We start from the raw sequence: 57,671 nt of genomic DNA, 5'->3' as shown, positions 1-57,671 counted from the left end.
TCTGAACCTGGTTTTGCAGAGCAGCCTCTTTGTCCTGGCAGGTCTTACCACCTTTTTATGCGCCAAGCCTGATCTGCTCAATTCACCCATGATCCGGATACTGGGTATTCTGGTCATGGCAGGAATTTTGTTACGGCCGTTGTGGTTAAAGTTCAGGGCGCCCCATAAGATAACCCATGAACCAAACGCCTGAAACTGTGCATGAAGCATCAGTAGTAGACGTATTAGAGATAAAGGAAACTATTGTTTGAAACAAAATTCACCACAAATTGTCATCATTGGCGGCGGGGTCATCGGCACTTCCATTGCGTATCACCTTGCTAAGCAGGATGCCTGTGTGACCCTGATCGAAAAAAATGATCTGGCTTCCGGCAGTTCAGGTGCCTGTGACGGCCTGGTTTTCATGCAATCCAAAAAACCGGGTGTCCACCTTTCCCTTGCCATGGAAAGCCTCAATCGGTTCGAGTCTCTGCAACGGGAACTGCCCATTGACATTGAATTCAAAAAAACCGGTGGTATGGTGATCATCGAGACCGATGCCGAGTATCGTGCCATGGAAAAATTCACAAGAGAACAACAGGCCATCGGCCTGGATGTCCGGTTGCTGGATCAGTCCCAGGCCCTTGAAAAAGAACCCTTTTTATCACCCAGCATCATGGGGTCAACTTTTTCGCCCCTGGATGCCCAGGTCAATCCCATCAGCCTGACCCTCGGGCTTGCCCTGGCAGCAAAAAAAAATCATGCCAGGGTCATTACCCATGCTAAGGTGCTGGGCATTCACACAAAAAACAACCGTGTGACAGGGGTTGCCACAACCCAAGGAAATTTTGATGCCGATATGGTTGTGAATGCAGCCGGATCAATGGCAGGGCGGGTGTCTGACATGGTGGAAATGTCCATGCCGGTGCAACCCCGGCGGGGCCAGATCGTGGTAACCCATGCCGGAAAACCCGTGCTCACCCGATGCCTGATTTCCGCCAAATATATTGCCGCCAAATATGATCCTTCGTTGGCAGACAAGTCTGGTCAGGGCATCTCCATGGAACAGGCAGATAATGGGAACCTGCTGTTGGGTTCCACCCGGGAGTTTGTGGGGTTTAACAGGGAAAACACCCTGTCCGGCATAAAGAAAATCATCCGGCAGACCGCTGCCATCCTGCCGGTGCTGGAAAACTTCCAGGTGATCAGAAGTTTTGCAGGACTCAGGCCCTATACCCCGGATGGTTTGCCGATTCTGGGTCCGGTCAGGTCCCTGGACGGTTTTTTCATGGCTGCCGGCCACGAAGGGGATGGCATCGCCTTGTCACCCATCACAGGCGATCTTATGGCCCGCATGCTGTTAGGGCAGAAAATCCATATCCCTTTGGATGCATTTTCCCCGGACCGGTTTGGTAGCAATGGAGGCAAACACCATGATTAAATGTCCATCAACTATCCGTCAGGATTTGAGGATTGCGTCTGTTCAAAGGGGCCAAAGGATAACCCTCATGATCAATGGCAGTCCTGTTAAGGCCTATGAAGGCGAAACCGTCCATGCCGCGCTGACAGCTGCAGGCATCCGAAATTTCCGCGTCTCAAAAGCAGGCAGCCCCCGGGGTATTTTCTGCGGTATGGGCATCTGTTACGAGTGTCTGGTCACCATTAACAATATCCCGGACCAGCGGGCCTGTATGACCATGGTAAAAGATCGAATGGAAATTATCACCGGATCAGCACTCTGTCAAAAGCGGGAAGCAAATAATATGGGAGAAGACAGATGAAGGCCCAATACCATGTTATCATTGTAGGGTCAGGCGTTGCCGGACTTTCAGCAGCCGAGACCCTTGCCAATCAAGGCCTTGATATATTGATCATTGATGAGAATGTCCATACCGGAGGACAGCTGCTTAGGAAGACGCGGCCAACATCCGCTTGTTTTCCAAAATTCGATCCTGATCGCATGAAGTCAAAGGGGTTTAATCTGGTTCGAAAAATAAATAAAATCCAGAGCATCGACTGGCTTTTTCAGGCACAAGTTTTGGGTATTTTCAAAGACAGACGGCTTTGGGTCCATATTGAAAAAGGGGAAAAAGGATCGGCTGAATTTCTTGAGGTCCGGGCCGAGCACCTCATCCTTGCCACGGGGGCCCGGGAAAGATACCTGCCGTTTAAAGGCTGGACCCTGCCGGGTGTCATGTCCCTGGGATCTGCCCAGATCCTGATGAAAAGTCATGGTGTTCTGCCGGCTCGTCATACCCTGATTGCGGGGACAAGTCCCCTTATGATGGTCCTGGCATCAGAAATTCTTGGCAACCAGGGTAAGGTCACAGCGCTCCTGGATGAAAACCCAATGATTAAAAAATTGAGGTTTCTTCCCCTTATCAGCCATCACTGGCCCAAGCTGATGGAAGGTGCCATTTACACCGCCCGGATGGCCCTGAACCGTGTTCCCATGCGTCAAAGCGTCAGGATGATCGAAGCCAGGGGCAGGGATGGATTTGAATCCGCGATTGTTGCAAAAACCACTCCCGAAGGGAAGGTGATCCCGGGCACAGAAACCGATTATCTGGCCGGCGCCTTAACAATTGGGTATGGATTTGTCCCCAATATCGAGTTGCCGGTCCAGGCAGGATGTGATCTTGAGTACCAGAAAGATAGGGGTGGCTGGATGGTAAAGGTGGATGAAACACTTGAATCTTCTTGCCGGTCCGTGTATGCGGCCGGTGAAATTACGGGCATTGCCGGGGCTAAAAAATCCTTTATCCAGGGAAAACTAGCTGCCATGACCATCCTGAAAAGATTGGGTAAAACAACTCCTGGAAATCGGAAAATAAAATTTCAAAAAGACATTCACACCCTCGTTTCTCTTGACCGTCAGCAGAAAGCGTATGCGTCTTTTTTAAATCAACTGTGCCAGGTCCCGTCATCCGCCTATGCCGCCATCCCGGATGACACCATGATCTGTCGGTGTGAAGAGATCACCATGGGAACCATTAAAAAGAGCATTCAACAGGGATTTGCTACAGTGGGTAGTTTGAAAAAGGCGACCCGGTGCGGTATGGGTCGGTGCCAGGGACGGATCTGCGGACCTGTGATTTTTGATATTATTACGGCATTGACACAAAAAAGTCCGGGGCACGTGGGTTGTTCTTTGTCCCGGGTACCGGTGAAAACGGTGGATATCAAGGCCTTTTTAACGTCATAACTCAACTTTCGGGGTTGACCACTTTTACATGGGGTCAGGCTTTCTTTATGGCACTTTTTACCCATCTGGTTATGAAATAGTGATAAAAAGCACAATAAAAAAAGCCTGACCCCGTCGATTAAAGCTAAAGTCCGAAAGTTGAGGTCATAACACATATTGAAAGGGTGTATATATAATGGATTTGCTAAACAACCGACCCACCACCCCGTTTATGGGCATCATCATGCTCGACACCATCTTCCCCCGCATCAAGGGGGATATTGGCAACCCGGCCACATTTCGCTTTCCGGTGCGGTACAAGGTTGTCAACGGGGCATCTCCGGAACGGTTGGTCATCCAGGCAGACAAAACCCTGATCCAGCCATTTATCGAGGCCGGCCGGTCCCTGATCAGGGAGGGTGCTTACGCCCTTGCCACCTCCTGCGGATTTATGGCCCTGTTTCACAAAGAACTGACCCAGGCATTGAATGTTCCCGTTTTTTCATCCAGCCTGCTCCAGGTTCATCTGGCCCAATCCATTATCAAAAAAGATCAGAAGGTCGGCATCATCACGGCCCGAAAAACGTCACTGACGCAACAACACCTTGCCGCCGTCGGGATTGAGCACTACCCTTTGGCGATTATCGGCATGGAAACAGCAGAGGAATTTTCGTCTGTTTTTATCAAAGGCAAGCCGACACTAGACCGTGAAAAGTGCCAACAGGAGATGAGGACGACCGCCCTCAAGCTAATAACTTCACATCCTGATATCGGAGCGATTGTGTTAGAATGCACCAATATGCCGCCCTATGCCAAAATTATTCATGCTGCAACGGGGGGAGTACCGATATTTGATGTGATCACGATGATCAATACGGCACATTCAACATTAATATATACATAACGGTTAAGGGGTTGAAAATGGTGAAACCATAACTCATCGGGAACATTTGATGAGTGATCACACGAGAAAATACATGATAATCATATGAATAAAGGATGAATAAAATGACGTTAGTATTTATGGAAGGCAATGAAGCCGTTGCCAGGGGTGCCATAGCCGCAGGCTGCAATTTTTTTGCAGGCTACCCCATCACACCGGCCACCACCATATTCAACAACATGCTCAAGATGCTGCCCCCAAAGGACGGCATCTGCCTCCAGGGGGAGGATGAAATCGCCTCCATGGGGTATTGCCTGGGCGCATCCATGGCCGGCAAAAAAGCATTAACCGCCACATCCGGACCCGGAATCAGCCTTTACAGCGAGCAGGTGTCCTTTGCCATCGGAAGTGAAATTCCCCTGGTCATTGCAGATGTCCAGCGCCTGGGGCCGTCCACGGGATCTGCCACCCGGGGCGCGGACTCGGATATTCAATTTCTGCGATGGGGCAGCACCAGCGGCGTACCCGTGATTGTCCTGGCGCCCAAGGATGCCCAGGACTGCTATGAACTCACGGTCCATGCCTTCAATTATGCAGAGGAATTCAGGTGCCCGGTCTTTATTGCCTCCAACAAGGAAATCGGAATGACCAAGGAGAGCTTTGATATGGATGACCTTGACCTGCCCCCCCTGGTTGAAAGAAACCTTTACTCGGGCGACAATTATATTCCCTTTGAAGCCGCCCCGGACAAGGCCCCGGACTTTCTGCCCATTGGCGGTAAAACGTTGGTCAGGCAGACCTCCTCCACCCACGGCCCTGACGGATACATCACCATTGACCCGGACGTCATTGCCGCCAACCAACAGCGCCTGAGAACCAAACTCCATGCTGCAAGGGAACGGATCAGCCTCTACGAGGAGAAGATCATTCCCAATACCGATACTCTGGTGATCAGCTACGGTATCACGTCCAGGGCGGTTGAGGACGCGGCAAACATCCTGGGACAGGAAGGGAAACCGGTTTCCCATCTGTCATTAAAAACCCTGTGGCCGGTGTCTGAACAGGTGCTCATTGATAAGGCCAAAAATTTCAAGCGCATTGTGGTCATAGAAATGAACCTGGGCCAGTATGTGAACGAAATCCGCCGGGTCCTTGCCGGCAAACAGATTGATTTTTACGGCCAGATGAATGGCGTGTTGATTTCGCCGGCCAAGATAATGGAGGTTATTGACAATGCCTAGTTTCTTAAATAAAAACCGTCCCCCTGTTTTCTGTCCCGGGTGTACCCATGAACGTATCACCAGCGGCCTTGATAACGCCTTCATGGACATGGGGCTTGCTGCAGATAAAATTGCTATTGTCACTGACATCGGCTGTTCCGGTCTGTTTGACACCTTTTTCAATGTCCATGCCTTCCACGGTGTTCACGGCCGGGCCCTCACCTATGCCACAGGCCTGAAGATGGCCGACCCCTCCTTGAATGTCATTGTCACCATGGGAGATGGCGGGCTTGGCATTGGCGGGGCACACGTTCTGGCGGCCTGCCGCAAGAACCTGGATATCACCCTGGTGATTCTCAACAATTTTAATTTCGGCATGACCGGCGGGCAATTCTCTGCCACCACACCCAGCAATGCTGTTGTGGGATCGGAATTTTTAAACCAGGCAGAGATTCCTATTGATATCTGTTCCGTGGCTAAAAGTGCCGGCGCCACCTATGTATCCAAATGTTCCGGTCTTGACAAGGCCCTGGCCGGGGAACTGGTAAAGGCGATTCAACACAAAGGGTTTTCCGTTGTGGAAACCCTTGGCATGTGCACGGGACGCTATACCAAGCGAAACAAGCTCACCCCCGCGGTCATTGACCAGATGATCGAAAAACAAGGGGTATCCGGTGGTGTCATTGAAGAAAACCAGCGGCCGGAATACGGGGAGTTGTACCGGAAACTGGCCCGGGAAAAGACCCGTTTCCCGGAACCCCTGGTGGTAGAAAAACTGTTTGACCTGCCCCATCCCCAGCGCCAGGAGATCGTGATCCTGGGATCTGCCGGCATGCGCATCGTCACTGCAGGGGAAATGGTCTGCTCTGCCGGCATATCCGCCGGCATGAACGTCTCCATTAAAAATGATTATAATATCACCGTGCTCAGGGGACAGTCCGTATCCGAGATCCTTCTCTCTCCCGAGAAAATCGGCTACCCCGGGATTGAATCCCCCACAGTGGTTTTGGCCTTAAGTGATGAAGGCGTGGCCCGCAGAAAAAAAATATTTGGCACCCTTTCTCCCACAACCTTTGTGCTCAAGGAAAAAAGCGTGGCCATTCCCGAAACCCAGGCCTGGGTAGAGGAGATTGATTTCAAGGCGTTTAAGATCAAAAAACAGGACTGGGCCCTGGCCTCCCTGGGTGTTTTGGCCAAAAAAGAGATTGCCATTAACAAAGAAATGCTGACCTTTGCCCTCAATTCCCGGTTCAATGAAAAAGTTTTCACCCTTGCCATGGAAACCGTCAGCAAGGTCTTACAGTATTAAGGATGTCTTATCGCTTGATTTATAATGTCCTTTTGAAGATCGATAAAAAAGAATTGTCAAAAATAGGAGTTTTGCTATGTATGGATGGATGGGAAAAATACTTCGCGTTGATCTAACAACCGGAGCATGTATTGAGTGCGCCCTGGATCCCTCTGTGGCCAAAGATTATATCGGCGGTCGCGGATTGGGGATCCATTTATTAAACCAGGAGATGGATCCAAATGGGGATGCTTTTTCTCCGGAAAATCCGATGATAATGGCCACCGGTCCCCTCACCGGAACTGGAGCGCCCACTGGGGCCCGTTATATGGTCATGACCAAATCACCGTTGACCGGTGCGGTTACCTGCTCTAATTCCGGGGGAATGTTCCCCACTGAGTTCAAACGAACGGGCTTTGATGCCATTATGTTTAAGGGCGCATCCAAAAGCCCTGTCTATTTGTGGATTGATCAGGGAAAGGCTGAGCTTCGTCCCGCAGACCATTTGTGGGGCAAAGACACCCATCAGACAACTGATTTGCTTTTAACTGAGACCCACTCAAAAGCAAAAGTGGCCTGCATCGGCCCTGCAGGAGAAAAACAGGTATTGTTTGCCTCCATCATGAATGACAAACACCGGGCAGCCGGAAGGTCCGGTGTGGGGGCAGTGATGGGCAGCAAGAACCTGAAGGCGGTTGTTGTCAGAGGCAAAGGCCGGATTCCCCTGGCGGACAGTGACCGGTTCAAGGCGTTCAACAAAAAAATCCTGGATACTTTCAAGGACGACACCAGGGACACTCCCCTGGGCCTGACGGTTAACGGGACTGCCGGTGTGGTCACAGCCACCCAGAACTTTGGCGTATTGCCGACTAAAAACTGGCAGCAGGGAACCTTTGACGGCTGGGAAAAAATTGATGGCGGGCAGTTAACCAAACGGTTTTTGAAGAAAAACTCGGCCTGTTACGGGTGCCCCATCGGCTGCGGCCGCCTGACCAAAGTAGACGATCCCCGCTTTGCCGGAGAGGGCGAAGGACCGGAGTACGAAACCGTTTATGCCATGGGATCCAACTGCATGATCGATGATCTGGCCGCCATTACCAAGGCCAACTACATCTGCAATGAACTGGGAATGGACACCATCACCATGGGCGCCACCATTGCCTGTGCCATGGAATTGGTGGAGCGCGGCTATCTGCCGGAAGACCAGGTGGGCCGTTCGCTCAACTGGGGCGATGCCGAGGCTTTGGTGGAGTTGACAAGAATGACCGGCAACCGGGAAGGGTTTGGTGATCAACTGGCCGAAGGCAGCTATCGGCTCGCCGACCGATACGGTCATCCGGAACTGGCACCGGTTTCCAAAAAACAGGAATTCCCCGGATATGAACCCCGCGGATCCCAGGCCATGGGACTGGCCTATGCCACCTCGCCCATTGGCGGCTCCCACATGCGCGGCGATCCAGCCTATTTTGAGCTGTTCAGCGTGCCCAAGCCCATGGACCCCCACCAGTGGGAAGGAAAGGCAAAGGTCACCAAGGCGTTCCAGGATCTGTCCGCCATCATTGATTCAGCAGGACTGTGCATTTTCTTTGCCGTCCGGAATCTGGCAGCCAAAGACCTTGGGGTGGCGCCAACGGGCATATTAGAGTACCTGAATGCCGCCACCGGAGCCGACTACACGCTGGAAGAACTGATGCAGGCCGGTGAACGGATTATCAATGCCGAACGTCTTTTTCTGACAAAAGCGGGCTTCACACGAAAGGACGACAGCCTGCCCGATCGATTAACACAAACACCTGCACCAACAGGCCCTGCCAAAGGCTGTGTATGCCATCTGGACAATATGCTTGATGACTATTATCAGGTCCGGGGATGGACCCAGAATGGGGTTCCCAGGAACGCTCTGCTTGATCAACTTGGGCTGCTGTAACTATAAAATCCACCATGCATATCAATATAAAATTATATGGGGCTATGAAAAAGTATGCTCCTGGCGATACGACTCAATTCGAGTTGATTATTGAGTCAGGAGCGTCTCTTAAAGATATCCTCAGGTTATTCTCCATACCAGAAAAAGGGTATGTATTTTTAGTCAATGGGCGGCGCATTGACAAAACATCTTGTTTTAATGAGGGAGATACACTGGTATTGTTCCCAGAGATATCCGGAGGGTAAAAAAAGAATGCCGGGTTTAATAGTATTGATTATTTTTAATGATTATTTAGGAGAAACACATGACCACACCTATTGATTCAATTATTATTAAACGGGAAATAGAAAAAATGGGGTTAACGTCCGTTGGCCTTGCCTCCATCCGGGAGCTCAACCGTTTGGTGAACAATATTGAAGCGGCGGCCAATGAAACATACATCCGTATGGAGATGGGGGTGCCGGGGCTGGATCCCCCCCGGATAGCCATTGATGCTGAAATTGATGCATTGAAAAAAGGAGTGGGTTCCAAGTATCCACCCTTTGACGGCATCCCGGAATTAAAGTTTGAGATCTCCAGGTTTGTTAAAAATTTTATTGATGTGGCCATTGGCCCTGAATCCTGTTTCCCCACGGTCGGCTCCATGCAGGGATGCTATATGGCCATGATGTGCACCACCCGCCGTTTAAACGGCAAAAACAAGATCCTCTTTCTGGATCCGGGTTTTCCCGTCAACAAACGCCAAGCCAGTGTCATCGGTGTGCCCTATGATCACTTTGACGTGTATGACTATAGGGGAGACAAGCTCCGTGCAAAGCTTGAATCCTATCTTGAAAAAGGCGATATTGCCTCTGTGATGTATTCCAATCCCAACAATCCGGCCTGGTTCTGCTTTACCGATCAGGAACTTCAGACCATCGGTGAGTTGGCCACAGAATATGACTGCATTGTTATGGAAGATCTCGCGTACTTTGGCATGGATTTCAGGAAAGATTATTCCGTACCGGGGCAGGAACCCTATATCCCTTCTGTTGCCAAATATACCGATAATTACATCCTTCTGATCTCAAGTTCAAAGTCCTTCTCCCTTGCAGGCCAGAGAATCGGCATGACAGCCATACCTGAGCGATTGTTCAACTCGGAAGGAAACAACCTTGAACCCTATTTTGGCAGCAACAAATTTGGTTATGCCTATATCTTCGGTGCCATGTATGCCTTGAGTTCCGGTGTTTCCCATTCCAATCAATGGGGACTGGCCGGTCTTTTAAAAGCCGTCAATGATGGCGGCTATAATTTTGTGGACAGTGTAAAAGTGTATGGAGACCGGGCAAAGGTCATGAAAAAACTGTTTACGGATAATGGCTTTCAGATCGTCTATGACATGGATGAGGATGAAAAAATTGCAGATGGGTTCTATTTCACTATTTCATATCCCGGGTTCAGTGGTGTTGAACTGGTAGAGGAACTTCTCTATTATGGCATCAGCGCCATTTCCCTCACCACCACAGGAAGTGATAAGCACGAAGGCCTGCGGGCCTGTGTATCCCAGACAGGACCAGACAGGTTTGACGATCTTGAAAACCGGCTGAAGACCTTTAAAGAAGACCATCCCAAAGACAGTGAGTTTAAAATCATCCATATGTAAATAACACCAAAGGAAACCAGACGCATAAAATAGGAGATCAACTATGAGCAAACACATGCAGCTGACGGTTATCGTACGCCCTTATTATGAGAAAGACCTGGAAGGGACTTACCCTAAACTGGTGCGATATTTAAGCCATCAGGATTCAAGCTTTGCCGACCAGAACCCCTCGCTCTACGAATTGGTGGGACAATTGGATCTGTTACTGTATCGTTTTGATGGAACGCCCATCAGAGAAGTGCTTCTCCTGCACAAAAAGGCCCTTCAAGACACCTACAAACAGATTCAAGACCATATCGCCAACCGGCATCTCGACCAGGCCGACAAACTTCTGTACAGAATTGAAGATATCTTTGATGAAATAGAGTCGGAACTCGCTTAGCAAAGTCATTTTCAACACCTGAATTTTTTTAATGTCAACCATAAAAATAAAATTTTATGGTTGACATTAAAAAAAAAATTATTGTATACAATAGACAATAGACAATAATTGCATTCCCTGACCCAAGAGAACTTAATAAAAGGGTAAGAAAGATATGAAGGTTGAGTCATTGACGGATATGGCCAAACGGCAATTGGAAAAATGGATATTTACGGATTATTTAAAGCCCGGCCAGCAGATAAAGGAAGATGAGGTGGCCACCCGCCTGGGAATCAGCCGTCCTCCGGTTCGAGAAGCCTTTAAAGCCCTTGAGAGTGAAGGTCTTGCCATAAGAAAGCCGAGGAAGGGCGTTTTTGTGGTAAAAATGGACAAAGCAGATGTCATTGAAGTGTATATGCTCAAAGCCAACCTGTATGCCATGGCCACCGAACTCGCCCTGGAAAACATTACAGAAAATCAGCTGGAAGAACTGGATGGTCTGGTTGAAAAAATGGAAGCGTGCATACATGAAGATATACCGGATATTCTTAACTACCAGAAATTCCATCGCAAATTCCATATCCGCATCATGGATATTGCCGGAAACCGGCGCCTTAAGATCGTGGCTTCCAATCTGCACAAACAAATTCAACGATTCAGTTACCAGACATTACACTATCAGGCCCACCTGACAAAATCTGTGAAATACCACAAAGAAATTGTTGAGCGAATGGATGAAAAGGACAAAGAAAATGCCTGCAACATCATGAAAGAACATGTGCTTGATGCCATGAATTTTTTAATCAGTCTGTCGTCACTGTTTGATCAGGGCGTTACAAGAAAGTAGCCCCATTGAAATAGTGACAGTTTTTTACAAACAATGAAGATAGTGACACATAATAAAAAGGATTTTTCAAATGACGGTTTTAAACGAAGTACAACAACACTACGGCAACTTAAAGTTGTACATTAATGGTGAATGGGTTGAGTCCAAATCAACTCAGATTTATGAGAGTGTGAACCCTGCCACGGGAGAGGTTATTGCAACCTTTCCGTCGGCAACAGATGATGAAGTAAATCTGGCCATAGAGTCTGCCCATGCTGCCATGAAAACATGGGGCGCTGTTCCGGTCAGGGATAAGGTAAAGTATCTGTTTGATTTGAGACAGAAATTTGTGGAAAAGGCGGACTGGCTTGCCAGAGTTCTTGTCCAGGATCATGGCCGCACCATTGGTGAAGCAAGGGGAACCGTTAGCCGATGCATAGAAAATATTGAATCTGCCTGTTCAGCCCTTCTCCTGTTGACCAAGGGAGAATATGTCAATGATCTTGCCCGGGGACTGGACCAGACCCTTTTCTGGGAACCCCGGGGGGCATTTCTCATCATCACTCCCAATAATATCCCCATGCATGCATGGTCGTCCTATGTTCCTTATGCCATTGCCAGCGGGTGCCCTGTAATTGTAAGCCCCAGTAAGGATGATCCCATTGCTGCCCAGGCAATATTTGAAGTCACCCAGGAAGTGGCCGGCTTTCCTCCCGGTCTGGTAAACCTTGTATATGGCGGCCGCAATATCAACGATAAAATTTTAAGTCACCCCCATGTAAAGGGTGTGGGATTCATTGGGTCAACCGGGGTGGGACGGCAATTGTTTGCCCGGGCCGGAGAACTTGGCAAAGAGGCATCCATCAACGGGAATGGTAAAAACCATGTGGTGCTGATGGACGATGTGGACATGAAGGCTGCCGTAAACGGACTTTTGCGAGGGTGTTTCGGTATGGCCGGACAACGATGTCTGGGTGTGGACAACCTGCTGGTGATGGATGGAATTTATGACGAACTCAAACAAGCCCTGGTTACAGCAGCAGCAGCCATGAAAATGGGATATGGCCTTGACGATAGCACTGAGCTCGGCCCTCTGGTGTCTCAAACCGGCCGGCAAAAAGTCCTTGATTTCATCGACAAAGGAATTCAGGAGGGGGCTAAACTCATTCTGGACGGCAGGAATGTGCAGGTTAAAGGCTGTGAAGGCGGTTTTTTTGTCGGTCCCACCATATTTGAGAATGTTGACCCGGATATGTTCATTGCCCGGCAGGAATCATTTGGTCCGATTGCCAACCTCATCAGGGTCAGTGATCTGGATGAAGCCCTGGACCTGATCAACAACAAAGACGACTACGGCCATTCCGCCTGTCTGTTTACCCAGAGTGGCAAGATGGCCCGTAAATTCACAAAAGAGGCGGATGTGGGAAATGTGGGTATCAATGTCCCTGTTCCCCAACCCTATGCCTTCTTTCCCCTGGGATCCAAAAATGAATCTGCCCAGGGAACAGCGAAAACCAGAATTGATTCCATGCGGCTTTTCCTGGATCAAAAAACAGTAACGGCACGATGGGTATAGAGATACGGGTATCTTAAATCAAGGATTGTTGTGTGTGTTCATTCATTATTTAATGGAAAAAAAGGAGAAAAAAGTATGAAAGCCAGAAGTTTAACCAGATTATTTTGTTCGATCATTGTGGGCCTGTTTACATTGACAACCGTTATCGTTTTGTCAGAGGCGCCGGCTTGCGCGGAATTTCCCCAAAAAACCATAACGTTGATCGTTCCCTGGTCGCCGGGTGGTTCCGGAGATATGACCTGCCGTATCCTGGCGGCACAAATGGAAAAAGATCTGGGTGAGTCCGTTGTTGTAAAAAATATGCCCGGTGCCGGATCCATGGTGGGTGCGACAGCGCTTGCCGATGCCAAGCCGGACGGATATACACTTGGGTTTCTCGGTATCAGTGCTGCCATCGCGCAGTATACTTCCGTATCCCCTGTGATGATGAACACCTACAAAGCCGTATCCGGTGTTATCAACCCATCCCTGTTTTTATTGACCAGCACCAAAACGCCATGGAAAACCCTGCAGGAATTTGTTGCATTTGCCAAGGCAAATCCCGGCAAGATAAAAAATGGAAATGCCGGGGCCGGCGTTATTGACCACCTGTATTCCTCTGAATTCGCCAAGGTGGCCAAAGTTCAATTTACCCAGGTCCCTTATAAGGGATGGGGACCGTCACTTGCGGCCCTGGCAGGCGGTCATATTGATTCCATGTTCGTGGCTGTCGGACCGGCCAAATCCATGATCGCTGCCGGCAAAATCCGCCCTGTGGCCATTGCCGCAGAGAAAAGACATCCTTCCTATCCTGACATTCCCACCATGAAGGAAGGCGGTGTGGATATCACCATGCCCTTCTGGGAATCCATTGTGGTGCCGGCTGAAACCCCTGACACCGTCGTGGCTATCCTTGACAGGGCCATTGGAAAGGCCTTTGCTGACCCTGCCACAAAAAAGAAAATCAAGGATTCCGGCCTGGACGTCTCCTATCTGGACACAGCCGGAATTGCATCTCTGAGAAGGTCATCCGATGCCACCGTGAAAAACATTGTTGAATCATTAGGCTTGAAGCAGAATTAAGGATACCATTTCAGCCGGTCTTTTTCTTTAAGCAAGAAGACCGGCCAACTCAAAGGTGATGAAAAAAATGTCTGAACTTAGACGAGATTCATGGACAACCGCTATCTTTTGTCTCCTATTAGGCGGACTCATTGTATTTGATACCCTTCACTACCCCGAAGTCCAGGGGCAGGGATTTGGACAAGGGCCCGGATTTTATCCCCAATTACTGGCCGGGATATTGATCTTCCTCGGTGCATTAATTCTCGCTAAAGAATGGATACCCAGAGGGACTGACTTATTGGACCAGGGCCTGGCAAAACCCAGTGTAAGATACCTGCCCGTGGTTCTTTTGAATATCCTGTCGATTGTATTGATCTTCCTGATGAAGTACCTCGGATTTTTTGTGAGCGGTTTTCTTTTAACTATCCTGACCGTTTTTTTGATCAGGCGACCGGCAAATATGAAGCTCATGGGGCAGGATCTGATGTTCAGTATAGGTATGATTGTTTTGATCTACCTGGTGTTTGAACTCTTTGTCGGTATTGAGCTGCCAAACTCAATTTTTTTGAATTAAGGTATCTTCATTATGGAAATTTTCAGTCTTCTAACAGCCGGTCTACCCACATTTGGAAACCCTTATTCGGTCTTTCTCGTTGTGGCAGGGTCGGTCCTGGGTATTATCTTCGGGGCCATTCCGGGCCTCACCGCTACAATGGGGATGGCCATTTTCCTGCCCATGACCTTTAGCATGAGCGATATAAACGGCATGTTGTTTCTGGTAGGCATTTATGTGGGGGCCTGCTATGCCGGGTCACTGTCTTCCATCCTGGTCAACATTCCCGGAACACCCTCTTCCATTGCCACGGGGTTTGACGGGTATCCCATGACCCAGAAAGGTGAGGCCGGCCGGGCCATTGGATATTCAACTGTCGCATCTGCATTGGGTGGCATATTCGGGGTGTTTGTTCTCATGTTTGCAGCACCGATCCTGGCCGGGCTGGCATTGGAATTCAGTGCCCAGGAATATACAGGGGTAGCCCTTCTCGGGATCAGCATTGTCAGTTACATCTCTTTCGGCTCCACCATAAAAGGCCTTATCGGTGCCATTATCGGCCTCCTCCTGGCCACCGTCGGTCAGGATGTGATCAGCGCCTATCCCAGGTTTGTTTTCGGATCAAAAGATTTGCAGGCGGGCCTGCAGATGATTCCAGTGATGGTGGGGTTTTTTGGCGTAACCGAAGTGTTGGTCAAACTCGAACAAGTGGTGGCAATAAAAATAGAGGTTCCCAAGATACGAAATGTTATGCCCAGGCTGTCTAAGCTTGTTCGGATGTCACCGATGATGGCGCTCTCCTCCCTCATCGGGACCTTCGTGGGGGCCGTACCTGCAGCTGGCGGGGCCATCGCCTCCATGGTGGCCTATGGGATTCAAAAACGTTTTTCAAAACGATCCAAAGAGTACGGTACCGGTATTTCCGAGGGGGTTGTTGCGGCGGAAGCGTCTAACAACGCTGCAGTGGGCGGTGCTCTGGTGCCAATGCTGTCCCTGGGTATTCCCGGTGATCCCCAGACGGCGATTCTGATCGGGGCATTAATGATCAACGGTCTGGCACCCGGTCCCATGTTGTTTGCAACCCGTCCTGATCTCATCTCCACCATCTACCTGGGGAACATTCTGGCGATAATCGTCTTTACCATTGTGGGGCTGCTGGGCGCCAGGTACTTCGCTCTGCTCATCAAGATGCCAAAACACTATATCCTGCCCGCCATCATGCTTTTCTGCATTGTCGGGTCCTTTGCGATTCGAAATACCGTCTTTGACATCTGGGTGCTTCTGGCCTGCGGTGCCCTGGGCTATCTGCTTCAAAAAGTCGGTATCATGCCGGCACCGATTATATTGGGCTTTGTTTTAGGTCCCATACTGGAGGACAATTTCCGGCGGTCCCTGATCATGTCCAATGGGGATTGGATGACATTTTTGCTCCGGCCCGTCAGCCTTGCCCTGCTGCTGATCAATCTTTTCATTCTTGTCGGACCGTTTTTGTTTAAATTTTTTAAACAAAAGGCCCGGGGTTCATTGTGATGGCACGTTACTTTCTTCAGGCAATTAAGGTAGAAATTTTTAATGACATATGACCAAAAATTGAGTTAAACAAGATCAGCTGTGTCTGTGTCTTGAACATGGCAATAGTAAGGTGTAATAATGGTAAGGTGTAAAGTAGTTAACGTTTAACAAAAGTAAGGAGTTGAAAAATGTCCAATGCAGTTAAAACAATCAAATTTGCTTTTATTGTTATGGCGGTAGTGCTTTTTTACAGCCTGTTTTTTGCCCCCCAATCCTTTGCGGAAGGGGAAAAAATTAATATTCGCTTCAGTACCTGGCATCCCCCTGCAGGAGCCGATGTGAAAAAGCTATGGATCCCCATGCTGGAAGAGATGAAGAAAAGAAGCAACGGTCGCATTACCTACAATATGTATGCGGGTGGCGCCCTTGGTAAGGGCCCGGAGCATTATGATATTGTAAAAACCGGTCTTTCGGATATGGGCTATGCCACATTGAGCTGGACCCCCGGCAGATTCCCCCTTACCGATGTCCTGTCTTCCCCCATTGCCTGTCCTGCCAAATGGAAAGGGGCAGAGGCGGGAATGGCCATGCACGATCAGTTATTAAACACCGAGTTCACAGATATTAAAGTCCTCCATATCAACAATTGTGTCATGGCCCATTTGTGGACCACAAAAAAGGTTAAAACCATTGAAGACTTGAAGGGGATGAAAATCAGAAGCCCGGGTGGACTTCAGACAAAGGCCATCGAAGCCCTGGGTGCAACCCCCGTATTCATGCCCCTGGGCGATGTCTACCTTTCCATGGAAACCGGTGTTATTGAGGGTGTTGTCACCTGCCCTGCACTGGTTAAAGCATTTAAACTTTACGAAGTGGCAAAATTTGGTGTTCCCACCTCCTTTGGGTGTGTTTCCGAAGGTCTTTTTGTGAATCAACGATTCTGGAAAAAGGTGCCCGATGACCTCAAACCCATTATTGAAGACGTCGGCAGAAATGCATATAAAATTGCCGGTATGTTCGATGAACACTGGTATGAACAAACCATGACCGGGTTTAAAGACACCATAGACATTGAAAATCTGTCTGCTGAAGAGCAGGCGCGCTGGGATAAACGGTTCAATGAGATGCTGGTCAAATGGGCAGAGGACCTTGAAGCAAAAGGCCTGATGGCCAAAAAAGCCCTGTCCCTGTTCAAACAGGAACTGGATAAAGTGGGGGTCAGCTTTAATGCCTGCCCTGTTAATTAATACCCCAACTTTCGGACTTTAACCTTAATCGACGGGGTCAGGCTTTTTTATGGTACTTTTTATCACTATTTCATAACCATACGGGTAAAAAAAGCCATAAGGAACGCCTGACCCCATGTAAAAATGGACCCAAGGATACGTTTATTATGAGCAGTTCCCAGAATTTTTTCTTCAAATGCAAAAAAGGAACCGAACGTCTCGTGAACCTTTCTCTGGCCGTTGGTATGGGCTGGGTCATGGTCATGATGCTTCTCACCACCTTTGATGTGGCAGGACGATATTTTTTATCCAAACCCATACCCGGGGCCATTGAAATGAGTGAATTCACGTTGGCCATTTTTGGAATGCTCGGCATGGCCTATACCCATAAAGCCGGGGCCAATATCAAAGTAACAATGTTAACCGATGCCCTTCCACCAGCGATGGAAAGACTTTTGGAAGTCATCACCTCCCTCCTCAGTTTCCAGATTGTGGCCATGCTGGCATGGTATGGGGTTATCTCGGGGATTGAAGAGTTCCATGCCGGTACCACCACCGATACCTTGGGAATCCCCCTTTACCCCCTTTATTTTCTTCTTTGTATCGGGGCAGGACTATTATGCCTGGAAATGCTCATGAATATCATTGAAACCATTCAAGGATTCTTTGGCACCCAGGTTGTGGAACCGGATCAGGCATCATGAAAACACGGCTGAAACGGTTTTTACAGGAAAAAAGTAACGATTATAAATCGCTAAAATACAGTTATGTTGATATTTAAAGGACTTTGATATGGATCCGCAGACCATTGGAATTGTTGCCATCGGAATATTATTTTTACTTTTGATCATTGGCATGCCCATTGGGTTTTCCCTTGCCTTTGTAGGATTTTGGGGAATCAGCTTTATCACGGATATCTCCGTTGCCCTGCCCACGTTGCTGAGATCGTTTTACGGCACCTTTACCACCTATTCGTTTACGGTCATTCCTTTGTTTGTGATCATGGGGGAACTGGCGTCGGTGTCCGGATTGAGCCAGGGGATTTATACGGTGGCCGACAAATGGCTTCGAAGACTTCCCGGTGGTCTGGGTATTGCCACCATCGGCGCCTGTGCCGGTTTTGCAGCCATCTGCGGTTCATCTGTGGCAACGGCTGCCACCCTGGGAAGGGTGGCGTTACCGGAAATGGAAAAATATGACTATGATGTCCGCCTTTCCACGGGAAGTGTCGCAGCAGGCGGCACCCTGGGATTTTTAATTCCCCCCAGCATTGGGTTTGTGGTATATGGCATACTCACTGAACAATCCATTGGCAAATTATTGATGTCCGGGTTCCTACCGGGGTTTTTACTGGCGTTTGCCTATGTCCTGATCATTGTTGCCTGGGTGATGATCCGTCCCCAGTCCGCCCCTTCAAATCCGGAAGCGGTTCCTTTTTTGGAAAAGGTTCTGTCTCTTAAATCCGTGTGGGAACTGATTGTTGTTTTTTTACTGGTCATGGGCGGGATATATCTTGGATTTTTCACTCCCACGGAAGCCGGGGCAGTGGGTGCTTTTTTCCTGTTTGTTGTCACCATAATGAGGAAAAAACTGACCTGGCCATCTTTACTGGAAGCCATGACAAGCACCACCCGGATTTCGGTGATGATCTTCATGATACTGGCCGGTGCCTATGTCTTCACCTATTTCATGGCATTAACCATGATCCCCATGAACCTTTCCGTGTACATTTCCGGGCTGGCGTTCTCCAAGTATGCCATATTAGCGATCATCCTTATCGGCTACCTTATCCTTGGCTGTTTTCTGGACGCGACATCCATGATGGTATTAACCCTTCCCGTTATCTTTCCAACAATTTTATCACTTGGATTTAATCCCATATGGTTTGGCGTTATTTCTGTCTTAATGATGGAGGCAGGCTTGATTACGCCACCCCTTGGGTTGAATATATTTGTTATTTCCGGTGTGGCAGAGGTTCCCATGGGAACCGTTTTCAAAGGGGCCATCTTTTTTCTGTTTGCCATCTTTGTCGTGGTGGTTCTGGTGATTATTTTTCCCCAGATCGCACTGTTTTTACCGGGAATAATGGGATGAAATATTTTATCGTCTTATAGCTTAACAGCAGTTATCATTTATTTTAACCATAAAGGAGTTACATAAAATGACTGACACCAAACCGCAAATTCGAACCATTTATACCATCGTTGAAGAAACCTGCATTGATGGGGTAAAAACATTGGAAAAACCGACCCGGAAAGCCGCCTGCGCCGTTGTTTTTAAAAATCCCTATGCCGGTCAGTACCAGGAAGATTTGTCATTGCTGTATGACTGGAGTGGCGAACTGGGCGATCTATTGACAAAAAAGGCGGTGGCCGCCCTGGGTATTGCACCGGAAGCGGTCCAGAGCTATGGCAAAGCCGCTATTTCAGGCATGGCAGGTGAACGGGAGCATTGTGCCGCCCTCATGCATCCGGCACTGGGCAAACCCATCCGGGCCAATGTCGGCGGTGGAAAAGCACTCCTGCCCTCGGCAAAAAAACTGGGGGCCCCCGGGACTGCCATTGATCTTCCCCTGGGCCATAAAGATGCCGCCTTTGTCCGGTCTCATTTTGATGCCATGGAAGTAAGGATCCCCGATGCTCCCATGGACGATGAGCTGGTCCTCATTGTGGGCGTTACGGATTCCGGCCGCCCGGCACCACGGGTGGGGGGACTGACTGTGGATGAAATCAAGGGCGAAGATGGATTGAGATAATGAATATCCACAGGGTTCACATGACATTTGAGATAAACGGGCAGGAACATACCCTGGACATCCCTGCTGATATAACAGCCCTTGAGGTGATCCGGTCCCTGCTGGGATTAACGGGAACCAAGGAAGGGTGTGGTATCGGCGAGTGTGGGGCATGTACCATTGTTGTTGACGGCAAGTCTGTTAATTCCTGTCTCATGCTGGGTGCCCAATTGGACGGCACAAAGGTATTGACCGTGGAAGGGCTTGCCACCGAGGCGAGCCTGGCTCCCCTTCAGGAGCAATTTATGAAAAACCATGGGGTTCAATGCGGCTTTTGCACCCCCGGCATACTGATGAGTACCCATGCTCTGCTGGAGGAAAATCCTGATCCTGACACTGAAGAAATTTCCAAAGCCCTTGCCGGTAATCTTTGCAGGTGCACAGGATACCAGCAGATTTTTGCTTCAGTAAAGGCTGCTGCAACGGCTTCACGGGACGACAGGATAACAGGGGGAAAAAATGGCTGATTTTAAATACATACGACCCGATAATCTGCCAGAGGCCCTCGATTTTTTATGGGACAATGGACAAGACACAGCGATCATTGCCGGGGGGACTGACGTCATGATTGATGTAAAATCCGGGAAACTGGATAAAAAATATCTGCTCGATATCAGTCGGCTGGATGAATTAAAGGGGATTGAACTCAATGGTCGAGACCTTTGTGTGGGTTCCGGCGTTACCCTTTCTGAAATATATACCTCAGCCCTCCTGGCATCAAATGCCCTGGCACTTCAAAAATCCGCTGTAAACTTTGCCGCCAGGCAGATTCGAAATATCGCAACCATTGGCGGCAACGTGGCCCATTCTTCCCCCTGCGGCGATACTGTCCCTTCGTTGCTTCTCCATGACGCCATTGCGCTTGTGGCAGATAAAAAAGGGATCCAACATATCCCAATGGAACAGATGGCCACAAGCGCTTATATGTCTTCTCTAACGCCCCAACAGATCATCGTTAAATTCATTCTTACCCCCTATCAGGACGGGTATGCTGATTTTCAGAAAATCGGCAGAAGAAAGGAACTGGCCATCTCCAGGATGAGTATGGCCGCGTTTGTAAAAAAAGACAGCACCGGCAGGATATCCTTTCTTAAACTGGCCCTGGGTGCCTGCACACCGGTTCCCTGCAGTATGGGAGCGGTGGAAGCCTTTTTGACAGGGAAAGTCCCGACCCGGGAACTGTTATGGGAAGCCGGCGGACTTCTGGCTGAACGGATGATTGAAATTACAGGAAACCGGTCTTCAACGATCTATAAAAAGCCTGCCGTGCAAGGCCTTTTCATGCGAATCTTATTTCCGATGGTGGGATCATGAAATCAGAATACAACTCAATAGGTAAAAATATTCAACGCCGGGATATCGTGGAAAAACTAACGGGGCAGGCTAACTTCTGTGCCGATATCGCCCTGAAAGATGCCTTAAGCCTCAAAGTGTTGAGAAGCAGCCGTCACCACGCCGTGATCGATAAGATAGATGTCTCGGATGCGCTGAAAATCCCGGGTGTGGTTAATGTTTTTACTGCCGCTGATATCCCGGGTAAAAATCTGATGGGCATCATTAACAAGGATCAACCCCTGCTGGCCCATGACAAAGTCCGTTCGTTGGCAGACCCCGTGGCCCTTGTGGCGGCACAGACCGATGAGATAGCACGGCAAGCAATAAAGGTGATCAATGTCACCTACACGGATCTTGAACCAATCTTTGACATTGAGGCGGCCCTGGCCCCGGGGGCGCCAAAAATACATAAAAAAGGCAACACGCTTTTTACGCGCAGGATAAAGAAAGGGGATGCCGGGACAGCATTTGAGACGTGTCATACCATCATTGAAAAAAAATATATGACCCATGCGGTTGAGCACAATTATATCGAGCCGGATGCCGGAGCCGGATATGTGGATGAAGATGGAACCCTGGTGATCTATGCCTCCACCCAGAATCCCCACTATGACCACAAGGAGGTCCAGGGATTCCTGGGCCTGAAAGATGATCAGGTCAGGATTATCCAGGCCGCCACCGGCGGTGGATTCGGCTCCAAACTGGATCTGAATGTCCAGGGCTTTATCGGCCTTGCCCTTTATCACCTGAAACAGCCGGTCCGCTATGTTTACACCCGGGAAGAATCCTATCTGGCCACGGCCAAACGTCATCCGTTTACCATTCATATGAAAACCGGAGCGGATAAAAACGGGAAACTCAAGGCCATTCACATACGGGCATATTGTAATACAGGCGCTTATGGATCCTACGGCATTGCCGTGGCCAGCCGGTCAGCTGTCCACGGTACGGGGCCCTACGAAATTGACCATGTGGATATTGAATGCGCCTGTATTTACACCAATCAACCCTTCTGTGGGGCAATGAGGGGGTTTGGTGCGCCCCAGATGGCCTTTGCCCATGAAAGCCAAATGGATCTCCTGGCGAAAAAACTGGGAATGGATCCCATGGAGATCCGAATGCTCAATGGGTTTAAAAAAGGATCAATCAACGGTACCGGCCAGCAGCTGATAGACAGCGTGGGCTACCCAGAGTGCCTGGAAAAAATAATGCCCTATTATGAAGAGGCATTAACGAACTGGGTAACTGAAAAAACAACCCCCTTTACAAAACGGGGCATTGGAATTGGCGGCATGTGGTACGGTATTGGTAATACAGGGGTTCAAAATCCATCCACCGCCCGGATTGAACTGGATCAAAACGGCAGGGTGATCCTGTATACCGGGTGTGCCGACATCGGTCAGGGGTCTTCCACTATCTTGACCCAGGTGGCCGGGGAAGTACTGGGGATTGCCCCGGAAGCCATTCAACTGGTGGTGGGCGACACTAAATTCACCACCAATGCCGGTGCCACGTCCGCCAGCCGCCAGACCTATATTTCCGGAAACGCGGTGAAGGATGCCGCAGAACAGCTGGCCCGGGTTCTTTTGACGGAAGGGGCCAACAAGCTTAAAGTGTCCAAAACGGCTTTGTCGTTTGGAGATCACAGTCTGCAGATTGCCGGCCACCCTGAACGATCCGTGGCCTTTGACTGGCTTGCCAAAAGGATACACGAAAAAGGGGTCTCCCTGTCCTGGCAGGGATACTTTGATCCTGAAACCATACCATTGGATCTTGAAACCGGCCAGGGATCACCCTATGCCACCTATGCCTTTGCCTGTCACCTGGCCCTGGTGGAAGTGGATGTCCTTACAGGGCAGGTGAGTGTCAAAAAGATCGTGGCAGCCCACGATGTGGGCCGGGCCATTCATCCTGAAAATGTGATCGGTCAGATTTGCGGGGGGGTTGCCATGGGGGTCGGGTTTGCCCTGATGGAAGCGTTTGAATTCGGCAAAACCCTTTCCATGAAAGATTATCATATCCCCACCTGTGCAGATATGCCGGAAGTGATTCCCATTATCGTCGAATCTGTTGAACCCACAGGGCCTTTTGGCGCCAAAGGAGTGGGGGAACCCGCATTGATCCCCACGGCACCCGCCATCCTGAATGCAGTGAGCCATGCCCTGGGCAAGCGGCTATACAGCCTGCCGGCAGACCTGGAAAGTGTGTTACAGGCAAGCATCGACTCGGGTCATTTTGGTCCAGAGGAAAAAATGTAACGTATTCCGTTGACCTTAACCGTAAAAAAAGGAGATTTGGTTATGAAACACATCATTTTAATTATCGCAGCAGTGTTTTTTGGCGGAGGATTTCTGGCCTTTCACGCAACCCCATCCGTTGCCGGTGAAACCACAGGGGTTATTGTGGTGGATATGCAGGGTGATTTTACCACATGGAAAAACGGCTCCCTGGCCGTTAATGGGTCTGATAAGGCCTTTGTGGATAAAGTAAAGGCAGCAACCCGGGCCCTCAGCGAAAAAGGATACCTCATCTTTGCTACCCAGGACTGGCATCCGGCAGATCATATGTCATTTTTTTCCAACCATCCGGGCAAAAAACCCTTTGAAGTCATCCAGGTCGATGGAAGAACCCAGGTCTTGTGGCCGCCCCATTGTGTGCAGGGAACGGAAAATGCCAGGGTACTGGTGGACAACAACCGCTTCATGGCTGTCGTAAAAAAGGGAAAAGATCCTAAATATGACAGCTACTCGGGTTTCCAAGATGACGGCGGGGCAAAAACAGAGATGGATTCAATCCTGAAAAGAAATGGGGTGCAAAAGCTCATTGTTTACGGTATCGCCACAGACTATTGCGTGAAGGCAACGGCGATAGATGCTGTCCAGGCCGGATACGATGTTACCGTCATAGAAGAATTGTGTAAGGGGGTCGCCCCGGACACATCCGTAAAAGCATTACAGGAAATGAAGGATAAAGGGATCACCCTGGTAAAGGCACTGCCGTTGTAAGGCACCTGCCGGGATGTAAGGGGTTTCAGACGGTTTAAGGGGAAAAGCCATCTCCATGCTTGTCCTGGGGCCCCTGTAAACAAGGAATAAGGAGAAAAACGATCATGTCTAGCGTTCTGATTAATAATATTGGTACCATTGTGAGTGGTGATATTCAGCATCCGATTCTTGAAGGGAATGCCATCCTGATTCAAGACGGGAAAATAGCAAAGGTAGGGAAATTAGAGGATTTTGGGCAGGTGACTGCCGAAACAACCATTGACTGCAATGGCACCACTGTCACCCCGGGTCTGATTGATTCCCACTGTCACACGATCCTGGGGGATTATACCTCCCGCCAGAATCAGTCCGGATTCATCGAAAGTGAGCTTCATGGCGGTGTCACCACCATGATTTCCGCAGGAGAAGTCCATCTGAAGGGACGTCCCAAAGACCCTGCCGGTGTGAAAGCCCTGGCAATCCTTGCGTCTAAATCCTTTGCCAATTTCAGACCCGGGGGTGCCAAAGTTGAAGGCGGTGCCGTTATCTTGGAAAAAGGGCTGGTCCGGGAAGATTTTATGGAAATGGCCAAAGAAGGGGTTCACATTGTCGGTGAAATAGGACTGGGATCGGTTAAAACCCCGGAAGATGCATCACCCATGGTCAAATGGGCCAGGGAATGCAACATGACCATCATGATGCATACCGGCGGAACCTCTATCCCGGGCAGCAGCACCGTCACGGCTGAAATGGTGATGCAGACGAATCCGGATATTGCCTCCCATGTCAATGGGGGCCCCACGGCTGTTTCCTTTGAAGAAATCGAAAAACTGGTGGAAAACAGTGATATGGCACTGGAAATTGTCCATTGCGGCAATCCCCTCATCGCCGTTAAAGCCGGAAAACTCTTTGCGGAAAAAGATGTCCTGGACCGGGTGATCATTGGAAATGATGCACCTTCGGGCACCGGGGTCGTTCCCCTGGGTGTTCTCCGGGTGATTAACCACCTGGCAAGCTTGACGTCCATTACGCCGGAACAGGCCATTTGCATGGCCACCGGTAACACCGCCCGGATCCATAAGCTCCACCGGGGGGTGATTGAAGCGGGCAAAGAAGCCGATCTTGTGATCATGGACAGCCCCATGGGATCCGTGGGGAAAGACGCTTTGTCAGCCATTAAGGCGGGTGATGTACCGGGTGTGGCCATGGTCCTGGTCGATGGTAAAATTGTGGTGAACACCAGCCGGAACACGCCCCCGGCGACCCGTAAACCCATTATCCTATAGCATTGGCCATGATACTCATGGACCTTCAGGAGAAGTGTTGTGCAAATCAACCCGGAATTATGTAGCGGATGCGGTTTCTGCGTGAGGGACTGCCCGGTTGAAGCCGTAACCATTGTCAAGAAAAAAGCAAAAATTGATACGGTAAGGTGTACCCATTGTAATGTCTGTTTCCGGGTATGTCCTGAAAATGCCGTCATTGCCACCGATGATGCCCCCCAGGGAAGTATTGCCTGTGATGCCTGCCCCATCAAATGCCGGGTGCCTGCCGATGCTCTGGGGGCGTGCCAGCGATATATCAATGAAAACGGGGTGCTGGTAAGGACAACACCGGTTCACACCTTTGATGATGTCAAAGACCAAGTGGGACCGGAACCTTTAGAAGCCATACGGCACCCGGTTATCACGGCTATTGGATCGGGCACCACCTACCCCTGCTGCAAACCGGCACCCTATATTGTGAGTGAACGACGAAATGACGTTGATGTGGTCACCGTTGTCACCGAGGTCCCGTTGAGTTACAGCTCTGTCCTGGTTAAAGTGGATACAGACGTGAACATCGGTGCAGAAGGTGCTGCTATTCTTGTGGGAAAAAGAGTTGTGGGAATGGTTGAAACCGAACAATACGGGTCCAAGATGCTCCACATCGGGGGGGTAAACCGGCTCACCGGGGAAAATGGATTTGTGGTGGCCAGAACCATCACGGATATTGCCAACAAAAAAGAAGTGAAACTGAAAATTGAAAACGGGAGCCGGCTCAAACTCCAGGTGGGAAAACCGCCAATGATCAATGGCAAATCCGCCGGGAAAATGAGGGTGGGATGCGGCAGCGCCATGCTGGGAATTTTTACCCCGTTGCTCAGCAGTGTGGCAGATGAGGTTATTGTCCTGGATTCCCATGTCACAGGGCTTATGAGTGAACATGTGGCAGGCAGTTATGCCGGTGTCAAGCCTTCCGGTATCTCGATTAAATTTCAGAAAAGTACGCCGGGTCGATATTTTGGAGATCATGGTACCGGATGGGGATCCACCTCTATCCAACATCCCGAGGATATTGTCAAATCCATTGATCTTTCCATTGCCAGGGAAGGGTTGACCCTGCTCATTACAGAAACAACCGGCCAGAACATGGCCATGTTCAAGGTCGACCACCAGGGCGGACTTGATAGCATTCCCCTGACGGACAAGGCCAAATTTGCCCTTAAAACCATTGGAGATTCTTGTGAACCCTCCCTGGTGTCGGCCATGTACACGGCCGGGACCGGTGGCAGTGCCAGGGCCGGTGTAACGAAATTTCCCATTAAACTGACCCGGGCAGTGCAGGATTGCCGGGCCAACCTCACCATCGGGGGCGCCCAGACGTTTGTCATGCCCGGCGGCGGTATCTCTTTTATCGTGGATGTGAACCGGGTAAAATCAGGCGCGTTCTATTGGACACCGACACCTGCGACCATATGTCCGGTGGAATATACCATGACGACAACGGACTATGAGGCCATTGGCGGACATATTGAGGCCATGAAACCCTTTACGGCACAAGAACCGGACAACCTGTCTTCCCCATGACAGATCAACTCATTGTAACGCTGGAAGACCAAACGGGTGTGATGGCTGAAAACGGTCCCATGCGGATCATTATTCAGGCATGGGATCACAAACAACCCCAGGCCCGTCTGGCGTTCAAGGCAGCTGAATTTGCTTTTGCCTGCCTGGAACAGGTGGCAGCCCACCATGACATTCTCAAGCAGGTTCACTGTCACCTGCCGGATGAGTTACCACCCATCCCCCGGGTTATGGTGGAAAGTGTCATGGCCACAGGAGAAAAAGACCTGACCCCCATGGCCGCCGTTGCCGGCAGCATCTCCGATGCAGTGGCTGACTGGCTGTTTAACCGGGGAATGAGCCGTGTTATTGTGAATAATGGAGGGGATATTGCCATACGACTGGCAGAAAACGAAACAGCCAGGGTCGGTATCAGGACCCATATTCAACAATCGTCTATCTCCCATATTGTGGAATTGTCATCCCGGCACCCTTCCTGGGGAGTGAATACCAGTGGGTTGGGGGGCAGAAGCCTGACCCGGGGAATTGCCTCTGCTGTCACAGCGTTTGCGAAAACCTCGGCCCTGTCCGATGCCACGGCAACCGCCATTGCCAATGCCTGTTTTGCCAGGGATGAGGCCATTGTCCAGGCCATGGCCCAAACCATTGACCCCTATACCGACATCTCAGGGATTCCGGTTACAGTGAAAGTGGGTCATTTAAAAACAAGCACTATCACCCAGGCCATGACCACGGCATTAACCAAAGCCGAACACTATATAAAAATGGGACTCATAAAAGGCGCCCTCATATCCGTGGGCAAAACCCTTGTGCTAACCCATGACTTCAATATCCGGATTGCCCCGTTGATATCTGCATAACGCAACTTTCGGTCCTCAGCAGGTATTGAAATCATGGCCAAATCATGGTAACTCTATAAACCTTAACCGAATTTATAGAAAGTTGAACCAAGAATGAAACCCATTGATTTAAGAAGCGATACCGTGACCCAGCCTTCGGCTGCCATGCGGGACATCATGCTGGCGGCACCTGTGGGAGACGATGTTTATGGAGAAGATCCCACCGTCAATGAACTGGAAACCCTTGCCGCAAAATTGCTGGGAACGCAACGATCCATTTTCTGCACCAGCGGTACCCAGAGCAATCTCCTGGCCCTGCTGACCCATTGTGAAAGGGGAGATGAGTATATTGTGGGCCAGCACGCCCATACCTATTGCTATGAAGGCGGTGGTGCGGCAGTCCTCGGCAGTATTCAGCCCCAGCCCCTGAATTTTGAGGCAGACGGCACCCTGGACCTTGAAACAGTATCCAAATTTATTAAACCCGATAATTTCCATTTTGCCCGGACCAGACTTTTCTGCCTTGAAAATACCCATGATGGCAAAGTATTGCCCCTGGACTACCTGAAAGCGGCCCGACGATTTGCCGATGACCATGGCCTGATGCTGCATCTTGATGGGGCAAGGGTCTTTAATGCTGCCGTAAAACTCAAGGTTGATGTCAAAGAGATCACCCAATATTTCGACACGATTTCCTGCTGCCTGTCAAAAGGTCTGGGGGCGCCGGTGGGGTCTGTCCTCTGTGGTTCAAAGGACCAGGTTAATAAGGCCAGACGATGGCGCAAGGTTCTGGGGGGCGGCATGCGCCAGGCCGGCATCCTTGCTGCTGCGGGCATTTATGCCCTTTCAAACAATATTCAACGTCTGGAACAAGACCATGACACTGCCCGAGCCCTGGCCAAAGGGCTGGCAGACATTGACGATATCCATATCGATGTTGACAGTGTTCAGACCAATATCCTTTTTGCCGATATCACAGCAGATATGGCATCCCTCGGTCAGTTTTTAAATGAAAAGGGAATCCGTATCGATAACAGCAATCATCTAAGACTGGTCACCCACCTGGATATTTCAAGGCAGGATATAGAAGAGACCATTGAGGCCTTTAGAGCGTTTTTTTGATAAGTGAATCTGTGGAAGGGCCCTGTTCTTTTAGCGCACCAAAGATCAAGCCAAAAAAACTGCTGTCTGGAGAAATATATTTCCAGCCCAACTGGAAATAGCAGTTTTGGCACAACTGAATCTGCCATGCATATCCTTTGAACCATGAATATCCATGGGAAATCTGCTCCACACCGATACACCCCGGCGCTTCCAGGAAACACCCCAGTCGGACCGGATACCCCAGGTTACCAAAAGTATAATCGTGACTGCCCCAGATTTCAATTCTTTGAGACACGGTTGTGACAGGGTGACCGCAGTCGGCACACACCAGCTCTATTTTCGATAATTTTGTGGCATCTTTCTCGTTAAAGGCCTCCCCTCGAATTTCCAGATATGTCAGATGATCCGATTTTCCCCATTCCATTTGATCAGAAGTCATGGTTTGTCCTTAAATATGGGTTGGTTATTCAATGAATCTTAAGTGTTCATATCACAAAAACAGGCCCAGCGGAATAGTCGAAAAAACTTACCGTTAACAAACCCTGCACACTCATTTTTTATATAACCCACATGTCGGCCTGCCGACACAACGAATAACGAAAATGGTATTATGCCGCCCCCGACGGCACAACAAAACATGAAAGTTATGAGAGGTGAGGGATGAGTATTGAGGGTGGCATAACTTCTCACTGCTCAAAACTCATAACGCACGACTTTCATATAAATGGCCGGGCAAACAATTGGGGGAAATCTGTAATAATACCGTCAACCCCCAGGTCGACAAATCGCAAAAAATCCTTTGGGTCGTTGACGGTAAACAGGTTGATCTTTTTACCCCTGGCTTTCAGTTCACGAATCTGATCCGGATCTATCAGGCCGGCATGGACATTATAAGTTGAAAACTCCCAAGCGCCAAAATCAAGGGAGTCCATCCTATTTTTTCCCACAAGTGCCTGGACTTCGATCTTTGGTTCTTTATCCATAATTCTGAAAAGCCAGTCATGGTGGAAAGAGGAAATAATCACCTGATCCAGTGGAATGTCGGTGCGGTAGATAGTGTCAAGTGTCCGGTCAGGCAAAGCGGTATCAAAGGGTTCGGAAAAAAACTGCTTCAGCTCAAGATTGACACGCCACTTGTTTTCCCGTGTAAACAACACCCCCTGCTCAAGGGTGGGAACGGTCTCATTTTTAAAGGCGGCCAGTGTGTCCCGGGGAATCTTCCCCTGTGCGACCTGCAAAAAAGGGTCCGTGTTCATAAAATAAGACCCGGCATCCAGGGACTGGATATCTGCCAGGCAAAAATCCCGGACACGATAAGACGATCTTGACGGGAATCTTGACGCCGCATTGGTGCACCTTAACAGCGTTTCATCATGGAAAAGAACCAGTTGATTATCCCGCGTGACGCTGACATCTGTTTCCCAGAGATCCGCACCGGATTCATATGCCGTTTTCGCAGCCGTCAAGGTGTTTTCCGGGGCAATACTTCTGGCCCCCCGGTGGGCGATCACCTGTACCATGGTTCCCTGTCCTAAGCCCGATTATCAATGGGAATATAATCCCGTTCCAGACTGCCCTCATAGATCTGACGGGGCCGGGATATTTTCATCTCCGGATCAGACACATCCTCTTTCCACTGGGCAATCCATCCCGGCAACCTGCCGATGGCAAACATCACAGTAAACATCTTGGTGGGAATCCCCATGGCCCGCAATACAATGCCGGAATAAAAATCTACATTGGGATACAGATTTTTTTCTTTAAAGTAAGGATCCTTTAATGCGGCTTCCTCTAATCTCTGGGCAATTTCCAGCAGCGGATCTGTTCTTTTCAGCTTTGAGAGGAGGATATCCCCCATCTTTTTCATGATCTTGGCCCTTGGATCATAGGTCTTGTAAACCCGGTGCCCGAATCCCATGAGCCGGAAAGGATCAGTCCTGTCTTTAGCCTTTAAAAGACACTCATTGATCGTCAACCCGTTCCGATGAATGACTTCCAGCATTTGGATCACGGCCTGGTTTGCCCCCCCGTGTAACGGCCCCCAAAGGGCTGAAATTCCCGCTGAAATCGTCGAGTAAATATTGACTTTACCACTTCCCACCACCCTGACAGCCGTAGTGGAGCAGTTTTGTTCATGATCGGCATGAAGAATCCAGAACACATTCAAGGCCCGGATCAGATCGTCATCTAATTGATATGGCACAACGACATTGTCAAACATCATGTTTAAAAAATTGGCACAATAACACAGGTCCGGCCGGGGATATACCACCCGTTCCCCCAATGAAATCCGATAGGCCATTGCCGCCATTGTCCTTATTTTTGAAATCAGGCGGAGATAGGTTTTATTCATCTCCTCTTCAATATCAAGAAGTTCAGGGTAAAAACTTCTCATTGCATTGATCATGGCAGAAAGAATGCCCATGGGGTGTGCCTTTGACGGATAATTCTGGTAAAACGCCTTCATGTTCTCATGCAGAGGAGAAAAATCATTCAAATACACGCTGGTCCGGGTCAATTCCTCCAGGGTGGGAAGTTGCCCTGTAATCAATAGATATGCCGTTTCTACAAACGTGGAATGTTCCGCCAGCTGCTCAATGGGGTACCCCCGGTGTCTTAAAATCCCCTTTTCTCCATCCATATAGGTAATGGCACTTCTACAGGTTCCCGTATTTCCAAATCCAGGATCAAACGTAATGTATCCGGTTTCCTGCCGCAGGCTTCTGATATCAATGCCCTTCTCACCTTCTGTCCCTATAATTACCGGAAGTATCACCTCTTTTCCGTCAATCACAAGTTTGACAACTTCTCTCATCAACCCTCCTTTACCTTAAGCAGATAAGGTACATCCAATTGAAAACATACCCCTAATACGATATACCCCTATCCTGCACTGGCTATCTTGTCTCACCCGGAACCGTATAGGTCTTGCAGGATCCAGTGGAACATTCTCGTTCCTGGGTTTGAACCCCGGTGGTGTGTCCGGCAGATGAACTTCCCATGGCAAAATTGGTTTTGGAAAGAATTCTTTCAAATTCAGTGGACTGACATTTGGGACACGCCACCGTATCATCATCATTTGAACCCATTACAATGACTTCAAAAAATTCTTCACATTTGGAACATTTAAATTCATATATTGGCATAATCGCTCCTTTTTCGAGATTTTCAATAATTCTATAATTTAACCAGATGTGGCTATTTGTCAAGATGATGCCTGTTCAAGAAGTTCCCTTGCATGGGTCAGGGTGGCATCTGTAATGTTTGTTCCGCCGATCATCCTGGCGATTTCTTCGATTCTTGCCATTCCCCTGGCCAGGGGGACAATGGTGGTAAAGGTACGGCCATCCACTACATTCTTGGTAATCCTGAACTGGCTTTGGGCATATTTGGCAATCTGGGCCAGGTGGGTAATGCAGATGACCTGATGCTTTTTTGACAATTGGGTTAATTTAAGGCCGACTTTTTCAGATATGGCCCCGCCGATGCCGGCATCCACTTCGTCAAAGATCAATGTCTCCAGAGACTGGGTCTTGGATAGAACCGCTTTTAATGCCAGCACAATTCTTGACAGCTCACCGCCTGAAGCAATCCTGACCAATGGCTTTAATGCTTCACCCGGATTCGGACTGAGAAGAAAACGGACTTTATCCATCCCGTCCGGCCCTATTTTTTCCCGGTCAGCAGTGGCAATGTCGTCGGGGCCCGTTGCCATGGCGTGGTCAAAGGACACCTCAAACTTTGCTTTTCCCATTTCAAGGGCAGCCAGTTCCAGTCCGGCAAGCCGGGACAATTTTTTAGCGGCTGTTTTTCTCAACGCCGATAGCTCCCTGGCTTTTCGGCTGATCTGTATCACAATCGTTTGACTCTCCTTTTCAAGCGATTGTATTCGGGCTTCCATATCAGTGGCTTGAGAAAGCTGCTGCTGAAGGACATCATAGGTTTCAAACAGCGCGTCAAGACTGGGGCCATATTTTCTTTTCAACCTGGAAATCAGATCCAGTCTTTGATCCGTCATTTCAAGGGAGGCAGGATCAAGGTCAATAGTAGACGAAAACTGTCTTAATTCATCGGCGATATCCTGTAAATCAAAAACAGTACTGGATAATTGCTCTAGTATTTTTTCAAGGGAGTCATCCGCTGCGCTTACTTTTTCCATGGCATTTCTTAAAAAAGACAATCTCTCGATGAAAGATCCTTCCCGGTCATGGATTTCATGAATAGAGCGATTGACCGCTTCAAATACTTTTGATGCATTTAAAAGGGTCTCCCGTTTTTTTTCAAGGTCATCATCTTCGTTGGGAAGAATGTGGGCATCTTGAATCTCATTGATCTGGAACTCTAAAAAGTCCTGTTCCTTTCTTTTTGCCGCCAGACGCTGGGTCAGTTCCCTGATCTCTCGCTTCAGCGGAAGAAGGGATTGATGAAGGGATCTGACTTCCTTTTTCAAGTGGATGGTCCCGGCAAATTCATCCAGGATATCCAGGTGGTTCTCTTCTTTTAACAACCCCTGATGGGCATGCTGGCTGGAGATGCCGGCAAGGTCCCGGGTAACCTGTTTTAAGAGATCCAGGGTGGACTGTCTTGAGTTGATAAAGACACGGCTTTTGCCGGAAGATGAAATTACCCGGCGAACAATCAAGCCGTCCGAGCCATCCATCCCCTGCTCTTTTAAAATAATGGCCGCCGTTGACCCTGCATCAATGTCAAAGAACGCTTCCAGTTCTGCACTGTCACAGCCGGCTCTCACCAGTTCCGCTGATGCCCGGGAGCCCAGCAGCAGGTTGACCGCCTCAATGATAATGGACTTTCCAGCACCGGTTTCCCCGGTCAATACGGAGAATCCCTCCTCAAATGAAATCTGGACATCATCAATGATCGCAAAGTTTTTTATGGTCAGCGCGCTTAACATAAAGCCTCCTTGCAGATAAAAAAAGTGAATACAGCCAGGTGGCAATGATGGCAGCAGCCAATCGGGGGATCCATAACCAGACGGCCGGCAGCCCCAAGGGCAGGAACAGGGCTGGATCTTCAATCATGGCATGGTTGATTCCAATGGAAAGATGGAGCCGGGTAAGGTCCTCGCGTTCAAAATCATTGGATTGTGTCTCTTCGACAATAACAGCAGACCCATAAGCCAACCCGAAAACGGATGCCGTCAGCCACAGCATCCCTGTTGAACGGTTCAGCCCCATAACACAGAGAACCGGAGATACCATTCTGGTGATAAAATTGATAATATGAAATGCTTTCGCCAGTTCGAGAATCACCATCAGCGGCATGATAATGCAAAAAATCTGGCCGACCAGTTTAAAGGTTCCCCAGCCCCATTGTTCGAGCATCACCATAAAGGATGTTGGTTCTCCCCCATAGGTTCCCGGGACAATGGCCCCGCCTGTTTCCGGCGTGACCCCCAACACCCGGGCACAAAAAAAGGTCACGACAAAGGCCATCAACACCCTGAAAAAAGCCGCAAAGAAAGGATTAAACCCGGAATTTCCCTGGACCATACTTTCCTGGATCAGATTATGGGATATCAACGTAAAAACGGCGATCAGGGTCATATGTGCCATGGCAAAGGGCATGACGGACAGGGCGGCCACGGTCCCGTAAATACCGGTAAAAAGACCAATGACCAAAACCAGGGCAGCCGAGGCCGGCAAAGACAGCCAGGTCATTACCGGCGTCATCAAAAAATCGAGTTTGTAGATAATGCCGTAATGCACCAATAATGCGGTTGCAAAAGAGATGGGGAGGATGATCTTCAGCAGCCAGACAAGCCCTTTCCACCCTTTTATCAGGCCCCGTCGTGTTCCGGATTTTATTTTTGGCAAGATATCTTTAGTCTTGTTTGTCATTGGAAGGGGCTGGCTTGATCACATTTTTCTTAACCGTTTCATCCACAGTGGTATAAATATCTTTAAACGATTCATGGATATTTGACGGAGAAAGTCGCCCCATCTCAATGAATTTAACGATAATCTCTTTTGTTGTTCTTAATATCTGTTCATCTATTGATTTCATACTATTCTAAATATCAAACCTCGTGATCAAGGTCAAGAATTTGGATGATTTTGTATTGCTATGAAAAATATAATGGTTATAATACGGGTCTATTTTAATTGCGTTGAAAGGTTAAATAAAATTCATGGAAACATCCCTGGACCCACCGGATAAATTGAAACAACAAGACAGAATGGTATCCCATATCTCCTGCAACGGTAAAACCATCATTTTAATCGGCACCGCCCATGTATCACGACAGAGTGCCCGGCTTGTGGAAGACACCATCCATGAGCAACTGCCGGATACGGTCTGCGTTGAACTCTGTCAGACACGGCTTGCCTCTCTCAAGGATGCGGACCGATGGCGAAACATGGACATTGTAAAGGTGATTAAACAAAAAAAAGCCCTGCTGTTGTTCATCAACCTCCTTTTGGCCTCTTTCCAGAAAAAGATGGCCGACAAATTCAATATCAAGCCCGGTCAAGAAATGATCAATGCCATCACAGCAGCAGAAAAAACCAATGCCTTAGTCGTTCCGGCGGACCGTGAAATCCAGATTACCCTTTCAAGGGTATGGCGGGGAATGGGGATGTGGGAAAAGATGAAACTCATGGTTTCTCTAATATTCTCTTTTGGGGCTTCGGAAGATATCAAGGAAGAAGATATCGAACAAATGAAACAGGAAGATATCCTGCAAACACTTTTGGCGGATGTCAAAAAAGCGCACCCCATCATTGAAAGATCCCTGATCGATGAAAGGGACCAGTTCCTGGCAGAAAAAATCAGGTCTGCGCCGGGCGAAAAAATTGTGGCTGTTGTTGGTGCGGCCCATGCACCCGGAATCAAACGATATCTGGCAGGCAGCGAACGGATCGACCTTGATGCCCTCAATACCGTTCCCCCGGCGGGCAATACCGGGAAAATTTTAAAATGGGCGATTCCGGCGGCCATTTTATTCCTGTTTGCCGCCGGTTTTTTGATGGAAGGAAAAAACGCAGGCGCCGACATGATCTGGATCTGGATCGCGGCCAACGGCATTTTTGCCGGCATTGGCGCCATGATAGCACTGGCGCATCCCCTGACCATTATTTCATCAATTATTGCCGCCCCGTTAACCTCTTTAAACCCCATGATTGCTGCCGGCTGGGTGGCAGGACTGGTGGAAGCGTTTTCAAGAAAGCCCAAGGTAAAAGATCTTGAAGACATTCCAAAAGATATTGTGTCGATAAAAGGCTTCTGGCACAATAATGTGACCCGGATTTTGCTGGTGGTTATTTTCACCAACCTGGGATCCGCCATCGGCACCTGGACAGCTGTACCCTTGATGCTGAAACTGATTCACTAATCAAACAGGCTCAAAAGATTTCCGATCAAATTCAACACTGGCATCATCCGCCGGTTATTCGACGGGATACCCGGCCTTTTCCCAGGCCATCCAACCACCGTTCATGTTGGTTGCATTTTTATACCCCATCCGGCAAAGGGTGCAGGTGGCCAGGCATCCCCTCCCCCCTTTCTTGCAGTACATAACAATGTCAGTGTTTTTGTCGGGAATTTTTCCACTCACCTTGAACTCCAGCAATCCCCTTGGGATATTCATTGCCCCGGGAATATGACCCATTTTAAATTCCTTGCTGGTCCGGCAGTCTACAAACAGGGGGCCTCCCTGATCAAATAACGTCTTTGCTTCGGATACAGATACCTCACAAATCGTCTTTTTTGCCTCGGCCACCATATCCTGGGATGTCAAGTCAGCGGCCATGCTGGCCTGAGCGGTCAAAATCATGGCTGAGAAAAAGGCCATCACAATTGCATACAACTTACATTTTTTCATACCATTTCCTCCTTTTGATGAAGCGGTTTAACTGCCGGCAGATACTCATACCGGCAGCCATAAGCATTACGGGTAGTGGCGGTATCCTCCGCCTATTTATTACGTCTCGTTCTGGGGATTCGATCCATTGGAACGATGACGGGATTGTTGGCCCTTACATATTTTTCTTCAACATCCGTGTTCTGGAGAAACAATGCTGTATTTCCATGACAGGCATTACAGGTTTTGTTCTGAGGCGTTTGCCGCCTGATATTGTGCGGGGTTGCAAACTTCCAGGTGGGGAGCCGATCAAAATTTTTAAGGCCATTGTCCACATAAAATTTAAAAGAATCCATATCCACTGGAACGTGCCGAACCGTCACAAAGGTTTCAGGCCTTTCTTTGGATTTCAAGGGGTTCAGACCGATCTTAAACTGCATGTCGGATTTTGTGGTCTTATAGAACTTAAAGCCCTGCTTATCTTTTCCAAAATGGCAGCCATAACAGGTTTTATACGCCTGGGAATGACAGACCTGACAACTCACCTGGTCTTTATGAATCCAGTGATTTTTAACATTTTCAGATGATGCATCATAGATCTTTGTATGGCAATCCAGACACTTGGGTCCATTTTCCACTTCATAGCGGTTCCCAGGCACCTTGCTGGTCCCGTGCATCTCTTCGCCGGTATGGCACTTGTTACATTTAAAGTATTTTTCTTTATGGATGTCTGGTTTGAGCCCCTTATTTTTACCGAGATACTCTTTTCCAATTCGACTCCCGTGACAGGCCGTACAGACCTGCTGCATGGGGGGTCTTTTTTGAAACAGGTGCCCTTCCAGCAATCCCCCGCCCACGGATTCCGGACGACTGATATGGCATTGCCCACAACTGCTGTGGCAGGAATTGCAATGGCCTTCCCTGGCGGCATCTACTTTTTGATGCACGGCCGGTTCCGAATCCGCCCGGATGTCGATGGCGGTTTTCATCGGCATCAGGCTCACGTGAAGGCTGGTGGTATAATTCTCTGCAACCGCCTCATGACATACGCCGCAGGCACTGGAAGGATCAGGATAAGACGGATCTTTAACCACACCAATATGGGCCTTTTGCCAATCCGGTTCACCCGGGTCGCCGCCATGACATTCCTCACAACCAAGTTCACCATGATTTTCATCCTCGGCAATCTCACCATCAATAAAAATTTTTTCATGCGCAGCCAACGGCTCCACTTCGCCGCCTCAGCCCTCACCGGATGTTTCAATGGAACCACCGGGTTTCCCTTTGTTTATCCGGGAAATCTCCCGTGTGATTTTTATCAACTTTCGTGCATTTGTATGGCAGGTAAAACAAAAATTTTGTGTGTCTGAGGCGTGGACCCCGGGACTGTTATACGGCAAAAAAAGAACCCCAGCCAAAATTACGCCCAAACACGTTTTAATTTTAATGGCGCTCATGAGAACCCTCCAAAATGTTGTAAATCCATTTTTCTTTGCATGAAGATCATCCGTTTCAGCTCTTTATCACAGCCACGCATTCCATTGATGATGATTCGTAACCGCAGATTAAAATAAAAAGACCTGCTTAACCATACAATCAGCAATAGTCGTACCAAAACGACATTTAACGCCAACTAAAATATAACCGACTGAAATAATATCAAATAATCTTAATTAAAGATCGATTTAAGCCAGACAGTTAAGAAACATTCTGCACCCATTTACGAAAAATAAAGGGAACAATATGTTCCCTTTATCACACAAACGCGCCGATCCCGGATGCAATAATTCACAAAATCCCCAGGATAAATTGACATTCCCCCCCGATTATTGGTAAAAAACATACGTATGACAGATCTTTTTCCTTATACCGAGTAAGGAGATATTTATATGCCGTTAGTAAAAGAACAACTTCAGGAACATTATCAGATTATTTTAGACAGCATTGCAGACGGGGTCTTTACGGTTAACCTGGATTTGTGCATTACCTCGTTCAACAAGGGATCGGAAAAGATCACCGGAATCCCGAGGGAAGCAGCCATCGGAAGACCCTGCTTTGAAATTTTAAAAGCCAGTATGTGTGAAACAAAATGCCTCATCCGGCAGACCATCCGGGAAAAAAGACCCATCGTCAACATGCCGGTCTATATCCTTCGCCCGGACAACAAGCGGATTCCCATCAGTGTCACAACCGCGCTGCTGAAAGATGCAAAAGGCAACATTATCGGCGGCGTGGAAACCTTCAGGGACCTGACCGTCGTCGATAACCTCAGGAAAGCGCTTCGCAGGCAGCACTCTTTTGATGATATCGTGAGCAAGAGCGGGAAGATGCTGGATCTTTTTTCAATGCTGCCGCAAATCGCTGAAAGCAACAGCACGGTCTTGATTACCGGGGCAAGTGGTACGGGAAAAGAACTTTTTGCCCGGGCCATCCATAATAACAGCCTGAAAAAAAAAGGTCCGTTTATCGCCATCAATTGCGGCGCCTTACCCGACACCCTTTGTGAAGCAGAATTGTTCGGATACAAGGCCGGTGCCTTTACCGATGCTAAAAAAGACAAATCCGGTCGATTTGCCCTGGCCCAGAACGGCACCATTTTCCTGGATGAAATCGGAGATATCTCAAAAGCCGTACAGATTAGACTTCTCCGTGTTCTGGAGAACAAGGCCTATGAACCCCTGGGGTCCACCAAAACGATCAAAACAAATGCCAGGGTAATTGCGGCAACGCATCAAAACCTTGAAACACTGGTTGAACAGGGCAACTTCAGGGAAGACCTGTACTTTCGCATTAATATCATTAAATTATCCCTGCCCTCCCTGGTGGACAGGAAAGAAGATATTCCGATTCTGGTGGACCACTTTATCGACCGGTTTAACCATTTAAACGGAAGAGAAATCATGGGGCTGTCCCAAAAGGCCCTGGCCGCATTGATGCTGTATGAGTGGCCGGGAAATGTTCGCGAACTTGAAAATGCCATAGAACACGCTTTTGTCATGTGCCGGGAGGACATCATCCACCTGCACAACCTGCCCGACCGCATTGTACCCAAAACAGATGCCATACTGGTCTCAACAGGATTGACCCTCCGGGAAATAGAAAAACACTCCATTCAGCGGGCGCTTCAACGGAATCAATGGAAGAAAATGGTAACGGCCCGGGAACTTGGCATTGACAAGAACACCCTGCGCCGCAAGATCACCCGGCTTGGCATTCCAGTGCCCGACTAGCAAGACGCGGTGAGCAACAGCACCGATCGTTTTTATCCGACAGGATCAGGCCAGTGCCGTCAGCCTGTCCGGGCTGATGTATTGTTGATACAATCTATCGGTATCATCCATAAACAAATCAAACAGCTCAGGATCAAAAGATTTTCCCCGCTCCTCATGCATGATACCAATGGCTTTTTCAAGGGGCATGGCCTTCCGGTAAGGCCGGTCCGAGGTGATGGCATCCCAGAAATCTGCAATAGTGGCAATCCTGGCTTCGATGGGGATGCCGGTTTTGCTGAGACCTTCCGGGTAGCCCGTGCCATTCCATTTCTCCTGGTGGGAATATGCGATGTTCACTGCAACCGGAGCGATCTCCAGTTTAGCCAGAAGATTTCTACCGATAACCGGATGCTCCTTTATATGCTCGAATTCTTCATCCGTGAGTTTGCCGGGTTTGTTGAGGACTTCGTCCCTGACGCCGATTTTGCCCACATCATGCACAATGGTCCCCAGGTAAATATCAGTTACACGGCCCTCAGGCAGCCCGGCCTTCAGGGCAAGGTCCCTGGCATATCCGGCAACCCGTTCAACATGACCCCCGGTATATTTGTCCTTTGATTCAATGACAGAGGCCAGCACCATGAGAAACACCTCGAGTTGGTCAGACCTTGCCTTTTCCCTTTCCAGCCGGTGAACACTGAGAACATTTTTAACCCTTGCCTGGAGTTCAAGGTGATGAAAGGGTTTGGTCAGAAAATCATCCGCACCGAGTTGAAGGGCTTTAATCCGGTCATTCTGTTCTGTAAGGGACGTGATGATAATAACCGGAAGGGTTGTGGTCTGTTCATTGGACCTGATTTTTTCAAGCAGGGAATATCCATCCATGATCGGCATCATGATGTCTGATATGACCAGGCCGGGCATGGTCTCCTGAATGGTCTGCCATGCGGCTTGGCCATTACCGGCAATGTACAGGGTATATCCCTTTAGGGCGGTGCTTAAAAAATCCTGGATTGCGCTGTTGTCCTCGGCAATGACAATGACACCCCTGGAGTTCTGGGGGTCAATCTTTTTGACGACTGTTTTGCCGGCCAAGGGATTTTCAGACGCCATAATTCTCACAATATCCGCAGTGTCAATTTTGGCAAGATCGTTTAACCGCCGGTCTTTCTGCCGCCTGTCGCCGGGCATGAGTTTCCGGGTACTTGCCCGGCGATCTTTCATCCGCCTTTCCATGACCGCATGCGGTTCATTGACTTCAAGGCCAAGGGGCAGTGAAATGGCAAAAACGGTTCCCTGGCCCGGGACACTTTCAACACTGACCTTACCGGACATCATCTCCACAGAATCTTTGACAATGGCAAGTCCAAGACCCGTGCCCTCGTAATTCCGGGTTCTGGAACCGTCTCCCTGCTGGAAGCGTTGAAATATTTTTTTTTGGACATCCGGGGGCATGCCGATACCCGTGTCCTTGACCTTTAAGATCATCCGGTCTTCCTTCTTTGACAGGATGACCTTTATTTCACCGGTCTCCGTGAATTTATAAGCATTCCGGATCAGGTTGTTCAAGATATCCTTTAATTTTTCCCTGTCAATAAAAATATGGCCGATATCCGGGCTGCCGAAAAAGTTCAGGTCAACGCCGCTTTGGTCCGTCAGTCCTTTGAAACTGGTGACGATTTGATCCACGTAGGCATTGATATCCTCTTTTGTCAAAACCAGTTTTGACATTCCCGCATCAAATTTGGATACTTTCAGCAGTTCGTTAATTTTTTCCGTGAGGCTCAGGGTCTGTATCCCGACTTTGTTGATGATTTCCATCAGATTTTTCGGTATTTCCCCGGATTCCCCGTTCAGCATAAAATCAGTCCATCCCCGGATCAGGGTCAGCGGGGTTCGCAATTCATGGGTCACATTGGCAATAAAATCCTTTTTGGTTTTATCCAGTTCTTTTAGATCCGCGTTGGCCTTTTCAATCTGGATTCTCAGCATAAATTCCTGACGGTGGGTCTTTCTTTTTTCAACATTGGCAAAGGCCATAAAGAAAAAACTCCACATCATGAAAAAAAATGGGGCCGCTGCAGCCATTAAATTCACCGAAGGTGGATACCCTATCATTAAATTGAGAGTAAAGTATGTTGCAATGGAAAAAAAACCGAATATTAGGCTGGAAATAAGATCCCATGGAAGAAAAAGTCCAGGGATAAAAATTAATAATACAATCCCGATATAATAATGACTAAAAAAACCATCTAAATAAATCGTCATAATGACGACACCCAAAACAGAGACATAGCTGCACCATAATGAAATCGGAAGTACTATTTTCTCTCCTATGGGAAGTTTGATCAATAACGCACCAATGAAAAAGTTAGCTCCGACCGCAAGACGAATATAAAGGAAAAAGAGTGCCTCATCCGGAATGGTTAACCAGTCAAGACCCCAAAAGCTTGGATAAAGAATCGTAGCTACCATAAACAAATAATACGTTCTGTAAATCAAAAGGCCTCTGTTTTCCTTCTCAAAACGAACTTTTAAGAGGGGAGATAACTCAGCTTTATTGATTTCTTTCTGTATCATAGTTTTTCTGCGCGAATAATGACTGCCGAAGGAGGATGGCCAAGAGATTCAATGGAATGAATTTTTAAAAACCCTGCTTTTTTAATTAAGTTAATTAATTCATCAGCTGAAAAGAAATGAAACCTGCCCTCGTCTTCCAGTTCGACCAACCTGGATAGAAATGCGGCAAATTCCCTTAGACTTTCCAGGAGTCGTTCACGCTCTTTTACATTTAAATCCTCACGCTTTGCAATCGCTTCTGCTTCATCGAAATAAAATTTCGAATTTTCGGCATTTGGCTTTAAACTTGAAAGAACCAATATGCCCTGCTTGTCCAGAATACGGTAAAATTCTTTAATGACGGATTCAGGCTCAAATAGATAAGGGATAACAAGAGAAGCGCCGATTCTGTCAAAGGAGTCGGAAGGGCAGTCGATTTGAGCCTTACGGGTGGCTTTGCCAAAGGTCAAATACCTGAAACAAAGATCTGCAGCAGTATTGCAATGTCCGCTGGATATCAAATCCCCAGGCAGTGTTTTGTCTTTAAGAAATCGGCTGGCCATTGACAATTCCAAAATTTCTTCTGCTTCACTTTCGTCCATTTCTGGAGACAATTCCATCACTTTTTTAACACTTACTTTTTCCCCATGAATGACATCATGAATTTTTTCATTGTAAGTATTCGCAAGTTTCCTTAATGTAGAGGCATTTAAACCTTCGATTCGGCCGTTTAATGCCTTAATGCCGTACTCTTTTCCTTCTAAAAATTCTTTCAGGCATAGAAGTCTGGCCGTTTCAAGATCCAGGGTTCGATAATTAATTTTAACAGTTTCAAAATTAATGATTGGAGAATTTTCAATGATCTTTTCCAGTTTCTTCTGTGTTTTTTCAACCGCGGCCGGAATCAGATCGTGGCATGACAATTCAAATTTTTTACCGGGATTGGAGAGCTTTTTGAGTATGACTGCTGAAAGATTGCCGGTTCCACATCCAACATCTGCAACCCTTAAGTCCGGTTTAATGTCGAGGAGTTCAACCTGTTTCTCTATAAATTCATTATAGTCAGGGGCATACAAAAGAACATCATACCCTTCTTTTTCACTGGAGGTTCCAAACAGATGATCCTCCCAGAATTTTTTCATATCACGGGTTTTATTTTTCCTGGTTCTTGCCCATTCTGCTTGATTTTGTCTTTCATACCTGACCAGGTCCGGTTCAATGGCCTGCACGGAAATGTTGAATAAATATTTTGATATGGATTCATAAATCAATTTGAAAAGCTCTATGGCTTCGGCGCCTGTTCTTGGATTGTGACCTGTAGCCAGTTCAATTATCTCTCGCTCTCCACCTCCGGGAGCGTTCATGATCTCTTTAACTCGACCTCGGGTGACCATATAATCATATGTTCCGATAATCCAGGTGATCGGGATTTTAATTTTTGACAGGTCATTCCGGGCATCTTCTAAAAATCCCATTTTATTTTTAATCGCATCAGGAATAGACTCACTCGGATCAAACAACCGACCATAAGCGAGAAAGGGCTCTATTTTCTCTCCACGAAGATAGGCGGCATAAAGATCAACACCAGCCAGAAGATTCTGTAACATATCCTGACCATCCGAACATCCAAAGGGGGCTACCCAGTAATCCACCGTGGGCGTATTCTGGTCTGCAATCACCCTGCGGGCTGGTATGGCGGAAAGAGAATATGAAATCATCACTCGCTTATCAGGGGTAAATCTTTTTTCCAAAAAAGAAAGCGTTCCCGACATGTCTGAAACCAAATTTGAATAATTCCATTTTAGATATGGATGTCCTTTGGCCGCCATCTCCGGGTCCACTTCACTTTCCCCAAGACAATGGGTCAGGTCAAATCTCAGGACAACTGCTGTTTTTCCATAGTGACGGAAATTATTCACCAGAGTCCGGGCAAGAAGGCCAAAGACCTCCTTACGTACGGGGAATGGAGGAGCGATCACCACGGCAACATCCACTGAAGGTGTATCCGCATGGAGATCAAAAGTGGCGTCTAATAAAGCAGCCACAGTTTCTCCTCTGGTATTTTTATACTGAACCACATAGGGGCGGTCCTGATGAAGGATTTTCCTACCAGCCACAGCCCCTTTCATTTTTTGAAATGCCAGAGAGGAAAATCTTTTCACAGAAGTGAAAACATTGGAGCGTAAGGATTTTTTGCTCACCAGATCAAAGGTATCCCGATTCCGTATTTTATCAAAATAATGAAGGCCCAGCAGCCAGTGTTTAGAATCAATATCCATTATTCTGCTGATGGTTGCCCCCTCAAAATGATCGGAACTGTCTGCTCTTTTTAGTTCAAAGTCGGGAAAGCGCATCCCCACTGTGTAGAGGCAATTTTTAGGAGCGAGAATAGAACACCCCCCCTCACTTTTTTCCACCACGGAAAATTTGAGTTGGGGACAAGCCAAATGAGGGGCGTCCAGCACCAGCTGTTCCTGTTCAGACAGAACCCGTCGACTCCACCGTCGATCATTCAGATATATTCGTTCCGGATAAAATAATTTCGGGCAATGCCCGGGGTCATGAATCAACCCTTCAAAAATGGCATGAAGGGGGCCATCAATGATGATGACATAAATCACCCTTGTCTTTGGATGAAGTTTTTTTTCCAAATCATTCAGAACAATTCCCTGCTCTGAAAAATCGATCTTCCCAGAAAACGGCTTTCCATTTTTTGAATCAAGAATCAGGCAATTTAATTTCTTTGTACGCGCTGTATCCAATCGCTCTTGAATGACCACCGGATCTGTTACCGGCAGCATATTGCCGGTCAAACTATTTTTTAAATTATTTTGGATGGATACAACCGTATCATCCAATTCTGCAAACCCGACATAATTTCTTATCCGGGAACGATCCCGGTAATGAAGTTCATTAAATTCAATTCCAAAGCCTGAACCTTGCGTCCGGGTAACGCGGCCGCCTATTTTTGCAGCGTTGCGTTTTCCGGAAGGCAAAAAAATTTTCAAATTGACAATGGAACCTATCGGAGGTACTTTCCCGTTCTTGATAAAGGCCCCGTCAAGGCTCAGATCAAATGCGTATGATTCTGTGTCGGGTAAAAATTTTGAACCCTCTGGAAAATGATCTAAAAATGAAACAGGTGCAATGGTTTTTCTTCGATAGGATTTCCGGAGTTCTTTTTCCTTACCAATCCAAGTCCCGGCCAGTAGTTTATTGTCATTTCGCATTCAGTAACACCTTCAGGTTTATAATCGTTGTACCATCCCTTTGACACCTGGTAAATTTTTACCCATTTATGCCGTCAACACCCTTCTTGTATTCAACTCTATTTAGGAAGTCAAGAAGTTGAGATAGATAATTGTCGTAAGATGTGATTTTTAAAGCAAAAGACGATATTGAGCAAATCCTGCACACCTTGATCTGGAAAGCGGATATTGTGGTACTGGCATCATGAGAATCACCCATAACCAACGGTTTTGAACGATTCCTCGGACGCGCCGCACACCGGGCATTTGACTCCTCGAACGTAAAAGGCAACTTGGTATTTCTGCACCGCCACCGGGCCAATTGGGATTGGTGAATTACCTTTGGTAGACGGTATAGAATGTCTAATCCTGATCGTGTCCCCTTCAAGTTCTTCTGCATATAACCGGTTTAAAGGTTCTGAAGCTGCCAGGGTGAATAAAAGGCATACAGACAACAAAATCAATTTTGTAAAATGCGGTTGGAATCTCATGTGGGCCCCCTTGGGCTATTTGCATGATAATATCAAATAAAAAGTCCCCTTTTGTTGATCAATTAGAGTCAATCCGTCTTTCTAACGGAATGGAGGGTCTTGCGGTGTGTAATCCGGAAAAAAACATCGCATACCCAGTTCAGGTCATGATGCCACTTCAACAAAAATCTGCCCAGGGTCAGGTCATGTGGGGTGAGCAACTTTTTTCGGGTTCGTTACCGATTCCCCCATTAATCAGGTGTGATTTTAGCTGCCGTGTTTTCTACTGTTTATTGTAGTCCGTTAAGTAGATATGTAAGCCAACAAACATATATATCAATGGAGAAACCACAACTTTTTCAGCATATTGAAAATCGATTGGCATAGATTGTCTGTTCAAAAAACCGAAAAAAATTAAATAGTGCCGGACTGTTTTTTCAAGGCTTGCGTGATATCGCCCTGGACAATTCAAAAGGGATAATCCGTCATAGCTGCGATCAAGCTCTCAATTTTTTACATTATCAGGATGACCGTCAGATTGATGGATGGAATTCCAACCAACCGCAAGATGCGGTATCAGGTTGCTGTTTAAAAAACCTCGGACTTTTAATAATAGTCCGCCCATTTATATACAGCCTCCCGAGATAAAAGGCAGAGACAAAGTCCTCAGTATTCAATGTTAAATGTTTTGATAAAAATCAAAGTTGTTTCACGTTTGAAGCATTAATATTCGAGTTATTTTTTTTGATTTTTTGGTCAGCTGTCAATCGGTATTCGTACTTGAAAATAATTCGTGGCCGCTGAGTAGTAATATAAATTTTCTGACATTTTGAGACTTTCTTCTTTTTGTTTATTAAAACAGTTAAAATTTTATGTTTTAAAATTATAACGCATATTGTAAGCAGGGAATGGAAAAATCTGTAATTAGCCAAGGAAATAACTGGTAATAGCAGACAAGTATGATATGACTAAATTTTGTTATATGATCAATAAACATGTTTGGGTTATCTGGTAAATTTGGAGTATTTGAATGAATAAGGATTTGATCACTGATATAGCTGCAATTCGTGTATGTGTTGGGTATTTAGGTGAAAAAGAAAATCATACATGGTGGCAAAGTTCATTTTTTTCAAATAGCAGTGAAGCATTTTTAAAACCGGTATTTAATAAAACTTTATTCTCTGCTCAATATTATGGTGTCAAGTCTGCAGCGACTATTGTCCATGACGATCATATTGGGGTTGGAAAGGATGTCTTTCATTTATTTCGATTACCTGAATGGTACGAGGTGGAAATACACAGTTTGTTGGGAGATCAGTACGCATTAAGCTTCTTAAGAGACCTGACATGCCATGAAGATGCCGCTCAGAGTTTCCTTTTAGAATATAACAACAAGAAAGTTATAGAAGATTTCGGACCAATTCGATTGGGGGGAGTGAAAGATATTCATGAAAAAACTGCGTGGAGAGCAATAGCAAGTCACTATTTTGAAGGATTTAAAAGTGGAAATAAGGCATTCCCTTATTTTTCAAAATTACAATGAAAGAAAAACGATTATATACAACACAATTGGCTGCTGGGTCTGCGGTTATTGATGAAACACGAATGCTCCTTGATTTGTGGCAGCCCGGGATGAAGACAGCAGACTTGTTACAAAAAGCATTAGATTCTGGGACCATAACCAATGTTACAGCAAGACGCTTAAGAAATCTTATAATGGAGTGCTATGCTCCAAGATATCTTGTAAATAAAGATTTCCCGGCGATTGTATTGAAACAATTGGTTCATAGTATTCCTTCAAATGTATTTAACCAGATGCTTTTTCTTTTCACAGCAAGAGCAAATCTAATCCTTTCCGATTTTGTGAAAATGGTCTATTGGCCCAAATATTGCGCCGGTCATGACACTCTCAGCAATGATGATGCGAATAATTTTATTACGCGCGCAAATCAGGAAGGTAGAACAGTTACGCAGTGGTCAGAAAGTACTATCAGCCGAAATTCAGGATATCTTACATCATGTTGTGCGGATTTCGGTTTATTGGAAACCGGTCGGAAACAGAAGAGACAGATTAAATCGTTTAGAATAGAAAAAATGGTGATTCTTTTTTTGATCTATGATCTTCACCTTTCCGGCTTGGGTGATAATGCCGTTATTTCCCATCCAGACTGGGAGCTATTTGGAATTGAGAAAGAAGATCTGCGTGAAGAAATGAAACGTCTTTCCTTAAAAGGTTTTTTTATGATTCAAACAGCAGGAGATGTTACGCGCATTGAATGGAAGTATCAATCATGGGAGGAATTGATAAATGTCATCCCTGAGTGCTGATTTTAAAGAGCTGATTGAACGGATAAAACATGGCCGTGAACTGGGCCACGCAAGCTTTGAACCCATTTTTTATTTGATCTTTCATCCGTCAAAAATTCTTGAGGTGAAGCGCCAAATGCCTGCCTGGACAGCAAGACTCGAAAATAGTGGGTGGGAAGTACACACTTTTTCAATTGCAGAGAATATTATAGATATTTTAGGAAAGGTGCCGTTAAGGAAAATTTGGTTAACAGCGGATGCTAAAGACCCAACAAATTGGGAGAAAACCAATCAGTCTCTTGCAAACGCTCTGAGCAATGGATCGTTACAAAATAGATTAGATCAAACACTGAGTGACCTGGAAAGTCATAATAATGCTATCTTACTGGTGACTGATTTAGAAGCGCTTCACCCATACATGAGAATCGGGGCAATTGAACGGAATCTTCAGGGAAAATTCAATTCTCCTACAGTTTTTTTCTATCCGGGAGAACGCACGGGGAAAACACGCCTCAAATTTCTTGGGTTTTATCCAGATGATGGTAATTATAGATCAGTCCATGTTGGTGGATAAATGATAAACGTAAATTAGGTATGAGAATGAATAAAATAGCACAACTATTTGATCCGGCCAAAGATATCCATCGGACTATTGAAAAAGTCATAACCTATGATAGATCTCAGGAGCAGAGGCTCAAAGCCGAAATATCAGAATACGTAGCAACTGATAGTATTGAAGACCAATTTGAAAGATTACTTTCCAGAATGCAAACCGCTATGGAACATGGCGGTGAAAATGAGGTGGGGGTATGGGTCTCCGGGTTTTATGGATCAGGGAAAAGTTCATTTACAAAATATTTGGGACTTTCTTTTGATGACCATGTGCAGATTGAAGGCATCCCATTTAAGAATCATTTACAGGATCGGTTTCATAAAGCTCAGACAAAAGCGCTTCTTTCAACGATAACAAAAAGGTATCCCGCAGCAGTCGTTTTACTGGATTTAGCAAGTGAAATGCTTGCTGGCGCAACAATGGAAGATGTTTCCACAGTCCTTTTTTATAAAGTGCTCCAGTTTGCCGGTTATTCACGCAATTTGAAAGTTGCAGCCCTTGAGCGGAAACTCCAAAAAGAGGGGCGGTATGACGAGTTTAAAGAAAAAATCAAAGAAAATTTAGGCACTGAGTGGTCTGAAATTCAAAATGATCCGCTGGTTGTGGATAGTATAATACCGGAGATTGCCCATCAGATATATCCGGATATATTTAGAACACCTAATTCATTCAGTACCTCTACAAGCGATTTTATCCCCTTTGAGAATGAACGCGTCAAAGAAATGTTACAAATCGTCCGAGATGCCACTGGAAAAGAGTATGTGATTTTTATTATTGATGAGGTGGGGCAATATATCGGATCTCGATCAAATCTTATTCTCAATCTTGATGGACTGGCAAAGAACTTAAAACAGATTGGTGATGGTAAAGTATGGATTATCAGTACAGCGCAGCAAACCCTTACGGAAGATGATCCGCGAGCGGCTCTAAATTCACCGCTGCTTTATAAATTAAAAGATCGTTTTCCAATCCAAATAGACTTGGAATCGAGAGATATAAAAGAAATCTGCTATAAAAGGTTATTGGGAAAATCCATAGACGGGATCAGCCAGTTGAAGTTGCTTTTTGAACAGAACGGTCAAAAACTTCGATATAATACAAAATTGCAGGATGCAAAGTTCTATGATTCTGATTTTAATCAAGAGACATTTATAAATTTATATCCGTTTTTACCAGCTCATTTTGATATTCTTCTTCATTTGTTGGGCGCACTCGCCAAATCAACGGGTGGGATAGGGCTTCGGTCCGCAATAAAAGTTGTCCAGGATATTCTTATCGAAAAAATGAATAACCAGTCGCCTGTTTCCGACCAGGAGATAGGGGCGTTAGTAACAACGGTTACGCTATATGACGCATTGGAAAAAGACATCAGAAGGGCATTTCCTTCAATTTATCAGTCCCTTGAAAAAACCTTGATACAATTTCATGAATTGAGTATGCATCAGAACGTTGGTAAGACAGTTGCTGTACTCCAGATTTTAGGGAATTTACCCGTATCCGTTCAAAACGTTGCTGGGCTCATGCACCCGAAAATCACTTCAGCATCTCTAAAAGAAGAGGTCGAGAAGACCGTAAATGAGATGATTAACAATTCTCTGGCTCCATTTGGAGAACAAGAGGGGAATCTATGTTTTTTTAGTGAAAAATTGAACGATATTGAGCAGGAACGCGCTCAGATTCCATTGAGGACTGTTGAAATTCGCCGGATCTACAATGAAGTCTTAAAAGAAACGTTTAATCCATTACCCTCTGCGCATTTACCTGGGAACCTGACTGTCAGGACCGGCATGAAATCAAGGCATGGTAATTTTATTACCAACCTTTCCGGAGAACGGGAGACAATTCAAACCATTGTCGAGCTATGTGAACCAAAAGATTTTGAGACAACCAAAACAAATGATGTGAGCGAATCAAGACTTCCTACCTATCGCTATACAATTTTTTTAATTGGGAAAAAAGAACCAGAAATAGAAGAGAAAATTGCAGAAATTTATCGATGTAAGGAAATTTGCAATAGATACAGAAATGAACCGGATCAAGAAGTAAAAGAGTATTGCTCAGCTCAAATGGATAGATCCGTAAAATTGAATAGTGAGTTGGCGCATACGATCAAGCGATGTCTTTCAAAAGGGGTTTTGATTTTTAAAGGTCAAGCCACTGCAGTAGACAATCTTGATAAAAATGTGGTGGATGCCTGCAAAAAAAATCTTTCAGATGTGGCAGGCCAGGTTTTTGATAGATATACAGAGGCGCCTTACAGGGCAGAAACCACACTCGCAGAAAAATTTTTAAAAACTGAAAATTTGACTGCCATAACCGCTAAAATAGATCCTTTGGGGCTGGTGCAGACACAGGGGGGAAAAGTATCCATCCAGACAGAACACAAAGCATTATTAAGCATCCGTGATTATATAGACCGGAATGGTACTATAGATGGAAAGCGTTTAGGTGAATATTTTACAGGTGCGCCTTTCGGATGGTCTCCTGATACGCTGCGGTATCTAATTGCCGCTTATTTAGTGGCGGGAGAAATAAAATTAAAAGTTTCCGGTAGAGAAGTAAAAGCCAATGGCCCCTTAGCGATTGATGCTCTGAAAAGTAATAATGCATTCAGGGCCGTGGGGGTATCGTTAAGAGAAAGCAGACCGTCAAATGAAATTTTAGTTAGAGCGGCAGATCGGTTGACAGACCTTATTGGAGAAGCGGTTTTCCCTCTTGAGCAAAAAATCAGTCAAACAGCAGCTAAACACCTTCCAAGGCTCCAGACAAAAGTTGCTCCATTGGGCGAAAAACTATATTCTTTGGGATTACCCGGCGTAGAACGAATGCGTTCTTTAAGAAAAGAAATTGCAGATGTAATGTTTACGGATGCTTCAGACGCACCGGAACGCTTGGGTGCAGAAGAATCAAACCTTTACGCGAGCTTGAAATGGGCCGGTAAAGTGGCTCAAATATTCAAGCAAGGCCTGGAAAAAACCATCAAAGAACTCCAGGTTTACCGTAAAGAGATCAAGGAAATGCCGGAATCAGGTGTCCCAGGTCAGCTTCAAGAGGATCTGATCGATGAGCTCTCTTTATTGGACAGCTTGTTTTCTGATGAAAGTTTCCATACCCGGGTTACTGAATTTAATTCGATTTTGACCGAGATTAAATCAAAGGTAAAACTTGCTGTTGAAAGAATGCAAGATGGTCAGAAAAAAATGATTCAAGAGACAAAAGAAGAATTCAGTCATATTCCGGAATGGTCTGAATTGTCCAGTGAAGAGCAATCAGGCGTCATCTCCAAGTTAGAAAATTTGGATTTTGAAGCAGATAAAACGATTTTAGGACTCAAACAGCTGATATCCCACGAATTTGATATCTATACAACCATACAGGAGTTGAGAAAAAGAATTGTTTTCATGGGCAAAGAGCGGGCTCAAAAAAGAGAGGAAAAACGCAGGGAACAAGCCAAGGGAGAAAATAAATTTTTAAAAACCCTTTCCATCCCGAACCGCATAGAATCCCTACAGGATTTGAATAACTTGTTAAAGAGATTAGAACAGATAAGAGCCGATTCGATAAAACACGATAAATTTGAAATAAATATAATTTTTGAACCGCCATCCAACGGATAAAAAGGTGAAGCAAATGATAAATTCCGTTTCTATAAAAAAATTTACAGCTTTTCAGGATATACAATTATCCTTTTCAAAAGGGATAAATGTTTTCGTCGGGGCAAACAGCACAGGCAAATCACATCTTCTCAAGCTTTTATACGCGGTTACAGCAGCGAATAAACTGATGGAGCAAAGCTTTAGTGGAGATCCAACTCGACGCATTACTGATAAATTGAATGGCGTATTTAAACCGGAAAACAAGGTTGGAAGACTTTGCAGGAATGATGCAGACAAGTCAACTATCAGGGTTGATTTGGAACCGGAGAGAGGGATTGAGTTTGCTATTGCCAGTGATATGGATCAAATTGTTGTAACAGACAATTTGTCCTATGAGAAGTATAGTTTGGCGCCGGTGTTCATTCCGCCTAAAGAAGTCTTAAGTATATTTGAAGGATTTTCAAGTCTTTACTTAAAAAGGGAAATCACTATTGATGAGACCTATTTCGACCTGAATCAGGCCCTTGAAACGCCTCTTCTAAAAGATCTTCCGGGGGAGAATATCCAACGAATCCTATCCATGATCAAAAGGACATGCGATGGTGAATTCTTACTCCAGAAAAATAAGAAGTTCTATTACAAACAGAATAAAGGGCGTCTTCTTGAAGTGGAATTGGCGGCAGAAGGGTTTAGAAAAATAGGTGTGTTACAGCGATTGTTACAGAATGGGCATGTGCTGCCCGGGGTGTCGGGACCGCTCTTATGGGATGAACCTGAGTCCAATTTGAACCCCTCAATTATGAAACAATTGGTAAAAATTTTGCTGGATCTTTCAAGAAACGGCCAGCAGATATTTTTAGCCACACACGATTACATTATTCTAAAATGGTTGGATCTGCTGGCAAATGAAAATGACGCTGTTCTCTTTCACTCATTGTTTAAAGATCAAACTGGAGAAATTAAGGTTAACTCTACTTCGGACTATCAAAGTATCCAACCCAATGCCATTGACGATACGTATGCAGACCTGATCGATAAAGATATTGAAAACTCCATGGGAGACCTTGGCAAATGAAAATGACGGTTGACGGATTTGATTTTGAATTTGAAGATGCCATTGATGTCTTTGTCTTTGATGAAAAAGATAAAAATCTACCCAATTACCACGGTCTCTCCCATGCCATGAAAGCCGTCGATCTGATCGTAGAACTTGAAAACGATTATCTGTTCATTGAGGTGAAAGACTTTAATGAACCAGATGATTATTTTGACGGAAATTATTTCAATCATTTAAGAGAGGTATTAAAGCAAAAATACAGGGATACTTTTTTATACCGATGGGCTGAAAACAAAATCAACAAACCGATTCGGTATCTTTGTCTGTTAACCCTGGATAATGCATTGACATCTCGTATGAACAAAGAAATTAAAAAACAGCTTCCGGTGGGCAGACCCATTTCCAGATGGGAGAAGGCGATAGCCCAAAGCAGTGTTGTTGTGAATATTGATCGGTGGAACCACAATTTCCCAAAATGGCCCGTCAACCGGTCATAAACTTTCTTTAGTTTGAGGCAGAACAGATTATGGCATTTGACCAGACAACACGAAACAGGCTCCAGAATTTTGTCACCGATGCACGAACACTGCTGGTAATTGAATTTACCCGGCAGTTACAGAACGATTACGGCATGGACCCGAATACCGGAACGATCAGTTCCATAGAGGAATTGACCCATCTGAACGATACCCAGATCCAGACCGCACGATTGTTAAGGGACACAAAAGAACACTATCAGGCTGCGAATCCCTCCTCAGATGGAAAACAAATTCTGGATCGCATTGTCAGGGAACAGGCATTTACCATCCTCAACCGGTTGTGTGCGCTTCGGATGGCTGAAACCCGTGGAATTCTGGTGGAATCCATAGGCAAAGCCCATAATTCTGAAGGATTTCAGCTTTATAAACACATAGCAGGCATATCATTGGGCGATATCGGGGATACCTATCAAACATATCTGTTCAGCCTTTTTGATGAGTTTGCTTATGATTTAGCGGTTTTGTTTGACCGATATTCGAACATGGGAAGATTATTTCCCAAAGGAACGGTTCTTTTAAATCTTCTGGACAAGATTAATGCACAGGACCTTGAACCTCTGTGGGCTGAAGATGAAACCATCGGGTGGATTTATCAGTATTTCAATTCCATCGAAGAAAGACGTCAGATGCGGGCGGAATCCCAGGCACCCAGAAACAGCCGGGAATTGGCTGTCAGAAACCAGTTTTTTACCCCCCGGTATGTGGTTGAATTTTTAACAGACAATACCCTGGGACGGATCTGGTATGAAATGACAAAGGGCAACACACAACTCAAAACCCAATGCCGGTATCTTGTACAACACCCCCATGAAATAATCCTGAAAAACGGAGAAACAGCACCGGAACCAGAAACGTCAGCCACAGACCTCAGTCAGGAAGAGCTGCTCAACCAGGTCGTTTATATCGAACATCGCCCCATTAAAGACCCCAGAGAAATCCTCATGCTTGATCCTGCCTGCGGGTCCATGCATTTTGGTTTATACGCATTTGATCTATTTGAAAATATTTACCAGGAAACCTGGGACCTTCAGTCATCAGATCAGTGGGAGGGATCAACGGATAAAAACGGAGAGTTGTTGATAGATCTTTATCCTTCAAAAGAAGAGTTGCTGCGGGACATCCCAAAGCTGATCATTGAAAACAATATCCACGGTATTGATATAGACCCCAGGGCCGTGCAAATAGCTGGTTTGTCTTTGTGGCTCAGGGCACAAAGGTCATGGAAAGAGCAGTCGATTAAACCGGAAGAACGATCACGGATTGTAAAATCCAATGTTGTCTGTGCCGAGCCCATGCCCGGGGATAAAGCGTTATTAAAATCCTTTTCAAAAGGTTTAAAACCTGCTGTTTTAGGACAACTGCTTGAAATTATTTTTGAGAAAATGGAATTGGCAGGGGAAGCCGGATCATTACTCAAGATTGAACGAGAGATTGAAACAACCCTTGAAGAAGCCAGGGAAGCATTTAATAAGGAACTTTTACTGCGGAATACAGAAACCGGTCATCTTCCTGGAATGGAGCCCAAAGAAAAACAACCTTCTTTATTTGATTTTGCCGATTTGCCCAGCAAAACCCAGTTTTGGGAGACTGCCGAAGATAGAATTCTGACAGCTCTTTACGAATATGCGGAACATGCAGAAGAGTCAGATGGAGGAAAACTTAGACTTTTTGCCCAGGATGCGGCCAAAGGTTTTGCATTTATAGATATTTGTAGAAAACAGTATGACGTGGTGTTGATGAATCCGCCGTTTGGATTAGGTTCTAAAAAGGCTGCAAAATATTTAGATATCCACTATAAAAACTCAGGCTCATCAGAAGTCTGCGCAAGTTTTTATTCAAGGGCCATTGAGGCTCTAAATGAAAACGGTTTTTTTGGAGCAATTTCGTCACGAACATTTTACTATTTACACTCTCTCAGCAATTGGAGATGTGTAGAGGGATTTGGGAAGTCAACCCTTTGTTACTGGATAGATCTTGGACAAGGTATTCTTGATGGCGCGATGAACGAAACAGCAGCATATATAGTTAAAAAAGGAAGAATAGAAAAGCATTTGTCTCGATTTGGCTTGTACCATAGAATCGTAAATAAAGAGACTGCAATTAAAGAATTTGTGGGTTGTGGAGATAACGTTTTTTTTCGGTTTCTTAGTGATTTTGAAATACTTTCAGATAAACCACTTTGCTATTGGGTAAGTAATTCGTTTGTTCAAAATTTAAAAAAAATGGTGCCATTTGGAGATGAAATTGCAGATGTGCAAATGGGGCTTGCTCCAAGAGATGAGTTTCGTTTTTCAAGACTATGGTGGGAAATAAATTTGGTTGATGTTGGCCAAAATTTAAAATGGGTTCCCTACGCAAAAGGAGGAGAACTTTCACCATACTATTCAGATATAGAACTATTGCTAAACTCAAAAGATGATATGGTTGAGATAAAGGCCGCATTAAATCATAAATATAAATATTTAAAAGGGAATCTGAGTTGGATTTTACATCCTGAAAATAGCTATTTTGAACAAGGATTAACGTTTGGTCAGCGAACTAGTTTCTTAAGAGCTTGTTCACTTCCCGCCGGAGGTTTTTTCAGCGTAGCGGGGAAAGCTATATTTGGTAAAATTATAAGTAATGAAGCCCTTTTACAGGCAATAAATACCCCTACAGTACAATATTTAACGTATTTAAGACGTGAACGAATGGATCTTGATCCACAATTTCAAGAGGGTGATGTTGCAAGGATGCCTTGGCCAACTATTCCAGAAGATGGAATAAAGTTATTTGAGGAATTAAGTTTAGAATCCACAAATGGAGTCCAATCAATTTCCTCATATGATGAGGCTGATCATCTGTTTGTTACCTATTCAGATGAGAAACAAGTTGTTATTGTAAAAGAAAACACAGAACAGCGAATTAAAAAAAATGAAAGAATTGCTGATAAATATTTATCGAAATTGCTAAGTTTAGATAAGGTGGATCAGGATTTTATAAAGAATGAAATATTACCTAACCCATCTTTTCGAAAAAATAGCCAGAAACTGCTATTTTTACTCATATTTTATGGCACCACAAAAAAATATTATAATAAAATCAGCAGATTACAAGTCAGACTTTCATTGCTGGTCAATGTAGTG

Annotated in this window: 49 protein-coding genes (1 of these 49 running past the window's edge); 37 read left to right on the top strand and 12 right to left on the bottom strand. The window is 46.5% G+C overall.

Translation table 11 applies throughout. The annotated features are described in order from the left end of the window. The 28 genes from Q1Q15_RS12350 to ltaE all read left to right on the top strand — a co-directional run. Window positions 1-193: the final stretch of a TRAP transporter fused permease subunit gene (locus Q1Q15_RS12350; RefSeq protein WP_300460220.1), read on the top strand. The gene continues 1,721 nt to the left of window position 1, outside the view; only the last 193 of its 1,914 coding nucleotides appear in the window; its start codon lies beyond the left edge, outside the window; the stop codon is at window positions 191-193. A gap of 54 nt (window positions 194-247) precedes the next feature. After that, window positions 248-1,420 carry an FAD-binding oxidoreductase gene (locus Q1Q15_RS12345; RefSeq protein WP_300460217.1) on the top strand — a complete coding sequence of 391 codons (1,173 nt, stop codon included), beginning with the start codon at window positions 248-250 and terminating at the stop codon, window positions 1,418-1,420. Next, the gene (locus Q1Q15_RS12340; protein ID WP_300460215.1) at window positions 1,413-1,760 is read left to right on the top strand and encodes a (2Fe-2S)-binding protein; all 348 of its coding nucleotides are present in this window, start codon (window positions 1,413-1,415) and stop codon (window positions 1,758-1,760) included. Before Q1Q15_RS12345 ends, Q1Q15_RS12340 begins: the two co-directional genes overlap by 8 nt. Then, on the top strand, window positions 1,757-3,184 hold the full coding sequence (locus Q1Q15_RS12335) for an FAD-dependent oxidoreductase (RefSeq protein ID WP_300460213.1): 1,428 nt from the start codon (window positions 1,757-1,759) through the stop codon (window positions 3,182-3,184). Before Q1Q15_RS12340 ends, Q1Q15_RS12335 begins: the two co-directional genes overlap by 4 nt. 175 nt (window positions 3,185-3,359) lie before the next feature. Then, entirely contained in the window at window positions 3,360-4,067 is a 708-nt protein-coding gene (locus tag Q1Q15_RS12330) for an aspartate/glutamate racemase family protein (RefSeq protein WP_300460212.1), read from the top strand. A gap of 104 nt (window positions 4,068-4,171) precedes the next feature. Continuing rightward, complete coding sequence (locus Q1Q15_RS12325) at window positions 4,172-5,287, top strand: pyruvate flavodoxin/ferredoxin oxidoreductase (protein ID WP_300460210.1); 1,116 nt, start codon at window positions 4,172-4,174, stop codon at window positions 5,285-5,287. Continuing rightward, window positions 5,280-6,575 carry a thiamine pyrophosphate-dependent enzyme gene (locus tag Q1Q15_RS12320; protein ID WP_300460208.1) on the top strand — a complete coding sequence of 432 codons (1,296 nt, stop codon included), beginning with the start codon at window positions 5,280-5,282 and terminating at the stop codon, window positions 6,573-6,575. The genes Q1Q15_RS12325 and Q1Q15_RS12320 overlap by 8 nt, the downstream gene beginning before the upstream one ends. A gap of 76 nt (window positions 6,576-6,651) precedes the next feature. Continuing rightward, on the top strand, window positions 6,652-8,481 hold the full coding sequence (locus Q1Q15_RS12315; RefSeq protein ID WP_300460206.1) for an aldehyde ferredoxin oxidoreductase family protein: 1,830 nt from the start codon (window positions 6,652-6,654) through the stop codon (window positions 8,479-8,481). A gap of 14 nt (window positions 8,482-8,495) precedes the next feature. Beyond that, entirely contained in the window at window positions 8,496-8,726 is a 231-nt protein-coding gene (locus Q1Q15_RS25495; RefSeq protein ID WP_363320951.1) for a MoaD/ThiS family protein, read from the top strand. A 59-nt stretch (window positions 8,727-8,785) separates the two neighbouring features. Next, window positions 8,786-10,126 carry a pyridoxal phosphate-dependent aminotransferase gene (locus Q1Q15_RS12310; protein WP_300460204.1) on the top strand — a complete coding sequence of 447 codons (1,341 nt, stop codon included), beginning with the start codon at window positions 8,786-8,788 and terminating at the stop codon, window positions 10,124-10,126. Between the two features lie 43 nt (window positions 10,127-10,169). Further along, window positions 10,170-10,508 (top strand): hypothetical protein, encoded by a 339-nt coding sequence (locus Q1Q15_RS12305; RefSeq protein WP_300460203.1) that lies wholly within the window; start codon window positions 10,170-10,172, stop codon window positions 10,506-10,508. A gap of 154 nt (window positions 10,509-10,662) precedes the next feature. Then, a complete protein-coding gene (locus tag Q1Q15_RS12300) occupies window positions 10,663-11,334 on the top strand; it encodes a GntR family transcriptional regulator (RefSeq protein WP_300460201.1) in 672 nt (223 codons plus the stop codon). A gap of 70 nt (window positions 11,335-11,404) precedes the next feature. Then, window positions 11,405-12,889, top strand: coding sequence for an aldehyde dehydrogenase family protein (locus tag Q1Q15_RS12295; protein ID WP_300460200.1), 1,485 nt, complete (start codon window positions 11,405-11,407; stop codon window positions 12,887-12,889). Window positions 12,890-12,964: 75 nt separating this feature from the next. Then, a complete protein-coding gene (locus tag Q1Q15_RS12290; protein WP_300460198.1) occupies window positions 12,965-13,951 on the top strand; it encodes a tripartite tricarboxylate transporter substrate binding protein in 987 nt (328 codons plus the stop codon). A 67-nt stretch (window positions 13,952-14,018) separates the two neighbouring features. Next, the gene (locus tag Q1Q15_RS12285) at window positions 14,019-14,507 is read left to right on the top strand and encodes a tripartite tricarboxylate transporter TctB family protein (RefSeq protein ID WP_300460196.1); all 489 of its coding nucleotides are present in this window, start codon (window positions 14,019-14,021) and stop codon (window positions 14,505-14,507) included. 12 nt (window positions 14,508-14,519) lie between these two features. Continuing rightward, a complete protein-coding gene (locus Q1Q15_RS12280; RefSeq protein ID WP_300460194.1) occupies window positions 14,520-16,016 on the top strand; it encodes a tripartite tricarboxylate transporter permease in 1,497 nt (498 codons plus the stop codon). 170 nt (window positions 16,017-16,186) lie between these two features. After that, window positions 16,187-17,245, top strand: coding sequence for a TRAP transporter substrate-binding protein (locus Q1Q15_RS12275; RefSeq protein ID WP_300460192.1), 1,059 nt, complete (start codon window positions 16,187-16,189; stop codon window positions 17,243-17,245). Window positions 17,246-17,391: 146 nt separating this feature from the next. Further along, complete coding sequence (locus Q1Q15_RS12270) at window positions 17,392-17,928, top strand: TRAP transporter small permease (RefSeq protein ID WP_300460190.1); 537 nt, start codon at window positions 17,392-17,394, stop codon at window positions 17,926-17,928. An 88-nt stretch (window positions 17,929-18,016) separates the two neighbouring features. Further along, window positions 18,017-19,318, top strand: coding sequence for a TRAP transporter large permease (locus Q1Q15_RS12265; RefSeq protein WP_300460188.1), 1,302 nt, complete (start codon window positions 18,017-18,019; stop codon window positions 19,316-19,318). Window positions 19,319-19,385: 67 nt separating this feature from the next. After that, the gene (locus Q1Q15_RS12260; protein ID WP_300460186.1) at window positions 19,386-19,979 is read left to right on the top strand and encodes an amino acid synthesis family protein; all 594 of its coding nucleotides are present in this window, start codon (window positions 19,386-19,388) and stop codon (window positions 19,977-19,979) included. A gap of 20 nt (window positions 19,980-19,999) precedes the next feature. After that, on the top strand, window positions 20,000-20,485 hold the full coding sequence (locus Q1Q15_RS12255) for a 2Fe-2S iron-sulfur cluster-binding protein (RefSeq protein WP_300460183.1): 486 nt from the start codon (window positions 20,000-20,002) through the stop codon (window positions 20,483-20,485). Then, on the top strand, window positions 20,478-21,332 hold the full coding sequence (locus Q1Q15_RS12250) for an FAD binding domain-containing protein (RefSeq protein ID WP_300460180.1): 855 nt from the start codon (window positions 20,478-20,480) through the stop codon (window positions 21,330-21,332). The genes Q1Q15_RS12255 and Q1Q15_RS12250 overlap by 8 nt, the downstream gene beginning before the upstream one ends. Next, window positions 21,329-23,611, top strand: a complete 2,283-nt coding sequence (locus Q1Q15_RS12245; protein ID WP_300460179.1) for a xanthine dehydrogenase family protein molybdopterin-binding subunit — start codon at window positions 21,329-21,331, stop codon at window positions 23,609-23,611. Before Q1Q15_RS12250 ends, Q1Q15_RS12245 begins: the two co-directional genes overlap by 4 nt. A 42-nt stretch (window positions 23,612-23,653) precedes the next feature. Then, window positions 23,654-24,358, top strand: coding sequence for a bifunctional nicotinamidase/pyrazinamidase (pncA, locus tag Q1Q15_RS12240; RefSeq protein ID WP_300460176.1), 705 nt, complete (start codon window positions 23,654-23,656; stop codon window positions 24,356-24,358). 104 nt (window positions 24,359-24,462) lie between these two features. Then, window positions 24,463-25,623, top strand: coding sequence for an amidohydrolase family protein (locus Q1Q15_RS12235; protein ID WP_300460174.1), 1,161 nt, complete (start codon window positions 24,463-24,465; stop codon window positions 25,621-25,623). A gap of 39 nt (window positions 25,624-25,662) precedes the next feature. Beyond that, entirely contained in the window at window positions 25,663-27,186 is a 1,524-nt protein-coding gene (locus tag Q1Q15_RS12230) for a 4Fe-4S binding protein (RefSeq protein WP_300460171.1), read from the top strand. Beyond that, window positions 27,183-28,043 carry a hypothetical protein gene (locus tag Q1Q15_RS12225; RefSeq protein ID WP_300460169.1) on the top strand — a complete coding sequence of 287 codons (861 nt, stop codon included), beginning with the start codon at window positions 27,183-27,185 and terminating at the stop codon, window positions 28,041-28,043. Before Q1Q15_RS12230 ends, Q1Q15_RS12225 begins: the two co-directional genes overlap by 4 nt. A 93-nt stretch (window positions 28,044-28,136) precedes the next feature. Beyond that, window positions 28,137-29,144: a low-specificity L-threonine aldolase gene (gene ltaE / locus Q1Q15_RS12220; RefSeq protein ID WP_300460167.1), complete on the top strand. Its 1,008-nt coding sequence runs from the start codon at window positions 28,137-28,139 to the stop codon at window positions 29,142-29,144. On the opposite strand, the gene Q1Q15_RS12215 is transcribed toward ltaE, so the two are convergent. The 7 genes from Q1Q15_RS12215 to Q1Q15_RS12185 form a co-directional block, all read right to left on the bottom strand. Beyond that, window positions 29,128-29,565, bottom strand: a complete 438-nt coding sequence (locus Q1Q15_RS12215) for a cereblon family protein (RefSeq protein WP_300460164.1) — start codon at window positions 29,563-29,565, stop codon at window positions 29,128-29,130. The genes ltaE and Q1Q15_RS12215 overlap by 17 nt on opposite strands. A 277-nt stretch (window positions 29,566-29,842) precedes the next feature. Next, window positions 29,843-30,646: a glycerophosphodiester phosphodiesterase family protein gene (locus Q1Q15_RS12210; protein WP_300460162.1), complete on the bottom strand. Its 804-nt coding sequence runs from the start codon at window positions 30,644-30,646 to the stop codon at window positions 29,843-29,845. Window positions 30,647-30,657: 11 nt separating this feature from the next. Beyond that, window positions 30,658-31,941: a citrate synthase gene (locus tag Q1Q15_RS12205; RefSeq protein ID WP_300460159.1), complete on the bottom strand. Its 1,284-nt coding sequence runs from the start codon at window positions 31,939-31,941 to the stop codon at window positions 30,658-30,660. 82 nt (window positions 31,942-32,023) lie between these two features. Then, window positions 32,024-32,272, bottom strand: coding sequence for a zinc ribbon domain-containing protein (locus tag Q1Q15_RS12200; RefSeq protein ID WP_300460156.1), 249 nt, complete (start codon window positions 32,270-32,272; stop codon window positions 32,024-32,026). A 59-nt stretch (window positions 32,273-32,331) separates the two neighbouring features. Further along, complete coding sequence (gene recN / locus Q1Q15_RS12195; protein ID WP_300460154.1) at window positions 32,332-34,038, bottom strand: DNA repair protein RecN; 1,707 nt, start codon at window positions 34,036-34,038, stop codon at window positions 32,332-32,334. Further along, window positions 33,998-34,960, bottom strand: coding sequence for an iron transporter (locus Q1Q15_RS12190; RefSeq protein ID WP_300460152.1), 963 nt, complete (start codon window positions 34,958-34,960; stop codon window positions 33,998-34,000). Before Q1Q15_RS12190 ends, recN begins: the two co-directional genes overlap by 41 nt. Before the next feature lie 7 nt (window positions 34,961-34,967). Next, window positions 34,968-35,150 (bottom strand): conjugal transfer protein TraB, encoded by a 183-nt coding sequence (locus Q1Q15_RS12185; protein ID WP_300460150.1) that lies wholly within the window; start codon window positions 35,148-35,150, stop codon window positions 34,968-34,970. 172 nt (window positions 35,151-35,322) lie between these two features. Between Q1Q15_RS12185 and Q1Q15_RS12180 the strand changes: the two genes are divergently transcribed. Next, window positions 35,323-36,477: a TraB/GumN family protein gene (locus Q1Q15_RS12180; RefSeq protein WP_300460341.1), complete on the top strand. Its 1,155-nt coding sequence runs from the start codon at window positions 35,323-35,325 to the stop codon at window positions 36,475-36,477. Between the two features lie 54 nt (window positions 36,478-36,531). On the opposite strand, the gene Q1Q15_RS12175 is transcribed toward Q1Q15_RS12180, so the two are convergent. From Q1Q15_RS12175 to Q1Q15_RS12165, 3 genes are all read right to left on the bottom strand, one after another. Further along, window positions 36,532-36,966, bottom strand: coding sequence for a rhodanese-like domain-containing protein (locus Q1Q15_RS12175; RefSeq protein WP_300460147.1), 435 nt, complete (start codon window positions 36,964-36,966; stop codon window positions 36,532-36,534). A gap of 92 nt (window positions 36,967-37,058) precedes the next feature. After that, a complete protein-coding gene (locus Q1Q15_RS12170; protein ID WP_300460145.1) occupies window positions 37,059-38,177 on the bottom strand; it encodes a multiheme c-type cytochrome in 1,119 nt (372 codons plus the stop codon). 9 nt (window positions 38,178-38,186) lie between these two features. Continuing rightward, window positions 38,187-38,402: a hypothetical protein gene (locus Q1Q15_RS12165; RefSeq protein WP_300460143.1), complete on the bottom strand. Its 216-nt coding sequence runs from the start codon at window positions 38,400-38,402 to the stop codon at window positions 38,187-38,189. Window positions 38,403-38,834: 432 nt separating this feature from the next. Between Q1Q15_RS12165 and Q1Q15_RS12160 the strand changes: the two genes are divergently transcribed. Then, window positions 38,835-40,175, top strand: a complete 1,341-nt coding sequence (locus Q1Q15_RS12160) for a sigma 54-interacting transcriptional regulator (RefSeq protein ID WP_300460140.1) — start codon at window positions 38,835-38,837, stop codon at window positions 40,173-40,175. A gap of 45 nt (window positions 40,176-40,220) precedes the next feature. Here Q1Q15_RS12160 and Q1Q15_RS12155 read toward each other — a convergent pair whose 3' ends face one another. Both Q1Q15_RS12155 and Q1Q15_RS12150 read right to left on the bottom strand, forming a co-directional pair. Then, window positions 40,221-42,737 (bottom strand): HD domain-containing phosphohydrolase, encoded by a 2,517-nt coding sequence (locus Q1Q15_RS12155; RefSeq protein WP_300460138.1) that lies wholly within the window; start codon window positions 42,735-42,737, stop codon window positions 40,221-40,223. Beyond that, window positions 42,734-45,946, bottom strand: coding sequence for a PilZ domain-containing protein (locus Q1Q15_RS12150; RefSeq protein WP_300460136.1), 3,213 nt, complete (start codon window positions 45,944-45,946; stop codon window positions 42,734-42,736). Before Q1Q15_RS12150 ends, Q1Q15_RS12155 begins: the two co-directional genes overlap by 4 nt. Before the next feature lie 1,518 nt (window positions 45,947-47,464). On the opposite strand from Q1Q15_RS12150, the gene Q1Q15_RS12145 reads away from it, so the two are divergent. The 7 genes from Q1Q15_RS12145 to pglX all read left to right on the top strand — a co-directional run. Then, on the top strand, window positions 47,465-47,977 hold the full coding sequence (locus Q1Q15_RS12145) for a BrxE family protein (RefSeq protein ID WP_300460134.1): 513 nt from the start codon (window positions 47,465-47,467) through the stop codon (window positions 47,975-47,977). Next, entirely contained in the window at window positions 47,974-48,762 is a 789-nt protein-coding gene (locus tag Q1Q15_RS12140; RefSeq protein ID WP_300460133.1) for a BrxA family protein, read from the top strand. Before Q1Q15_RS12145 ends, Q1Q15_RS12140 begins: the two co-directional genes overlap by 4 nt. Further along, window positions 48,743-49,315 (top strand): BREX protein BrxB domain-containing protein, encoded by a 573-nt coding sequence (locus Q1Q15_RS12135; protein WP_300460132.1) that lies wholly within the window; start codon window positions 48,743-48,745, stop codon window positions 49,313-49,315. Before Q1Q15_RS12140 ends, Q1Q15_RS12135 begins: the two co-directional genes overlap by 20 nt. 26 nt (window positions 49,316-49,341) lie before the next feature. Next, window positions 49,342-52,971 (top strand): BREX system P-loop protein BrxC, encoded by a 3,630-nt coding sequence (gene brxC / locus Q1Q15_RS12130; RefSeq protein ID WP_300460131.1) that lies wholly within the window; start codon window positions 49,342-49,344, stop codon window positions 52,969-52,971. Window positions 52,972-52,984: 13 nt separating this feature from the next. After that, the gene (locus Q1Q15_RS12125) at window positions 52,985-54,025 is read left to right on the top strand and encodes an AAA family ATPase (RefSeq protein WP_300460129.1); all 1,041 of its coding nucleotides are present in this window, start codon (window positions 52,985-52,987) and stop codon (window positions 54,023-54,025) included. Further along, the gene (locus tag Q1Q15_RS12120; protein WP_300460127.1) at window positions 54,022-54,504 is read left to right on the top strand and encodes a hypothetical protein; all 483 of its coding nucleotides are present in this window, start codon (window positions 54,022-54,024) and stop codon (window positions 54,502-54,504) included. The genes Q1Q15_RS12125 and Q1Q15_RS12120 overlap by 4 nt, the downstream gene beginning before the upstream one ends. A 29-nt stretch (window positions 54,505-54,533) precedes the next feature. Next, window positions 54,534-57,671: BREX-1 system adenine-specific DNA-methyltransferase PglX (pglX, locus tag Q1Q15_RS12115; protein ID WP_300460125.1), on the top strand; the 3,138-nt coding region annotated here is incomplete at its 3' end.

It is taken from the genome of Desulfobacula sp., assembly GCF_030145145.1.
Lineage (GTDB): Bacteria > Desulfobacterota > Desulfobacteria > Desulfobacterales > Desulfobacteraceae > Desulfobacula.
Note: the sequence above shows the minus strand (reverse complement) of the source record. Positions and strands in the feature narration are given on the sequence as shown.

Coding starts and splice junctions, on each gene's coding strand:
- Q1Q15_RS12340 (WP_300460215.1), top strand. CDS start 1,413: ATGATTAAATGTCCATCAACTATCCGTCAGGATTTGAGGATTGCGTCT.
- Q1Q15_RS12335 (WP_300460213.1), top strand. CDS start 1,757: ATGAAGGCCCAATACCATGTTATCATTGTAGGGTCAGGCGTTGCCGGA.
- Q1Q15_RS12330 (WP_300460212.1), top strand. CDS start 3,360: ATGGATTTGCTAAACAACCGACCCACCACCCCGTTTATGGGCATCATC.
- Q1Q15_RS12325 (WP_300460210.1), top strand. CDS start 4,172: ATGACGTTAGTATTTATGGAAGGCAATGAAGCCGTTGCCAGGGGTGCC.
- Q1Q15_RS12320 (WP_300460208.1), top strand. CDS start 5,280: ATGCCTAGTTTCTTAAATAAAAACCGTCCCCCTGTTTTCTGTCCCGGG.
- Q1Q15_RS12315 (WP_300460206.1), top strand. CDS start 6,652: ATGTATGGATGGATGGGAAAAATACTTCGCGTTGATCTAACAACCGGA.
- Q1Q15_RS25495 (WP_363320951.1), top strand. CDS start 8,496: ATGCATATCAATATAAAATTATATGGGGCTATGAAAAAGTATGCTCCT.
- Q1Q15_RS12310 (WP_300460204.1), top strand. CDS start 8,786: ATGACCACACCTATTGATTCAATTATTATTAAACGGGAAATAGAAAAA.
- Q1Q15_RS12305 (WP_300460203.1), top strand. CDS start 10,170: ATGAGCAAACACATGCAGCTGACGGTTATCGTACGCCCTTATTATGAG.
- Q1Q15_RS12300 (WP_300460201.1), top strand. CDS start 10,663: ATGAAGGTTGAGTCATTGACGGATATGGCCAAACGGCAATTGGAAAAA.
- Q1Q15_RS12295 (WP_300460200.1), top strand. CDS start 11,405: ATGACGGTTTTAAACGAAGTACAACAACACTACGGCAACTTAAAGTTG.
- Q1Q15_RS12290 (WP_300460198.1), top strand. CDS start 12,965: ATGAAAGCCAGAAGTTTAACCAGATTATTTTGTTCGATCATTGTGGGC.
- Q1Q15_RS12285 (WP_300460196.1), top strand. CDS start 14,019: ATGTCTGAACTTAGACGAGATTCATGGACAACCGCTATCTTTTGTCTC.
- Q1Q15_RS12280 (WP_300460194.1), top strand. CDS start 14,520: ATGGAAATTTTCAGTCTTCTAACAGCCGGTCTACCCACATTTGGAAAC.
- Q1Q15_RS12275 (WP_300460192.1), top strand. CDS start 16,187: ATGTCCAATGCAGTTAAAACAATCAAATTTGCTTTTATTGTTATGGCG.
- Q1Q15_RS12270 (WP_300460190.1), top strand. CDS start 17,392: ATGAGCAGTTCCCAGAATTTTTTCTTCAAATGCAAAAAAGGAACCGAA.
- Q1Q15_RS12265 (WP_300460188.1), top strand. CDS start 18,017: ATGGATCCGCAGACCATTGGAATTGTTGCCATCGGAATATTATTTTTA.
- Q1Q15_RS12260 (WP_300460186.1), top strand. CDS start 19,386: ATGACTGACACCAAACCGCAAATTCGAACCATTTATACCATCGTTGAA.
- Q1Q15_RS12255 (WP_300460183.1), top strand. CDS start 20,000: ATGACATTTGAGATAAACGGGCAGGAACATACCCTGGACATCCCTGCT.
- Q1Q15_RS12250 (WP_300460180.1), top strand. CDS start 20,478: ATGGCTGATTTTAAATACATACGACCCGATAATCTGCCAGAGGCCCTC.
- Q1Q15_RS12245 (WP_300460179.1), top strand. CDS start 21,329: ATGAAATCAGAATACAACTCAATAGGTAAAAATATTCAACGCCGGGAT.
- pncA (WP_300460176.1), top strand. CDS start 23,654: ATGAAACACATCATTTTAATTATCGCAGCAGTGTTTTTTGGCGGAGGA.
- Q1Q15_RS12235 (WP_300460174.1), top strand. CDS start 24,463: ATGTCTAGCGTTCTGATTAATAATATTGGTACCATTGTGAGTGGTGAT.
- Q1Q15_RS12225 (WP_300460169.1), top strand. CDS start 27,183: ATGACAGATCAACTCATTGTAACGCTGGAAGACCAAACGGGTGTGATG.
- ltaE (WP_300460167.1), top strand. CDS start 28,137: ATGAAACCCATTGATTTAAGAAGCGATACCGTGACCCAGCCTTCGGCT.
- Q1Q15_RS12215 (WP_300460164.1), bottom strand. CDS start 29,565: ATGACTTCTGATCAAATGGAATGGGGAAAATCGGATCATCTGACATAT.
- Q1Q15_RS12210 (WP_300460162.1), bottom strand. CDS start 30,646: ATGGTACAGGTGATCGCCCACCGGGGGGCCAGAAGTATTGCCCCGGAA.
- Q1Q15_RS12205 (WP_300460159.1), bottom strand. CDS start 31,941: ATGAGAGAAGTTGTCAAACTTGTGATTGACGGAAAAGAGGTGATACTT.
- Q1Q15_RS12200 (WP_300460156.1), bottom strand. CDS start 32,272: ATGCCAATATATGAATTTAAATGTTCCAAATGTGAAGAATTTTTTGAA.
- recN (WP_300460154.1), bottom strand. CDS start 34,038: ATGTTAAGCGCGCTGACCATAAAAAACTTTGCGATCATTGATGATGTC.
- Q1Q15_RS12185 (WP_300460150.1), bottom strand. CDS start 35,150: ATGAAATCAATAGATGAACAGATATTAAGAACAACAAAAGAGATTATC.
- Q1Q15_RS12180 (WP_300460341.1), top strand. CDS start 35,323: ATGGTATCCCATATCTCCTGCAACGGTAAAACCATCATTTTAATCGGC.
- Q1Q15_RS12175 (WP_300460147.1), bottom strand. CDS start 36,966: ATGAAAAAATGTAAGTTGTATGCAATTGTGATGGCCTTTTTCTCAGCC.
- Q1Q15_RS12165 (WP_300460143.1), bottom strand. CDS start 38,402: ATGAGCGCCATTAAAATTAAAACGTGTTTGGGCGTAATTTTGGCTGGG.
- Q1Q15_RS12160 (WP_300460140.1), top strand. CDS start 38,835: ATGCCGTTAGTAAAAGAACAACTTCAGGAACATTATCAGATTATTTTA.
- Q1Q15_RS12155 (WP_300460138.1), bottom strand. CDS start 42,737: ATGATACAGAAAGAAATCAATAAAGCTGAGTTATCTCCCCTCTTAAAA.
- Q1Q15_RS12150 (WP_300460136.1), bottom strand. CDS start 45,946: ATGCGAAATGACAATAAACTACTGGCCGGGACTTGGATTGGTAAGGAA.
- Q1Q15_RS12145 (WP_300460134.1), top strand. CDS start 47,465: ATGAATAAGGATTTGATCACTGATATAGCTGCAATTCGTGTATGTGTT.
- Q1Q15_RS12140 (WP_300460133.1), top strand. CDS start 47,974: ATGAAAGAAAAACGATTATATACAACACAATTGGCTGCTGGGTCTGCG.
- Q1Q15_RS12135 (WP_300460132.1), top strand. CDS start 48,743: ATGTCATCCCTGAGTGCTGATTTTAAAGAGCTGATTGAACGGATAAAA.
- brxC (WP_300460131.1), top strand. CDS start 49,342: ATGAATAAAATAGCACAACTATTTGATCCGGCCAAAGATATCCATCGG.
- Q1Q15_RS12125 (WP_300460129.1), top strand. CDS start 52,985: ATGATAAATTCCGTTTCTATAAAAAAATTTACAGCTTTTCAGGATATA.
- Q1Q15_RS12120 (WP_300460127.1), top strand. CDS start 54,022: ATGAAAATGACGGTTGACGGATTTGATTTTGAATTTGAAGATGCCATT.